Annotated in this window: 46 protein-coding genes and 2 pseudogenes (1 of these 48 running past the window's edge); 32 read left to right on the top strand and 16 right to left on the bottom strand. The window is 72.0% G+C overall.

The features are described 5' to 3' along the window. Positions 1–124 carry the beginning of a DsbA family oxidoreductase gene (locus JF597_RS22015; protein ID WP_293997336.1) on the bottom strand. 593 nt of this gene lie to the left of the window's left edge, so the window shows 124 of its 717 coding nt (coding positions 1–124); it begins with the start codon at positions 122–124; the stop codon falls past the left edge of the window. A gap of 106 nt (positions 125–230) precedes the next feature. Here JF597_RS22015 and JF597_RS22010 point away from each other — a divergent pair, with 106 nt between their 5' ends. After that, positions 231–638, top strand: a complete 408-nt coding sequence (locus tag JF597_RS22010) for a helix-turn-helix domain-containing protein (RefSeq protein ID WP_293997334.1) — start codon at positions 231–233, stop codon at positions 636–638. A gap of 113 nt (positions 639–751) precedes the next feature. Here the strand turns inward: JF597_RS22010 and JF597_RS22005 are convergent, their stop codons facing one another. From JF597_RS22005 to JF597_RS21995, 3 genes are all read right to left on the bottom strand, one after another. Continuing rightward, a complete protein-coding gene (locus JF597_RS22005) occupies positions 752–988 on the bottom strand; it encodes a DoxX family protein (RefSeq protein ID WP_293997332.1) in 237 nt (78 codons plus the stop codon). 101 nt (positions 989–1,089) lie between these two features. Continuing rightward, the gene (locus JF597_RS22000; protein ID WP_293997329.1) at positions 1,090–2,046 is read right to left on the bottom strand and encodes an NAD(P)/FAD-dependent oxidoreductase; all 957 of its coding nucleotides are present in this window, start codon (positions 2,044–2,046) and stop codon (positions 1,090–1,092) included. Positions 2,047–2,248: 202 nt separating this feature from the next. After that, positions 2,249–3,181, bottom strand: a complete 933-nt coding sequence (locus tag JF597_RS21995) for an oxidoreductase (RefSeq protein ID WP_293997327.1) — start codon at positions 3,179–3,181, stop codon at positions 2,249–2,251. 114 nt (positions 3,182–3,295) lie between these two features. Here JF597_RS21995 and JF597_RS21990 point away from each other — a divergent pair, with 114 nt between their 5' ends. The 10 genes and pseudogenes from JF597_RS21990 to JF597_RS21950 all read left to right on the top strand — a co-directional run bounded on the left by JF597_RS21990 (position 3,296) and on the right by JF597_RS21950 (position 13,543). Further along, on the top strand, positions 3,296–3,889 hold the full coding sequence (locus JF597_RS21990; protein ID WP_293997358.1) for a TetR family transcriptional regulator: 594 nt from the start codon (positions 3,296–3,298) through the stop codon (positions 3,887–3,889). 315 nt (positions 3,890–4,204) lie between these two features. Next, the gene (locus JF597_RS21985; protein WP_293997325.1) at positions 4,205–4,435 is read left to right on the top strand and encodes a hypothetical protein; all 231 of its coding nucleotides are present in this window, start codon (positions 4,205–4,207) and stop codon (positions 4,433–4,435) included. Between the two features lie 419 nt (positions 4,436–4,854). Then, positions 4,855–5,142, top strand: a complete 288-nt coding sequence (locus JF597_RS21980; protein WP_293997323.1) for a hypothetical protein — start codon at positions 4,855–4,857, stop codon at positions 5,140–5,142. Further along, positions 5,139–5,285: a hypothetical protein gene (locus tag JF597_RS21975; RefSeq protein ID WP_293997321.1), complete on the top strand. Its 147-nt coding sequence runs from the start codon at positions 5,139–5,141 to the stop codon at positions 5,283–5,285. The genes JF597_RS21980 and JF597_RS21975 overlap by 4 nt, the downstream gene beginning before the upstream one ends. Beyond that, a pseudogene (locus JF597_RS55625) lies at positions 5,282–5,560 on the top strand (hypothetical protein); the annotation flags it as partial. The gene JF597_RS21975 and the pseudogene JF597_RS55625, both read left to right, overlap by 4 nt. 324 nt (positions 5,561–5,884) lie before the next feature. Continuing rightward, complete coding sequence (locus JF597_RS21970) at positions 5,885–6,730, top strand: oxygenase MpaB family protein (RefSeq protein WP_293997319.1); 846 nt, start codon at positions 5,885–5,887, stop codon at positions 6,728–6,730. Between the two features lie 105 nt (positions 6,731–6,835). Then, a complete protein-coding gene (locus tag JF597_RS21965; RefSeq protein ID WP_293997316.1) occupies positions 6,836–9,070 on the top strand; it encodes a serine/threonine-protein kinase in 2,235 nt (744 codons plus the stop codon). A gap of 156 nt (positions 9,071–9,226) precedes the next feature. After that, complete coding sequence (locus tag JF597_RS21960; protein WP_293997314.1) at positions 9,227–10,798, top strand: NAD(P)/FAD-dependent oxidoreductase; 1,572 nt, start codon at positions 9,227–9,229, stop codon at positions 10,796–10,798. A gap of 85 nt (positions 10,799–10,883) precedes the next feature. Continuing rightward, positions 10,884–11,993: a nitronate monooxygenase family protein gene (locus tag JF597_RS21955; protein ID WP_293997312.1), complete on the top strand. Its 1,110-nt coding sequence runs from the start codon at positions 10,884–10,886 to the stop codon at positions 11,991–11,993. Next, positions 11,990–13,543: an acyl-CoA synthetase gene (locus tag JF597_RS21950; RefSeq protein ID WP_293997310.1), complete on the top strand. Its 1,554-nt coding sequence runs from the start codon at positions 11,990–11,992 to the stop codon at positions 13,541–13,543. Before JF597_RS21955 ends, JF597_RS21950 begins: the two co-directional genes overlap by 4 nt. A gap of 19 nt (positions 13,544–13,562) precedes the next feature. Here the strand turns inward: JF597_RS21950 and JF597_RS21945 are convergent, their stop codons facing one another. The 3 genes from JF597_RS21945 to JF597_RS21935 all read right to left on the bottom strand — a co-directional run bounded on the left by JF597_RS21945 (position 13,563) and on the right by JF597_RS21935 (position 19,121). Continuing rightward, on the bottom strand, positions 13,563–16,472 hold the full coding sequence (locus tag JF597_RS21945) for an AAA family ATPase (protein ID WP_293997307.1): 2,910 nt from the start codon (positions 16,470–16,472) through the stop codon (positions 13,563–13,565). Between the two features lie 176 nt (positions 16,473–16,648). Next, positions 16,649–17,656 carry a (-)-alpha-amorphene synthase gene (locus JF597_RS21940; protein ID WP_293997304.1) on the bottom strand — a complete coding sequence of 336 codons (1,008 nt, stop codon included), beginning with the start codon at positions 17,654–17,656 and terminating at the stop codon, positions 16,649–16,651. After that, positions 17,640–19,121 carry a cytochrome P450 gene (locus tag JF597_RS21935; RefSeq protein ID WP_293997302.1) on the bottom strand — a complete coding sequence of 494 codons (1,482 nt, stop codon included), beginning with the start codon at positions 19,119–19,121 and terminating at the stop codon, positions 17,640–17,642. Before JF597_RS21935 ends, JF597_RS21940 begins: the two co-directional genes overlap by 17 nt. Positions 19,122–19,467: 346 nt before the next feature. Here JF597_RS21935 and JF597_RS21930 point away from each other — a divergent pair, with 346 nt between their 5' ends. The 4 genes from JF597_RS21930 (at position 19,468) to JF597_RS21915 (ending at position 24,243) form a co-directional block, all read left to right on the top strand. Then, positions 19,468–20,970, top strand: coding sequence for an acyl-CoA synthetase (locus JF597_RS21930; RefSeq protein WP_293997300.1), 1,503 nt, complete (start codon positions 19,468–19,470; stop codon positions 20,968–20,970). 91 nt (positions 20,971–21,061) lie between these two features. Further along, positions 21,062–22,597 (top strand): metallophosphoesterase family protein, encoded by a 1,536-nt coding sequence (locus JF597_RS21925; RefSeq protein WP_366916435.1) that lies wholly within the window; start codon positions 21,062–21,064, stop codon positions 22,595–22,597. 27 nt (positions 22,598–22,624) lie between these two features. Further along, positions 22,625–23,344, top strand: a complete 720-nt coding sequence (locus tag JF597_RS21920) for a class I SAM-dependent methyltransferase (protein WP_293997297.1) — start codon at positions 22,625–22,627, stop codon at positions 23,342–23,344. A 62-nt stretch (positions 23,345–23,406) separates the two neighbouring features. Continuing rightward, positions 23,407–24,243 carry an alpha/beta hydrolase gene (locus JF597_RS21915; protein WP_293997294.1) on the top strand — a complete coding sequence of 279 codons (837 nt, stop codon included), beginning with the start codon at positions 23,407–23,409 and terminating at the stop codon, positions 24,241–24,243. Here the strand turns inward: JF597_RS21915 and JF597_RS21910 are convergent. Further along, positions 24,180–25,961 (bottom strand): sulfatase, encoded by a 1,782-nt coding sequence (locus JF597_RS21910; protein WP_293997292.1) that lies wholly within the window; start codon positions 25,959–25,961, stop codon positions 24,180–24,182. The two genes, JF597_RS21915 and JF597_RS21910, sit on opposite strands and share 64 nt — an antisense overlap. Before the next feature lie 111 nt (positions 25,962–26,072). Next, on the bottom strand, positions 26,073–27,686 hold the full coding sequence (locus tag JF597_RS21905) for an acyl-CoA synthetase (protein ID WP_293997290.1): 1,614 nt from the start codon (positions 27,684–27,686) through the stop codon (positions 26,073–26,075). 208 nt (positions 27,687–27,894) lie between these two features. On the opposite strand from JF597_RS21905, the gene JF597_RS21900 reads away from it, so the two are divergent. The 8 genes from JF597_RS21900 to JF597_RS21865 all read left to right on the top strand — a co-directional run bounded on the left by JF597_RS21900 (position 27,895) and on the right by JF597_RS21865 (position 36,986). Next, on the top strand, positions 27,895–28,695 hold the full coding sequence (locus JF597_RS21900) for a crotonase/enoyl-CoA hydratase family protein (protein WP_293997288.1): 801 nt from the start codon (positions 27,895–27,897) through the stop codon (positions 28,693–28,695). Positions 28,696–28,812: 117 nt separating this feature from the next. Next, a complete protein-coding gene (locus JF597_RS21895) occupies positions 28,813–29,754 on the top strand; it encodes a Zn-ribbon domain-containing OB-fold protein (protein ID WP_293997285.1) in 942 nt (313 codons plus the stop codon). Continuing rightward, complete coding sequence (locus JF597_RS21890) at positions 29,754–30,800, top strand: thiolase domain-containing protein (RefSeq protein ID WP_293997283.1); 1,047 nt, start codon at positions 29,754–29,756, stop codon at positions 30,798–30,800. Before JF597_RS21895 ends, JF597_RS21890 begins: the two co-directional genes overlap by 1 nt. Further along, positions 30,797–31,963 carry a thiolase domain-containing protein gene (locus tag JF597_RS21885; RefSeq protein ID WP_293997280.1) on the top strand — a complete coding sequence of 389 codons (1,167 nt, stop codon included), beginning with the start codon at positions 30,797–30,799 and terminating at the stop codon, positions 31,961–31,963. The genes JF597_RS21890 and JF597_RS21885 overlap by 4 nt, the downstream gene beginning before the upstream one ends. Positions 31,964–32,045: 82 nt before the next feature. Then, positions 32,046–32,288 carry a DUF397 domain-containing protein gene (locus JF597_RS21880; protein ID WP_293997278.1) on the top strand — a complete coding sequence of 81 codons (243 nt, stop codon included), beginning with the start codon at positions 32,046–32,048 and terminating at the stop codon, positions 32,286–32,288. Between the two features lie 158 nt (positions 32,289–32,446). Then, a complete protein-coding gene (locus JF597_RS21875) occupies positions 32,447–33,352 on the top strand; it encodes a universal stress protein (RefSeq protein ID WP_293997275.1) in 906 nt (301 codons plus the stop codon). Between the two features lie 131 nt (positions 33,353–33,483). Further along, positions 33,484–36,147, top strand: coding sequence for an AAA family ATPase (locus tag JF597_RS21870; RefSeq protein WP_293997273.1), 2,664 nt, complete (start codon positions 33,484–33,486; stop codon positions 36,145–36,147). Positions 36,148–36,488: 341 nt separating this feature from the next. Next, entirely contained in the window at positions 36,489–36,986 is a 498-nt protein-coding gene (locus tag JF597_RS21865) for a hypothetical protein (protein ID WP_293997271.1), read from the top strand. A 6-nt stretch (positions 36,987–36,992) separates the two neighbouring features. Here JF597_RS21865 and JF597_RS21860 read toward each other — a convergent pair whose 3' ends face one another. Further along, entirely contained in the window at positions 36,993–39,020 is a 2,028-nt protein-coding gene (locus tag JF597_RS21860) for an N-acetylmuramoyl-L-alanine amidase (RefSeq protein ID WP_293997269.1), read from the bottom strand. A gap of 275 nt (positions 39,021–39,295) precedes the next feature. Continuing rightward, on the bottom strand, positions 39,296–40,435 hold the full coding sequence (locus tag JF597_RS21855) for an aminoglycoside phosphotransferase family protein (RefSeq protein WP_293997266.1): 1,140 nt from the start codon (positions 40,433–40,435) through the stop codon (positions 39,296–39,298). A gap of 266 nt (positions 40,436–40,701) precedes the next feature. On the opposite strand from JF597_RS21855, the gene JF597_RS21850 reads away from it, so the two are divergent. Then, positions 40,702–42,198, top strand: a complete 1,497-nt coding sequence (locus tag JF597_RS21850) for a hypothetical protein (RefSeq protein WP_293997263.1) — start codon at positions 40,702–40,704, stop codon at positions 42,196–42,198. A 72-nt stretch (positions 42,199–42,270) separates the two neighbouring features. On the opposite strand, the gene JF597_RS21845 is transcribed toward JF597_RS21850, so the two are convergent. Further along, positions 42,271–43,689 (bottom strand): SpoIIE family protein phosphatase, encoded by a 1,419-nt coding sequence (locus JF597_RS21845; RefSeq protein ID WP_293997261.1) that lies wholly within the window; start codon positions 43,687–43,689, stop codon positions 42,271–42,273. Positions 43,690–44,072: 383 nt separating this feature from the next. Between JF597_RS21845 and JF597_RS21840 the strand changes: the two genes are divergently transcribed. Together JF597_RS21840 and JF597_RS21835 are read left to right on the top strand one after the other, a co-directional pair. After that, positions 44,073–44,486 (top strand): SsgA family sporulation/cell division regulator, encoded by a 414-nt coding sequence (locus tag JF597_RS21840; RefSeq protein ID WP_293997258.1) that lies wholly within the window; start codon positions 44,073–44,075, stop codon positions 44,484–44,486. Positions 44,487–44,625: 139 nt separating this feature from the next. Next, positions 44,626–46,653, top strand: a complete 2,028-nt coding sequence (locus JF597_RS21835; RefSeq protein ID WP_293997256.1) for a phosphocholine-specific phospholipase C — start codon at positions 44,626–44,628, stop codon at positions 46,651–46,653. On the opposite strand, the gene JF597_RS21830 is transcribed toward JF597_RS21835, so the two are convergent. Together JF597_RS21830 and JF597_RS21825 are read right to left on the bottom strand one after the other, a co-directional pair. Further along, on the bottom strand, positions 46,643–47,668 hold the full coding sequence (locus JF597_RS21830; RefSeq protein WP_293997254.1) for a Gfo/Idh/MocA family oxidoreductase: 1,026 nt from the start codon (positions 47,666–47,668) through the stop codon (positions 46,643–46,645). The genes JF597_RS21835 and JF597_RS21830 overlap by 11 nt on opposite strands. A 66-nt stretch (positions 47,669–47,734) precedes the next feature. Then, entirely contained in the window at positions 47,735–48,829 is a 1,095-nt protein-coding gene (locus JF597_RS21825; RefSeq protein WP_293997252.1) for a chemotaxis protein, read from the bottom strand. A gap of 168 nt (positions 48,830–48,997) precedes the next feature. Between JF597_RS21825 and JF597_RS21820 the strand changes: the two genes are divergently transcribed. Beyond that, complete coding sequence (locus JF597_RS21820) at positions 48,998–49,777, top strand: alpha/beta fold hydrolase (protein ID WP_293997250.1); 780 nt, start codon at positions 48,998–49,000, stop codon at positions 49,775–49,777. Between the two features lie 323 nt (positions 49,778–50,100). Then, positions 50,101–51,939: an asparagine synthase (glutamine-hydrolyzing) gene (gene asnB / locus JF597_RS21815; RefSeq protein ID WP_293997247.1), complete on the top strand. Its 1,839-nt coding sequence runs from the start codon at positions 50,101–50,103 to the stop codon at positions 51,937–51,939. An 18-nt stretch (positions 51,940–51,957) separates the two neighbouring features. Here asnB and JF597_RS21810 read toward each other — a convergent pair whose 3' ends face one another. Beyond that, complete coding sequence (locus JF597_RS21810; protein ID WP_293997244.1) at positions 51,958–53,571, bottom strand: alpha/beta hydrolase; 1,614 nt, start codon at positions 53,569–53,571, stop codon at positions 51,958–51,960. A gap of 335 nt (positions 53,572–53,906) precedes the next feature. Between JF597_RS21810 and JF597_RS21805 the strand changes: the two genes are divergently transcribed. The 3 genes from JF597_RS21805 (at position 53,907) to JF597_RS21795 (ending at position 56,506) form a co-directional block, all read left to right on the top strand. Then, entirely contained in the window at positions 53,907–54,527 is a 621-nt protein-coding gene (locus JF597_RS21805) for a chaplin (protein WP_293997242.1), read from the top strand. A gap of 253 nt (positions 54,528–54,780) precedes the next feature. Continuing rightward, positions 54,781–55,635, top strand: coding sequence for a GNAT family N-acetyltransferase (locus JF597_RS21800; RefSeq protein ID WP_293997240.1), 855 nt, complete (start codon positions 54,781–54,783; stop codon positions 55,633–55,635). Positions 55,636–55,729: 94 nt separating this feature from the next. Beyond that, positions 55,730–56,506: a GNAT family N-acetyltransferase gene (locus tag JF597_RS21795; protein ID WP_293997237.1), complete on the top strand. Its 777-nt coding sequence runs from the start codon at positions 55,730–55,732 to the stop codon at positions 56,504–56,506. 111 nt (positions 56,507–56,617) lie between these two features. Here the strand turns inward: JF597_RS21795 and JF597_RS21790 are convergent, their stop codons facing one another. Next, positions 56,618–56,881 (bottom strand): GlsB/YeaQ/YmgE family stress response membrane protein, encoded by a 264-nt coding sequence (locus JF597_RS21790; protein ID WP_293997235.1) that lies wholly within the window; start codon positions 56,879–56,881, stop codon positions 56,618–56,620. Between the two features lie 217 nt (positions 56,882–57,098). On the opposite strand from JF597_RS21790, the pseudogene JF597_RS21785 reads away from it, so the two are divergent. Next, positions 57,099–57,671, top strand: a pseudogene (locus tag JF597_RS21785) (hydrolase); the annotation flags it as partial.

The following is a 57,671-nucleotide window of genomic DNA, read 5'->3' as shown; positions in this document are numbered from 1 at the left end:
GGAACGAGTGGTGGACCAGTTCCACCTCGTCCGCGTGCTCGAACCGCTCGATGGCCTTGGCCACCCGGTGGTTCCCCAGACCGCACCAGGGGCAGGTCACCTCGGACCAAATATCCACCCTCATTCACGCACCTCCATTTCCTACGACTTGTGCGTAACGCCATGATGGGCCAGCATGGAATGCGGTACAAAACGCACACCGGTGTGCGTTCCGGAGATGGGTGTGAGTCATGCGAGCAGTGGATGCGACAGAGACGGTGGGGATCGGGCCCTGCGCGGCCATTCCGGTCGAGCACATGGCGTTCATCCGGCAGACCCTGGACCGGGTGGGCGACAAGTGGAGCCTGCTGCTGATCGCGGTCCTGGAATCCGGCCCGCTGCGCTACACCGATCTGCAGCGGCAGATCCCCGGCATCTCCCAGCGCATGCTCAGCCTCACCCTGCGCCAGCTCCAGCAGGACGGCCTCGTCGACCGCAAGGCGTACCCGGAGGTGCCTCCGCGCGTCGAGTACACCCTCACCCCGCTGGGTCGTGGCCTCCACGACATTGTCACGTCCCTGATCGCCTGGGCTGCCGACAACCATGATGAGATCCGCGCCAATCGCGAGCGCGCAGAGGCGGAGGCGGCCCGAGGGTGAAGGGAGGCGGGCGAGGCCGCAGGTGCCGCTGTGTGAGGGGTCCGGGATACCGATCCTGGAGCCCTCGCACGTTCATGCGGGTCGGGTGCGTGAGTACCCCTCGCAGTCTGCGATCAGAAGGAGTAAGGGCCGAACCGGTCCCAGGCCACTACGACGGCGAGTGCCAGCACCACGTTCAGGCCGATGGCGCTGTACTCACCGCGGCGCACGTGAAAGGCGCCGGCCAGCACCATCACCACTGCCAGGCCGACGGCAGCCAGCGGTGTCAGCGCCAAGGCGATCCCGGTGGTCGCGGGCAGGATCAGCCCCAGCGCGGCCGCCAGTTCGACGCCGCCGATGAGGCGCGCCACCCATCGCCCGCCTCCTGGGCGATCATCTGGCGAGCCTTCCCCTGTGTGGGTAGACGGCTGGCAGTCCGGACAACGACTTGCCCTGGGTGCGGTCGCCGAGGTCACCCGATCGGTCTCGACGGGGCGGGAAGGCTGCCCCATGCGGTACGGGTGGAGATGGCCTGCTGCCAGGGGCGCAGTCTCCGTGGCGGCATGTTCACGGACAGCACGCCGGTGAGGCGGTCGTCGGTGCGGTAGGCGGCGATGAAGGTTCGCTCCTGAAGGGACCCTTCGACGATGCGCAGCTCGTCGTGGCCACGCAGGTAACCGTAGGCGCGTACCTTCATGTCGTACTGGTCGGACCAGAAGTAGGGCACGGGGGCGAATGGCCGACGCGCGCCGAGCAAATTCCGGGCCGCGGCCATGCCCTGCTCGGCCGCGTTGGTGCGGTGCTCGACGCGCATGGAGGTGCCGAAGAGCGGGTTGTGCCAGCGGGCGACGTCGCCCGCTCCGTAGATTCCGGAGGCGGTCGCGGAGAACTCGTCGCACACGAGACCGTCGTCGACCGAGAGCCCGCTGCCTTCCAGCCACTCGGTGTTGGGCCGGGACCCGATGGCCACCAGAACGGTATCCGCCTCCACCACGCTGTCGTTCTCCAAGCGCACTCCTTCAGGGACCACTTCGGACACCGAGGTCCCGGTCCGCAGCTCCACGCCGTGATCACGGTGAGCCTGCGCGAGGATGCTGCCGACTTCGTCGCCGACCGCGTGGGCCAGTGGGACCCGAGCCGGTTCGAGCAGCGTCACCTGTGTGCCCAGACCGGCCGCGACGGACGCTGCCTCGGCTCCGAGGAAACCGGCACCGACCACGACGAGCCTGCGGCCCGGCCCGAGGCGTTCCTTGAGGGCCAGCGCGTCACTCGCGGTGCGCAGAACGTGGGCGGGTGTACCGGGAAGGTTCCGGGGGCGGACTCCCGTCGCGATGATCAACCCGTCGTACGCGACCTTCGTGCCGTCCGACAGGAGCACCGTGCGGGTGGCGACGTCCAGCCGGCCACGCATGTGTGGACCGCCGTGCATGGCCAGCTGGTCCTGTGGCGTACTCTTCCGAGCCCTGTGGCCGGCAGCGAAGCCGTCCTGGTCGAGCTGGAGCAGTCCCTCCTGGATCGCCTTCTTCCCGTAGTGGGCCGTTCGGAGCCGCGAGGCCGATGCGCGGCAGCACGCACTCCTCAGGGCACTCCCTCACCGCTGCAGCTGTATGCGGGCCGAAGACGGCCTTGGCTCATGCCGAAGGGGCGGGCGCGTAGGCCACACCGGTCAGCTCCTCGGACAGCACCCACATGCGGCGTGCGGTGTCAGGGTCCTGCGCCGCAGGGTCGGGGCGGACGACCGTGGGATGTCCGCGCAACTCCTTCCATCCGTCGGGGCCGAAGAACTGCCCGCCCTCGACGTCCGGTGCCGTCGCGGCGCGCAGCTGGGGAAGCGTGCCGATCTCGACGTCCTGGGCGAACAGCCGGTTGACGAGGGCGCCTCCCACCCGGAACAGGCCGGTCGGGCCGGTGCGCTGGAGGTTGGTGGCTGTGATCCCGGGGTGGGCGAGCAGGCTGCGCACCGGACTGCCGGCCGCGCGGAGCCTGCGGTCGAGTTCCAGGCCGAAGAGGACGTTGGCGAACTTCGACTGGTCGTAGTACTTCACGCGCTGGTACTTCCGGGTGCCGGAGAGGTCGTCGAAGTGGATCTGCCCGCCGTGATGCCCGATCGAGCTGACGGTCACCACGCGCGGGTCGCGCCCCTGCTGCAGCAGGTCCATGAGCAGGCCGGTGAGGGCGAAGTGGCCGAGGTGGTTACCGGCGAACTGTGACTCGTGGCCCTGGGGGCTCAGCGTTCGGGGTGGCGTCATGACACCCGCGTTGTTGATCAGGACGTCGACCTGCAGGGCGTCGTCGTGCGCGCGGGCGGCGAACGCCTTGACCGAGTCCAGATCGGCGAGGTCGAGATGGCGCGTCTCAAGGCTTGCGTCGGGATCGGCGGCGCGGATGTCGGCGACGGCCCACCGGCCCTTGGCCTCGTTGCGTACGGCCATGACGACGTGCGCACCGTGCCGCGCCAGGTGGCGGGTGGTGGCCAGGCCGAGGCCGCTGTTGGCTCCGGTGACGACGAAGGTCCGGCCCGTCAGGTCGGGGATGCGGGATGCGGTCCATTTGCTGTCTGACATGAGACCCAGACTGCCTCGAATGGCACAGTGAGTCAACTAGGTCCTGGTAGGACTCGCCTGGCTCGGACTAGCATTGGTGTCGTGGGAGATGCGAAGACGGCCCCGGTGGCCAACATGGCGGAGCGCAAGCGCCTGCTCGTGCGCAGCGAACTGGCGGAGGCCGCGGTCAAGCTGCTGGCCGACCAGGGATTCGAAGAGACGACGGTCGACCAGATCGTGGCCGCCGTGGGAATGTCACGCCGTACGTTCTCGCGCTACTTCGATTCCAAGGAAGACGTGATCGTGCACATGCTGGCGGAAGCCGGCGTGAGGCTGTGCGCGGAGCTGAACGCCCGGCCCGCCGACGAGCCGCCCGCGGTGGCGTTGCGTCGTGCCCTGTCGGTGTTCACCTCGATGAGTGTCGGCAATCCGGCCAAGATGCTGAGCGTGAGCAGGCTGATCCTCGACACCCCGGCCCTTCTGGCCCGCTTCCTGGAGCGGCAGTCCCAGTGGCAGGCCGAGATGACCGGCATCCTCGCCCTGCGTGCCGGACTGGACCCGGACGTCGACCTGCGTCCTGCCGTCGCTGCCGGCGTCGCCCTGACGGCCTTCCAAGCCGCCCTGCGCCGCTGGGTGGACAGCGACGGCAGCGAAAGCCTGGACGAGGTCGTCGATCAGGCTCTTGCCCTGGTCGGACCGGTGATCCAACTCGGAGTCGATGCGGGCTGACCGACTCCCCAACGTGGGGCGACAACTCTCCGCTGCGCTTGGCTACTCGCACTCCGCCGCTAGCGCGGTGGGCATCTTCGGGGCCTCACTCGCCGGTGTGCTCTATGCCGTTGGCCGGGCCGTGCCATTCGCCGTCAACGCGGTTTCCTTTGCCGTGTCCGCGGCGTCGCTGCGTCTGATGTGTGCTCGATTCCAAGTAGACCGGCAGGACGTGCGGACGACGTCCCGCCTCACCATCGAGATCCGAGAGGGGCTCGGCTGGCTCTGGCGCCAGCCAGTCATCCGCTTCCTCACTCTGGTCCGGCCGCTGACAAGGTGCGTTACGGCGCCGGCTACTTGTTGATCATCACCCGCGCCCGGCAGGTGGGCGCCTCACCGCTGCGGATCGGCGTCATCTTCAGCGGCGCGGCGGTCGGTGCCATGGCGGGGGCGCTGGTCTCGGACAGGGCCACGCGCCGCTTTCCGCTGGGCCGGATCGCCGTAGTGATGCTGTGGTTGGAGGCGTTGATGTTCCCGCAGTACGCTCTCGCGCCCAACCGGGGCTGACACAGGTCCGGGTGACAGGTGCGGTCACGCGGCCTGGAGGGCCGGTGTGGTCATGACGGTCTCGAATTCGATGGGGGTCAGCCGGCCGAGTGAGGCTTGAGCCGTAGCTCCGGCAGATCAGCGGGCTGGAATCCCTGAGCGCCAGGTCCCGCAGAAACGCCGTGACCGGCTCGACCTCGGCTCCCATCGGGTCGAGCACCGCGTACGGCGGATGTGCCCGGCTCACCTCGACGACTCGTCCGAGGCGGGGAATGACCCGCTGCCCCTCCATCAACTCATCCTGTACATCCGTCACTTGTTCCTTGATCGCGGACTGACTGTTACGCCGTGACCAACGAGGTGGGGCTGGTGCAGTTGACAGAGCGGTGTTGTCCGGCCCGCCGGACACATCGGGGAGAACCCGCGAGATCGAGCAATCGGTGATCGAGCTGATTCCCGGGCGCGTCCCGCTGGAGCAGAACCTGCGAGCGTTCCGCGCCGGTAACGAGCTGCTCGCGGAGGCGTATCTCGGCGATTGCCGCCGTCTCGTGCCCCCGGACGAGCAGGCCGAGCAGCTGGCGGTCGTGTTCTCGGTCCTCTTCGAGTTCGCGAACGCGTTCCATGCGTCGATCAGCGGGGAGACCCCGCGCGTGCTGCGCGAGACGTTGCGGGCGTACTTGAAGGCCATGGCCGGCCCCAGGACGCGGCCCGGTCCCAGTTCGTGGTGAAGAACACCGTCATCTACCGCGTCAAGCGCGCGGAGGAGCTCCTCGGCCATGCCATCAGGACCCGACAGCTGGGACCGGGTACCGCGTTGCGGCTCGCGGCCGTCATCGGCCCGGACGCGGATTCTCCCGCCCCCACCACGTGACCGGTGCCTCGGCGAGGCGTTGGTTCGTCGGCGCAGTCGCGCACGAGCGATGTGGTGACATCGGGCAAGAGGCCAGGTCGGCACCTCCGGTTCCAGGAACACATCGTCTCGTCGATGTTCGCTGGAGACGCCGCCGATGTCCGAAACCACGGATCGCGACCCGCAACTTCCGCGACGCCGTCGACATGCTCCCCGACATCGGCGGCACCCGCAGCTTCGCGCTGTCGAACCCGCTGCAGCGGGTGTGGCGCGACCTCGAGGTCGCCGGCCGCCACGGCTTGAACAACGCCCTCATCAACCGTGAGGAATACGCGCTCAGCCTGCTGGACACGGATCAGGCCTTCCCCGAAGTCCTCTGCACCACCGCGTCGCCGGCCTCACCGTCGGTGAGTGGTGGGAAAGCCGTGCCAGGGGGAACCCAGCGGATTCGACGAGATCGAGCTGGTGGACCTGGCCGGCGGGCAGCGCAGATGATCAGGGATGTGGCTGCTGCGTTCACATCACGGCTGTCGCCGCCGCGGCCGCCGAAGCCGTGCGGCATCAGAGCAGGTCGTGAACATGGCCTGGTGCCGGCCGGCGAGTCCGGTCACACTGCCGGTATGGACGGCGATGCCGGGCTCTTCACCCCTGACTCCGTGACCTGGCAGGTGCACGGCGACCCCATGATGTGGGTGGCCGGCATCCGGGCGCTCTATCTCCAGGCCCTGCATCCCCGCGCGGTGCGCGGTGTCATGGAGAACTCCGACTTCCGCCGCGACGCCTGGGGCCGGCTGATGCGGACCGCGAACTTCGTCGGTACGACGACCTACGGCACCACCGATGCCGCCGAGCGGGCCGGAGCGCGGATCCGGAAGATCCACGGCATGCTGGGCGCGACGGACCCGGACACCGGCGAACGCTACCGCGTGGACGACCCCGACCTGCTGCTGTGGGTGCACTGCGCCGAGATCGACTCCTATCTGCACGTCGTCCGCCGCTCCGGCTTCCCGCTCACCGACGCCCAGGCCGACCGCTACATCGCCGAACACCGGGTCAGCGGCCGCCTGGTCGGCCTCGACCCCACTGCCGTGCCGGGCGACCAGGAGGAGATGACCGCCTACTTCGAGAAGGTACGACCGCAGCTCACCGCGGGTGCCGACGCCCGCGCGGTGGACGACTTCCTGCTCCGCCCGCCGACGCACCCGCTCCTGATACCGGCGCGCGAAGTACTGTGGCGGCGCGTGGCCCGGCTGGCGTACGCCTCCCTGCCGCCGTACGCCCACGAGCTGTACGGCAGACCGGCCCCCCGACCCGCCGTCGTCACCCGCCGACTGCGCGCCACCGGCACCCTGTTGCGCTGTGTTCCCGCACGTCTGCGGTGGCAACTCCCGCCCAAACACATCCTGCGCGCCATGGCGAGGCTCGGTCCGGGCGCGCGCCCGGCACCGTACAAAGCCGGGCGATAAGGCGCCATACTGGGCGAGTCGGGGTCTACGGCACCGCGCGGCCACGTCGTGCCGGTGACCCCTGGGGAGGGCGGGGCTGGAGGCGACGGGGGGCGACGGCGCGCGATGGCTGACAGCAGGCTGGTCCAGGGGCGGTACCGGCTGCTCGACCTGATCGGGCGGGGCGGCATGGGCGAGGTGTGGCGGGCCCGCGACGAGTCACTCGGCCGGCAGGTCGCCGTCAAGTGCCTCAAACCGCTGGGCCCGCACCACGACCAGGCGTTCACCCGCGTCCTGCGTGAACGGTTCCGCCGTGAGGCGAGAGTGGCCGCCGCCCTCTCCCACCGCGGAGTCACCGTCGTCCACGACTTCGGCGAGTACGACGGCATCCTCTACCTGGTGATGGAGCTGCTGAACGGCCGCAACCTCAGCCAGCTCATGGAGGACGACAAGCACCATCCGCTGCCCGTCGGCGACGTCGTCGACATCGCCGAGCAGGTCGCCGCCGCCCTCGCCTACACCCACCAGCAGGGCATCGTGCACCGGGATCTGAAGCCGGCGAACATCATGCGGCTCACCGACGGCACGGTGAAGATCTGCGACTTCGGTATCGCCCGCCTCGGCCACGACATCGGCTTCACCTCCCGGCTGACCGGCACCGGCATCGCCATGGGCACCCCGCACTACATGTCCCCGGAGCAGATCGGCGGCACCGAGGTCGACCAGCGCAGCGACCTGTACTCACTGGGCTGCGTCCTCTACGAGATCGCCACCGGGGCACCGCCGTTCGACCTCGACGACGCCTGGGCGATCCTCGTCGGCCACCGCGACACCCCGCCCGCCCCGCCGCGCAGCCACCGCCCCGAACTGCCCGGCTGGTTCGAGAAGGTCGTCCTCGACCTGCTGGCCAAGCGGCCCGAGCAACGGCCCTGTGACGCCAGGGAGCTGGGCCGCCGGATCACCTCCGGGCGGACGACACCCACCTACGTGCCCACCGTCGTCACCGCGCAGCCCCGGCTCCGGCCTGCGGAACCGGCCGCACGGGAGCCCCGGCTGCCGTCCTGGACCCGCGGTATGACCACCGGCCACAAGGCGATCGGCGCCGCCCTGGGCAGCACCCCGCCCGACCCCGGCGCCGGACTCACCGGCGAGTGGACCGCCCGCCCGGCCACCGGCGAAGCGGCACCGCTCCCGGCGGCGCCCGCCCCCTCCCCGGAGACCCTCGCCGCCCTCGCCGGCCGGCACAACGCCGGGCTCAGCCTGGGACGCCTCGGCCGCTGGGCCGAGGCCGGCGAGGTGCACCGCTCCGTCGCCGAGGAACGCACCCGCCTCCTCGGTCCCGGCCACCCCGACACCCTCGCCAGCCGCTACGAGATCGCCTTCACCCTCAGCCGCACCGGCCGCGCCGCCGACGCGCTGCGCGAGTACACCGAGGTCGCCGCCGCCCGGGAGCGCGCACTGGGCGCCGACCATCCCGACACCCTCGCCACCCGTCAGGAGACGGCGTACGTGCTGGGCCAGTTGGGCCGCCACTTCGACGCCCACCAGGTGTACACGTCCGTCCTCGCCGCCCGGCAGCGGCTGACCGGCCCCGACCATCCGGACACCCTGCGCTGCCGCCACAACCTCGCCTTCAACCTCAGCAGGCTGGGCCGCCTGGAGGACTCGTACCGCATGGCCCACGACGTGGCCGCGGCCCGCGCCCGGGTGCTCGGCCCGCTCCACCCCGACACCCTGGTCACCCGCTACGAAGTCGCCTACGCCCAGGGCCAGTTGGGCCGCTGGGAGGAGGCCCTGCAGACCTACCGCGAGGTCGCCGAGGCCCGCGGCCGCGCCCTCGGCGCCGACCACCCCGACACCCTCGCCGCCCGCTACGAGGTCGGCATCAGCCTGGGCCGCCTGGGCCGCAGCGCCGAGGCGCTCACCGTCTACCGGGCCCTGATCGACGACCGCACCCGCGTCCAGGGCCCCGCCCACCCCGAGACCCTGCGCGCCCGGCACGGCCTCGGCGTCAACCTCGGCCGCCTCGGCCGTTGGGAGGAGGCGCTCGCGGAGTCCCGCGACGTGTGCGCGATCCGCGACCGGGTCCTGGGCCCGGACCACCTCGACACCCTGGTCAGCCGCCGCGAGGTCGCGGTGAGCCTCGGCTGGCTGGGCCGCTGGCCCGACGCCCTGACGGAGTACCGGCGGGTGGCCGGCGCACGGGAGAGAGTCCTCGGCCCGGACCACCCGGACACCCTCGCCAGCCGCAACGACGAGGCACACTGCCTGGAGCAGCTGGGGCGAGGACCCGAGGCGGTGGAGCTCTACCGACGCGTGGCGGTACTACGCCAACAGCGCGCTTCCGGCGGACGGCTCTGAAAGCGCCCGGCCAGGGCGCGGGGCTGTGACATATACGCGGCTCCGCCGTGTGGGCGCGACCAGCCACCCACGCCCCGCAGGTCGAAACCGGCCCATCCCGCGGAGCGAACCGGCATGCCTCTTACCCGCCTAGATCATCATGTGTTACGAAGAACCATGCCCCCTGCCACCGAAGCAACCCGGAGCTACGACGCCATCATCGTCGGCGGCGGCCACAACGGCCTCGTCGCGGCGGCCTACCTGGCCCGGGCCGGCCGCACCGTCCTGGTGCTGGAGCGGCTGGGCCGCACCGGCGGCGCCGCGGTCTCCACCCGCCCCTTCACCGGTGTCGACGCGCGGCTGTCACGCTACTCCTACCTGGTCAGCCTGCTGCCGAGGAAGATCGTCCGCGACCTCGGCCTGGACTTCCGGGTCCGCGGCCGCACCATCTCCTCGTACACGCCCGTGGAACGCGACGGGCGGCCGACCGGGCTGCTGGTCGGCGGCGGCGAGCGGCGGATCCGCGAGGCGTTCGAACGGCTGACCGGGGGCAAGGCGGAGTACCAGGCCTGGCAGCGGTTCTACGGCATGACCGGCCGGGTCGCCGAGCGCGTCTTCCCGACGCTCACCGAACCGCTGCCCGCGCGTGCGGAGCTGCGCCGCCGGATCGACGACGAGGCGGCCTGGCGGGCCCTGTTCGAGGAGCCGATCGGGCTCGCGATCGAGGAGAACTTCACGGACGACCTGGTGCGCGGGGTCGTCCTCACGGACGCACTGATCGGTACCTTCGCCGACGCCCACGACACCTCGCTGCGCCAGAACCGCTGCTTCCTGTACCACGTCATCGGCGGCGGTACCGGCGCCTGGGACGTACCGGTCGGCGGCATGGGCGCCCTCACCGACGCGCTGGCCGCCGCCGCGCGCTCGGCGGGCGCGGTGCTCGCCACCGGGCACGAGGTGGTACGGATCGACACCGACGGGCGGGCCGCCGAGGTCGCCTACCGCACCGCGGACGGAGAGGGCGTCGCCGCCGCCCGGCACGTCCTGGTGGGCGCCTCCCCGCAAGAACTCGCCGCCCTCACCGGCGACCCGGCCCCGGAGCCCGCCGAGGGCGCCCAGCTCAAGGTGAACATGCTGCTCAAGCGGCTGCCCAGGCTGCGCGACACCGCCGTCGACCCGCGGGAGGCGTTCTCCGGCACCTTCCACATCGCCGAGGGCTACGGGCAACTGGCCACCGCCCACGCCCAGGCGGCGGCCGGCCGGCTGCCCGACGCCCCGCCGTCGGAGATCTACTGCCACTCCCTGACCGACCCCACGATCCTCGGCCGTGACCTGGCCGAACGCGGCTACCAGACGCTCACCCTCTTCGGCCTGCACACCCCGGCCCGGCTCTTCGCCGCCGACAACGACGCCGTTCGCGACGAACTCCTCAAGTCCACCCTCGCCCAGCTCGACGCCCACCTCGCCGAGCCGATCGCCGACTGCCTGGCCCTGGACGCCGACGGCCGCCCCTGCATCGAGGCGAAGACCCCCCTGGACCTCGAACGCGACCTCCGCCTCCCCGGGGGCAACATCTTCCATCGCGACCTCTCCTGGCCCTACGCCCAGGACGGCACCGGCCGCTGGGGCGTGGAGACCCGGCACGCCAACGTCCTGCTGTGCGGGGCGGGCGCGGTGCGCGGGGGAGGGGTGAGCGGGGTGCCGGGGCACAACGCGGCGATGGCGGTACTGGAACAGGGTGACGGCTGACCCCCGACCGGGACGCCGTCAAAGAATCTGACGGAGCATCAGAAAACCTCTTCCGTCGGCCGGGTGACTGCGGCATCCTGCGCCCATGCAGACGGAGCTGAGCAAGACCCTGGGAGTCGAGCACGCCGTCTTCGGCTTCACGCCGTTTCCCGCCGTGGCCGCGGCCATCAGCCGGGCCGGCGGCTTCGGAGTGCTCGGTGCGGTCCGCTACACCGCCCCCGACGACCTCAAACGCGACCTCGACTGGATCGAGGCGCACGTCGACGGCAAGCCGTACGGACTCGATGTCGTCATGCCCGCCAAGAAGGTGGAAGGCGTCACCGAGGCCGACGTCGAAGCGATGATCCCGCAGGGGCACCGGCAGTTCGTCCGGGACACCCTCGCCAAGTACGGCGTGCCCGAGCTGGCCGACGGCGAGGCGTCCGGCTGGCGCATCACCGGGTGGATGGAGCAGGTCGCCCGCACCCAGCTCGACGTCGCCTTCGACTACCCGATCCGGCTGCTCGCCAACGCCCTCGGCTCGCCGCCCGCCGACGTCGTCGACCGCGCCCACGACCAGGACGTCCTCGTCGCCGCGCTCGCCGGCAGCGCCCGGCACGCGATCAAGCACAAGGACGCGGGCATCGACATCGTCGTGGCCCAGGGCTACGAGGCCGGCGGCCACACCGGCGAGATCGCCACCATGGTCCTCACCCCGGAGGTCGTCGACGCCGTGGCACCGCTTCCCGTCCTCGCGGCCGGCGGAATCGGCAGCGGGCGGCAGGTGGCCGCCGCGCTCAGCCTAGGCGCCCAGGGAGTGTGGCTGGGCTCCATGTGGCTGACCGTCACCGAAGCGGACCTCTCCTCGCCCGCCGTGACCCGCAAACTGCTCGCCGCCGGTTCCGGCGACACCGTCCGCTCCCGCGCCCTGACCGGCAAACCGGCCCGCCAGTTGCGCACCGAGTGGACCGACGCCTGGGACGACGCGAACGGCCCCGGCACCCTCCCCATGCCCCTCCAGGGACTCCTCGTCGCCGAGGCGCTGACCCGCATCCAGAAGTACGAGGTCGAGCCCCTGCTCGGCACCCCCGTCGGCCAGATCGTCGGCCGCATGACCACCGAACGCAGCGTCCAGGCCGTCTTCGACGACCTCACCCGGGGCTTCGAACAGGCCGTCGACCGCATCAACCGCATCGCGGGAAGGAGCGGCAAGTGACCAGCACGCCCCCCACCGGATTCTGGGCCCAGGCCACGAGCGACCCCGACCGCAAGGTGCTCGTCGCACCCGACGGCGAGGAATGGACCGCCGGCCGCCTGCACGCGGCCGTCAACCAGCTCGTCCACGGACTCCGGGCCGCGGGCCTGGAGCGCGGCGACGCCTTCGCGGTCGTCCTGCCCAACGGCCCCGAGTTCCTCACCGCCTACCTCGCCGCCACCCAGGCCGGCCTGTACCTCGTCCCGGTCAACCACCACTTCGTCGGCCCGGAGATCGCCTGGATCGTCGCCGACTCCGGCGCCAAGGTGCTCCTCGCCCACGAGCGGTTCGCCGGCCCGGCCCGCCACGCCGCCGACGAGGCCGGCCTGCCGGCCACCCACCGGTACGCGGTCGGCGAGGTCGAGGGCTTCCGGCCGTACGCCGAACTCCTCGACGGACAGCCTGAGTCGGCGCCCGCGGACCGCGAGCTCGGCTGGGTCATGAACTACACGTCGGGCACGACGGGCCGCCCCCGCGGCATCCGCCGCCCGCTGCCCGGCAAACTCCCCGAGGAGGCCTACCTCGGCGGCTTCCTCGGCATCTTCGGCATCCGCCCCTTCGACGGCAACGTCCACCTGGTCTGCTCGCCGCTCTACCACACGGCCGTACTCCAGTTCGCGGGCGCGTCCCTCCACATAGGCCACCGCCTGGTCCTGATGGACAAGTGGTTTCCCGAGGAGATGCTCCGCCTGATCGACACACACAAGTGCACCCACACCCATATGGTCCCGACCCAGTTCCACCGCCTGCTCGCCCTCCCCGAGGATGTACGCGCACGCCATGACGTCTCCTCCATGCGGCACGCCATCCACGGCGCCGCGCCCTGCCCGGACCACGTCAAGCGGGCCATGCTCGACTGGTGGGGCCCGAGCGTCGAGGAGTACTACGCGGCCAGCGAGGGCGGCGGCGCCTTCGCCACCGCCGAGGACTGGCTGAAGAAGCCCGGTACGGTCGGCAAGGCCTGGCCCATCAGCGAACTCGCGGTCTTCGACGACGACGGCAACCGGCTGCCGCCCGGCGAACTCGGCACCGTCTACATGAAGATGAACACCGGTGGCTTCGCCTACCACAAGGACCGGGCCAAGACGGAGAAGAACCGCATCGGCGACTTCTTCACCGTCGGCGACCTCGGCTACCTCGACGAGGACGGCTACCTGTTCCTCCGCGACCGCAAGATCGACATGATCATCTCGGGCGGGGTCAACATCTACCCCGCCGAGATCGAGTCCGTGCTCCTCTCCCACCCCGCCGTCGCCGACGCCGCCGCCTTCGGCATCCCGCACGACGACTGGGGCGAGGAGGTCAAGGCCGTCGTCGAACCCGCCCCCGGACACGAGCCCGGCCCGGACCTCGCCGCCGCCCTCCTCGCCCACTGTGCCGGACAACTCGCCGGCTACAAGTGCCCCAAGACCGTCGACTTCATCGCCGAGATGCCCCGCGACCCCAACGGCAAGCTGTACAAGCGGCGCCTGCGGGACCCGTACTGGGAGGGCCGCACCCGGCCGGTGTGACGGGCCGGGGCCCCGCGCCTCAGGAGTGCGGCCGGTGCCGGGCCTTGAGGAACCCGGCGAGGCCGGCGGCATCGGTGCCGAGCTTGCGGTAGACGCTGGACAGCAGCTGCCGCACGCCCTGCTCGGTGAGGTGCAGCTCCTTGGCGACCACGCCCACCGCGTGTCCCTGGACGGTCAGTTCGGCGGTCCGCAGTTCCTGCGCGGTGAGCGTGTCGACCTGCGCGTAGCGCAACGGCAACGGCCGCAGCCCGGCCGCCGACAGCTCCGCCCTGGCCCGGGCGGCGAGCGCCTCGGCCCCGCAGTGCACGGCGCCCTCCAGCCCCTGGTAGAGCCGGTCGGCGGCGTCCTGGAGCCGGCCGCCCAGGGACAGCGCGGCACCGTGACCGATCTGCGCGCGGGCGAGTTCGTAGGCGGCCGGCGACTGCTCCAGCTGCTCGACGGCCTGCGCGTACAGGTCGACCGCGGCCGGCCCGCCGGTCACCTCGGCGAGTGTCTGCAGGGCCTGCCCCACGGCCGATGCGGCACCGAACTCCCGTGCCCTGCGCACGGCTTCCTCGGCGTGACCGAGCGCCTCCTCGGGAGCCGTGGGGGCGAGCGCGGTCGCGAGCCGCAGCTGCCACGGGCACCAGGCCGGGTTCCGCCAGCCGCGCGCGTCCAGCCACTCCCCGACGGCCGTCAACAGCCGCGCCGCCTCGGCGTGCCTGCCCTCGGCGAGGAGGAGTTCGGCGTAGACGGTGCGGGGGTCGGGGTAGATGACGGCGTTGACCGGTGCCGCGCCGAAGCGGTGATCGTCGGCGAATGCGCGTGCCTCGGTGACGCGCCCGCGGGCCAGCAGGGTCTTGATGAGAATGCTCACGCCGAACCACTGGGCGGCCACCACCCCGTCCACCTTGTCGGCGATCCGCAGTCCCTCCCGTACGGCCTCCTCGGCCTCTGCCAGGCTCCCACGGCGGTAGCGGATATACCCGGCGATGGTCTGGCCGAACGCCAGGTGGGACCCGTGCCAGCCCTTGGCCACGCATTCGGCGATCCCCTCGCTGAACAGCTCCTCGGCCCGTCGCGGCTGGTCGCCGTACATGTACACCAGGGCGACGGAAAGCGGGACCTCGAACCCCCGGTTCTCGTCGGTCCAGCTCATGCCGCCGTCCAGGGCCTTGTCGGCGTACGCGAGGGAGGTCTCTCTCGGTTCGCCGCGCATGGCCGCGTCCCAGGCCCGAAGTCCGAGGATGTACCGTTCCTCCAGGCTGCGGCCGGGCAGTTTGCCGGCCAGGCGCGCCAGCGTCCGGGAGCGGGTGGGCGAGTCGTGGTCGTCCGGCCGCACCATGCTCCAGACGAACTGATCGGCCTGCATCCGCAGTTTGACGCGGGGATTCGTGGCCTGCCGGGCCTCTTCGGCCGCCACGTTCACGGCCTCGGCGAGCTGATCGGTATGGGCCATGGCCGTGGTCAGCCGGTAGACGATGGAGGCGCGCAGATCCGGGTCGACGTGCGGCTGAGCCAGCGCCTGGCGCAGATGCCGCACCGTGGCCGTGGGTTCGATCAGGAAGGTGGCGCACGCGAGCTCGTGAAGGACCGCGGCACGGTCCTCGGGCAGGGGCGGTTCCTGCAGCGCGCGGGTCAGCAGGCGCCGTGCCGCCTCGGTGGCTCCGGCGCGAAGGTATTCGCGAGCGGCTTCGCGCAGGCACGCGACGGTCTCGGGCCGGTCCTCGCAGGGGACTTCCAGGAGGTGCCGGGCGGCCTTGGTGGGTCCGTAGCCCGCGGCGAGGACGGCCTGCGCCGCGGCGTTGTGCAGACCGGTCCGGAAGCCCGTGCGGATGGACCGGTAGATCGTCGTGGCGATCAGCGGGTGCACGAACTCCAACTCGCCCTCGTGGCCGTGCCCCTGTGCCAGGATCCGCGCCGCGCGCAACTTCTCGGTCGCCTCGGCGACGGCCTCGTCACCGAGCACGGCGATGGCTGCGGCGAGCTCCGGCGGGAACGGCGAACCCAGTACGGCCGCGGTCTGCGCGAAGCGTACGGTCGTGGTGCCGAGCCGTTCCAGGCGCTCGATCAGCCCCGGGCCCTTGATCGCGGCGGCCAGCTCGCGCATCGCGGGCAGGTCGTCGTCGGTGCCGCCCAGTTTCCGCTCCGCGAGTCCGATGGCCAGTTCCACCGCCTCGAAAGGGCTCCCGCCGGTGGCCGACCAGCATTCCTTGCAGAACCGGTCCCCGGCGGCCTCCCCGATCTCGTTCCTGACGATCTGCGCGACGCCCTCCGGGGTGAGCGTGGCCAGGTTGTGGGGGCGGCCCCAGTGGACTCCGGCGAGCGTGCGGAGCTCGCCCGCCTCGGGGGGCAGTTCGTCGGGCCGGTAGGTGACGACGATCAGCAGGGGGAGATCCTCGACCCGTGGCGCGAAGGATGTGAGCCAGCTCAGTGACTCGGGATCGGTCCAGTGGAGGTCGTCCAGGAGCAGGACGATGGGGGCCTTCTTCACCGTGAGGCGCGTCATGACCCAGTCGAGACCCTCGCGGACTCCGGTCGGGTCCGGGGCAGGGGCGGGCCCGGTGGCTTCGAGTCCGAGGACGGCGGCAACGGTGTCGTACCAGCTGCCCAGGAAGACGCGGAGTTCCGCCTCGTCCATCCGTGCCAGCGAGGGTTGCATCAACTGGCGTACCACGTGGAACGCCGAGCCCTGCTCCGTCTCGCTGCCCCTGCCCGACAGCACGGTGAACTTGTGTGCGGCGGCTCGGGCGCGTGCTTCCGTGACGAGTGCCGTCTTGCCCAGTCCGGCCGGCCCGGAGAAGGCGAGCAGCCCCTTGTTTCGTGTGCGCGGGACACCGTCCGTGGTGCGCCGCAATTCCCGGAATGCCGCGTCGAGGGCCTGAAGTTCCCGTCGGCGCTCGATCAAGGTCTCCTGGTCCGTGATCGGTTGCCGCGGCTCCGTCGCCATATGCCGTACCGCTTTCTTTCGTTCGGCCCGGGGAAAGCCGAGCGTACGCCTTGTTGCGGTGTGAGCAGGCCGGACTGAGTACTATCGGGTGAATCATGAACTGCAGAAGGGATAATGTCCGCCTATTGGGTAAGGGATGCTGAACGCCCCTCCCTCGGGTGCTATCGCGGGAGCCGCTACGTCGCGGCGGGCACCGACGCCACGTCCGCATACCGGGGTACGGATCGGCACCAGTGGTAACACCCGCGGATCCAGCCGATCATGCTCTCCACGTAGTGGGCGCCCGCGGGGCTCAACTCCGGTTCGACCACGGCATGGAGCCTCTCGAACTCGCGGATCGTGCCGTTGATCTGCCGGATGGCCAGGATGACGGCGGTCTGCAGGGAGCAGTGGTGTTCGCGCTGGTGGGCCAGGGCCAGGTTGATCATTTCGCCCGCGCGCTGTTCTTTCACCGCGGAGAACAGATCGGCTGTCCAGACCGCGGCGTCGGCCGAGAGCCGGCTGAGTTGCTCCACGGCTGGATGGTGGAGTTCCGCGGGGGACATCTCGTCCGACGCCGCTGCCTCGTACAGCGGGTAGAACGGCTCGACACCCGCGGTCAGCGACCGTATGGAGGTGCAGTCTCCCGTGCGCAGGCCGACGGGGTGGTCCTGGGCCACCGCTTCGTACAGCAGACCGTGCACGTATTCCCGGCTCTTCCAGGCCCATCGCGCGGCCTGGCCGGGTGTGCACCGTTCCCGGACCTGCCGGTACAGGTCGGTCAGTGCCGCTCCGAGCGGTGTGCTGGGCGCCCGGCCGTCCCGCAGAACCGCGATGCTCTCGCACAGCATGGGCACGAGCCTCGCCGGGGAGCGCCGGCCGATGTCCTCCGCCCGGTCGTCGAAGACGAACTGATAGGCGATCTGGTGGGCCACGATGCGCAGGAGTCCGGAATCCACGGAGGGGCTGGTGAAGGACGCGAGCTGGGCGGGGCGAGTTCGGGCGATCATCGCCGCCACGCCCGGTTCGGCGGTCAGCCCCCACGTACGCAGCCACGCATCCACACTGGCCGCGGCCTCCGGTTCATGGACGTTGCACCGGAACGGGAAAGGCATGTGCAGGCGGCTGTCGATGAGGTCCCTGAGACTGGCCTCCGCCGGTCCGTCCGCCACGCCGACCGCCACTTCCTCATGCGTTGCCGACACTGTGGTCACCTCCCGACCGGGAGCCCGGTACCTGTCGGGTGCAGACCGCGCGGCGCGGCAGCGGGGCGTGGGTCGACGACGTCGCCGGCGGCGGCCTGTGCGGACGTGTCTCGCGGATCATGACCAGTGAGCGCGGCCCCAGCGTGATCGCGGGGCGCGGTGGGCGTGGGACGTACCCGGGGAGATGGCGCAGGCGCACCCGGCCGGCGATGGTCGCGAGTGCCACGGTGACCTCCACCATGGCGAACTCGTCGCCGAGGCATTTGCGGTTGCCCGCGGCGAACGGCATCATCGCGCGCCGTTGCCCGGCGGTGGGCCGCCCCGGCAGCCAGCGGTCGGGGTCGAAGCGTTCGGGGTCGGGGAACGACGACGGGTCGTGGTGGAGGAGGTAGGGGCTGTAGAGCACGGTGGCTCCGGCGGGCAGCCGGCGTCCGGCGAGTTGCGTCTCCCGGGTGGCGACGCGGGTGAAGAGCCAGCCGGGGGACGAGTGCCGCAGCGTCTCGGAGACCACGCACCGGGTCCGGACGAGGTCCGGCAGGTCGTCGGGGCCGGGCCTGCGGCCGCCGGGCAGGACGGTGTCGAGTTCGGCGTGCAGGCGCTCTTCGGCCTCGGGATGGCGGGCCAGCAGGCTGAAGGCCGCGGCCAGGGTCAGGGCCGAGGTCTCGGCGCCCGTGAGCAGCAGGGTCATCAGGTGGTCGTGGATCTCACGGTCGGTGCGGGCGGCGGCTTCGCCGTCGCCGTGGGCGGCCGACAGCAGGGTTCCCAGGACGTCGTCACGCGCGGGGCCCCGGCGGCGCTCCGTGATCACCGCGTCGATGATCGCGTGCAGGCGGGCCAGCGCCCGCCGGTAGCGGCGGTTGGCGGGGGTCGGCAGCCGGAACAGCGCGTCGACCGGGACGACCGTGCGGACGAAGAGGCCGCGGACGACGTCGGCGAGACAGTCCCGGACCTGGGCGGCGGTCGTGTCGTCCAGCGAGTCGGAGAGCAGCACCCGGCTGATCACGCGGGTCGTGAGGGTCGTCATCGCCTCGGTGACCGGAACCGCCCGGCCCGCCTGCCAGCCCTCGCACACCGACTCGGCCTCCTCGGCGACGAGTTCCGCGTACGCGGCGGCGTGGGACGGACGGAAAGCCGGCTGCAACAGCCTGCGTTTGTCCCGGTGCGCGGGCTGACGGCAGGTGACCAGTCCGTCCCCCATCAGCTTGCCCAGCCTGTCGTACAGAGGGCCCCCCTTGTCGAAGGTGTGCGGGTCCATGAGCACCTCGTGGGCCAGCTCCGGGTGGCACACCATCCAGGCGCGCTGGGGGCCCAGCCGTATCTCGACCAGATCCCCGTGCGCGGGCAAAGAATTGAGAAACGCAAGCGGGCGACGGTATAAGGCGATACCGTGACCGAGGAGTGGGAATATGCCGGGAGCAGTACCTGCCGTCCACGTTCGTTTCTGTTCGGGCACAACACCCTTCATGGAAACCTCCTGCCCAGTACGACATGTGAAATGAGCGGACCTGCTTCGAGGCTGACAGCCCGAGACAAGTCCTGCCCAGTTCAATCATGTGCAGGTTTCCAGAAACCTCTCTTCAAAGGGGGCGCACGGGGGCACGCGGAAGCAGAAAGCCCGTGGGGTGAAGGCCTCTTGGTGCATGGCGCGTCGAATGTGATTCCTTTCGGCACTCCAGTGCGGTCTCGTCCCGTCCGGTCGTCCGGCCGCGATCGGCGGGAAAGGGGAAGCGGCCGGGGGGACCCACGGGATTTCGGCGTCGGCCTTCGCGGTCGCTTGACCTGTCCGGGCGACAGGCCGAGGATCATGAGTCATGACGCAGGGACAGGGCAGCACGGTGGACGGGGTACTGCGGCGCAGCGCCCGCCGCACCCCCGCACGGGTGGCGGTGCGGTACGGCGAGCGACGCTGGACGTACCAGGAACTCGACGACGCCGTCTCACGTGCGGCGGCCGTCCTGCTCGGCCAGGGCCTCGGCCGCGGTGACCGGGTCGGCACGTACGGACACAACTCCGACGCCTACCTGATCGCCTTCCTCGCCTGCGCCCGCGCCGGCCTGGTGCACGTCCCGGTCAACCAGAACCTGACCGGCGACGACCTCGCCTACATCGTCGGCCAGTCGGGCAGCTCCCTGGTCCTCGCCGACCCCGACCTCACCGGCTGGCTCCCCGACGGCGTGCCGGCGCTGCCGCTGCGGGACGCCGACGGCTCGCTGCTGGCCCGGCTCGCGGACGCGCCGCCGTACGACGGGCCCGAACCGCGCACCGAGGACCTGGTGCAGCTGCTCTACACCTCGGGGACCACGGCGCTGCCCAAGGGCGCGATGATGACCCACCGGGCACTGGTGCACGAGTACCTGAGCGCCATTGCCGCCCTCGACCTGAGCGCCGGGGACCGGCCCGCCCATGCGTTGCCGCTCTACCACTCCGCCCAGATGCACGTGTTCCTGCTGCCCTACCTCGCGGTGGGCGCCACCAACATCATCCTCGACGGGCCCGACGGCGACACCCTCCTCGACCTCGTCGAGGCCGGGGACGTGGACAGCCTCTTCGCGCCGCCCACGGTGTGGATCGGACTCTCCAACCGGCCCGACTTCGCCACCCGCGACCTCGGCGGGCTGCGCAAGGCCTACTACGGGGCGTCGATCATGCCGGTGCCCGTCCTGGAGCGACTGCGCGAACGGCTGCCGCAACTCGCCCTGTTCAACTGCTTCGGGCAGAGCGAGATCGGACCGCTCGCCACCGTGCTCGCCCCCGAGGAGCACAAGGGGCGGCTGGACTCCTGCGGCCGCACCGTCCTGTTCGTCGAGGCCCGGGTGGTCGGCGAGGACGGCGCGGACGTCCCCGACGGCACCCCCGGCGAGATCGTCTACCGCTCACCGCAGCTGTGCGAGGGCTACTGGGACAAACCCGAGGAGACCGAAGCGGCCTTCCGGGACGGCTGGTTCCACTCCGGCGACCTCGCGGTGCGCGACGGCGACGGCTACTACACGATCGTCGACCGGGTGAAGGACGTCATCAACTCCGGTGGCGTGCTGGTCGCTTCACGGCAGGTCGAGGACGCCCTCTACACCCACGAGGCGGTCGCCGAGGCCGCCGTGATCGGCCTGCCGGACGAGCGGTGGATCGAGGCGGTCACCGCGGTCGTCGTACCGCGCGGCGAGATCGACGAGGCCGGGCTGATCGCCCACGTGAAGGAGCAGCTGCCCGCCTTCAAGGCACCCAAGCGGGTCCTGTTCGTGGACGCGCTGCCCCGCAACGCCAGCGGGAAGATCCTGAAGCGGGAGCTGCGGGAGCGGTTCGGCTCCGCCTCGTGACGACGCGGGACGCCGTACCCGTGAGGACCCAAGAAGTCTGGTTCCATACCGTGCGCGGCTTCCGGCACCACGTCCGCCGTTCACCGGTGGCGTGCACATAGCAGGCATGCGCTGCTGCCTCCCCGTCCCCCTCGGCGCACTCGCGGGCATCCCCGGCCCCTGCGAGATGCTGCGCTCCGGCTTCCTCCTCGCCCCCGCCCTGCTCCGTTCCGCCACCGCTCCGCGCCCCCGCCACCACCGTTCGCCCGCCGCCGTCCACCTGGAACTGGTCACCCTCACCGAGGACCGCGCCGTCATCACCTGGCACACCACCCTGCCCGGCACCGACGACGGCACCGGCCGGATGCTGCCCGCCGTCACCGAGGGCGAGATCGTCTACGGCACCCACCCGGCCCGTCTCAACCGCACCGCGGGCGAGGACCGGCCGACCGCGTACCACCACGTCGAACTGACCGGCCTGGAACCGGGCCAGACGTACTACTATCAGGCCCGCTCCCGCGGCGTGCCCGCCACTCCCACCGCTCTCCACCTGGTGCGCGGCAACGCGGCCGGGACCTCCCGCCACGGTCTCGACACGCCCGGCGGCCCCTACTCCTTCACCACCCCGCAGCCCCCGCCCGGCCGCCACCTGTTCTCCGTCGCCCTCTGCAACGACCTGCACATCGGCGAGACCGCCGCCGGCCTCGTGGCCGGCGTCCCGTTCCTGCGCGGCGTGGCGCAGCGGACCGGACAGACCCCCTATCCCGAACTGATGAGCCGGGCCGTGGTGGACGAGGCCCGCCACCGCGGCGCCCGATTGCTGCTGGCCGCCGGTGACATCTCCGCCGGCGGCGGACTGCGCGACCTGGCGGAGGCCAGACGGATCCTCGACGGCTTCGGTACCCACCGGCGGGACTACTTCGTCGTCCGGGGCAACCACGACCGCGCCGCGGGCGAGGGCGACGCCTTCCGCCACGTGTTCGGCACGCCGGACGGGCCCGGCTGGTTCGAGCACGACGTGGCCGGACTGCGGATCATCGGCCTCGACACCTACGACAAGAGCGGCAACGGCGGTGACGCGGGCGGCCTCGGCGCCGAGCAGCTCTCCTGGTTCCGGCGCCGGCTGCGGGCCCACCGGGAACAGCCCACCGTCGTCTTCGGCCACCATCCGCTGACCGTCCGGGAGGCCCTCTTCCCGGTGAGCCCGGCACAGCGCCTCGGCCGCCGCCAGGCCCCCGCGCTCCTCCGGGCCTACGCTACTGCCCCGGGTGTGTTCCTCCACCATGTGGGCCACACCCACCGCAACAAGCGCACTCCTGTGCCCATTGCCCCACAGGTCATCCAGCAGGAGGTGGGCGCCGCCAAGGAGTATCCCGGCGGCTTCTTCCTGCTTCGGATCCACAGCGGCGGCTACGCGCTCAACTTCTTCCGGGCGCGGGCCGCCGACGCCCTGGAGTGGAACGAGCGCAGCCGCCGGCAGGCCGGGGGACTGTGGCCCTACCACGCACTCGGCCGTACGGTCGCCGACCGCAACAGCGTGGCCGCCCGCGACCTGTCCGGCATCGGCCGCCTCGTGCCGCCGTCCGCCCCGGCCCGTTCGTCCCAAGGGATGACGGCCGTTCCGAACCCCCGCCTGGATGTGGCCTAGCCAAGGGCACCTCCGTAGCGTGAGGACATGTCGACCCTGTGGGAACTCATGCACGACTGCATCCCCGACGACCACGCCCGTCAGGTCACCTCCCGCTACTACCTCGACGAAGCCATGAGGTCGCCGCGGGCACCGGACCGGGTGGTCGACCTCGGCTGCGGGCGGGGCACGTCGGCCGAGCTCTTCCGCAAGCACGACTCCGGCGTCCGCTGGGTGGGGGTCGACATCCGCGACTCCCCGGAGGCCGCCCAGCGCACGGCCCGGGGCGAGAGCGTGGTGTACTTCGACGGCGTCCACCTGCCGTTCCGCTCCGACGCGGTACCGCTCGTCTACTCCCACCAGGTCTTCGAGCACGTGGCCCGGCCGAGAGAACTGCTCGCGGAGGTGAGCCGGGTGCTGAGTCCGGGCGGCCTGTTCATCGGCAGCACCTCCCAGTTCGAGCCGTACCACTCCTTCAGCCTGTGGAACTACACGCCCTACGGGTTCCGGGTGCTGGTGGAGGACGCAGGGCTCGCCCTGGAGGAGATCCGGCCCTCGCTCGACGGCGTGACACTGATCATGCGCACCTACCACGGCTCGCGGATGAGGGAGTACGGCCGCTTCTGGCGGACGGAGTCGCCGCTCAACACGGAGATCGACGCCTGGGCCCGCAAGAGCAAGCGGGACACGGCCCTGGTGAACCTCCGCAAGCTCACGTTCTGCGGGCAGTTCGCGTTCCGGGTGAGCAAGCCGGCTCCGCCTGCCTGACATCGGGGCCGTCCGCCGAAATCCATTGCGACACCGCGCCGCCGTCCCCGAGGATCGGCGTCATGCCCACCTTCACCGCAGCCGACGGGACCCGCCTCGCCTACCACGTCAGAGGGGAGGGCGAACCGCTCGTGGTGCTGCCGGGCGGCCCCATGCGGGCCTCCGCCTACCTGGGGGACCTCGGCGGGCTGACCGCCCACCGCCGGCTGGTCCTCCTCGACCTGCGGGGGACCGGTGACTCCGCGGTGCCCGCCGACCTGGCGTCGTACCGCTGCGACCGGCTGGTCGAGGACGTGGAGATGTTGCGCGCCCACATGGGGCTCGACCACATGGACGTGCTGGCGCACTCGGCCGGCGCGAGCCTGGCCGTCCTCTACGCGGCGGCCCATCCGCAGCGGGTGCGGCGGCTCGTGCTGATCACCGGCAACCCCTCGGCCCTGGGCCTGCGCGCCACCCCCGAGGACCGGCTGGCGGCGGCCCGGCTGCGGGCGGGGGAGCCCTGGTTCGAGGACGCCTTCCCCGCGCTGGAGGCGTGGCTGAGCGGCTCCGGGGAGTTCGACGAGGTGTTCATGCCCTTCTTCCACGGCCGCTGGGACGACGCCGCCCGGGCTCATGTCGCGGCCACGGAGAAGCAGAGCAACTTCGAGGCGGGCGACCGCTACTTCGCCGAGGGCGCCTTCACCCCCGACGCCACCCGGGCCGCGCTGCGCGCCCTCGCCGCTCCCGTCCTGGTGTACGCCGGGGAACTCGACGGCGGCCCCAGCCCCGCCCTGGCGCGCAGGGCCGCCGAAGCCTTCCCGGACGCCGAGGTCGCCGTGCAGCCCGGCGCCGGTCACTACCCCTGGCTCGACGACCCCGAGTGGTTCGTCCGCCGTACCGCCGCCTTCCTGGACGCCTGAGCCGCACCCGCCTCCCGTGGCCCGAACGCCGTGAGGAAGCGGTCGCGGAACTTGTCCATCGCCCAGATCGGCGCGTCGGCGGCGGGCCGCAGACCCGGTGTCCAGCCCCAGCCGGCGACCCGGTCGAGGACGGCGGGGTCGTGGGCGACGATCGTGACGGGGACGTCCCGGCGCGGGCTGCCCGCGACGACCTCAGGGCGGGGCTGGTGGTCCCCGAGGAAGACCAGGACCGTGTTCCGGCGGGCGTGGCGCCCCATGAACCCGAACAGGCTGCGCAGCGAGTACGCGATCGACTCCCGGTACTCGGTGCGCACGCTCTCCGTGTCCTTCCAGACCTCCGCCGGGTCCTTGCCCGCGTTCCGGATCGGCCCGAAGACCGAGCCGTCGCCGAGGTCGTGCCAGTCGACCATGCGGGGGAGGGGCGCCCAGGGCTGGTGGCTGGAGGCGAGGATGATCTCCGCCATCACCGGGCGCCGGTCGCGCTTCCCGTACTCCAGGCGGTCGAAGGCCTCGAGCGTGAACTGGTCGGGGACGGGCGTCCAGCTGAAGTACGGGCCGTGGTACCCGAGGTGCGTGGAGTCGTAGAAGCGGTCGAGGCCGAAGAACCGGGCCTCCGGCCAGGCCCTGCGGACACCCGGGACGACGCCGACCGTGCGCCACCCGCCCGTCCTGCGGAAGTACTTGCCGAGGGTCGTCCGCTCGCCCGAGACGAGATCGCGGTAGCGCTGCTGGTTGTTGATCCACAGCCCGGACAGCAGCGTGGCGTGGCACATCCAGCTGCCCGCCCCGAGCACCGGGGACCGCAGCCAGCCGCTGCGCGCCCGGAAACCGGCCGCCCCGAGCGAGGCGGTGCCCTCCTGGAGGACCGCGCCGACCTGCCGCGCCATCGCCGGGTCCTCGATCGCCGCACGGCCGTAGCTCTCGACGAACGTGAACAGCACGTCCTTGCCGCGCAGGCCCGTCAGCAGGCGATCGGGCGGGGTGTTCTGGAAGGCGTCGACGGCGGCCTCCGCCGCGAAGACCCGGGCGTCCGCAAGACCGGCGCGGACCGCCTGCACACGGTCCTCCAGCAGCTGGGCGTCGAGCGTCGAGGCGACGGGCGCGCCGCCTGCCTGGCATCCGAAGGTGGCACAGGTGACCCAGGCGACGGCCAGGACAAGGGTCGCGCGAACCGCTCGCGGGCGCCGGCGGGCCATCCGCTCGGCGACCCGCACCAGGGCCAGGACGGTCGCGGCCGGCACGGTCGCCGCGAGGAGCAGGGCCCCGGCGATCGCGAGCACCTCGCTGGTGCGGCCGTAGGACTCCCGCAGGTAGTCCGCCGCGTCGTCCAGCAGGGTCCAGTCGAGCACCAGGTCGAACGGCCGTTGCAGCACCGCGTAGAAGCCCATGTCCAGGCACTTGAGCAGCGTCAGCACCCCCACCACCGCGCCCGCCGGTACCGCCGTGACGCGCCGCGCCCGCCCGGGGAGGATCAGCAGCACGGCCGCGAGCACGATCCCCTCGGCCGGGAGACGGAGGAACGCCGGCGGCGTGAGCAGGTCCAGCCGGTTCGGCAGCAGCAGTGCGGCCACGAGCAGGAGGGCGGAGACGGCGGTCGTTCCCGCGGCGATGATGCCGCGGGCGGTGCGTGGGTGCCTCCGCCGCCGGCCCTCGTCCGTGCCGGGGTCCGCCGGTGCGGGCGCGGTTTCCGGCGGCCGGGCGGGCGTGGGATGCGACACCGGAGGTCCTTCCGTGCGGCGGCCGTGACGCTGTGCGCGTGATCGACTGCAGATCGTGCGCACAGGGTACGGCCCGCGGAGCGCCCCACGGCGGTGGCACACCCGCACGGGCTACCGGTCGGCGGCCACCGCCACCTCCCGCGCCCACCGGTAGTCCGCCTTGCCGCTCGGCGACCGCTGGATCGCCTCGGCGATCACCAGCTGACGGGGCACCTTGTACCCGGCCAGCCGGCTGCGGCAGTGGGTCTGGATGTCCGTGAGGGAGGGCGGCTCGGCGCCCGCGCGCACCTGCACCACGGCCGCCACGTGGTTGCCCCAGGTGGCGTCGGGCACCCCGGCGACGAGCGCGTCGTAGACGTCGGGGTGCGACTTCAGCGCCTGTTCGACCTCCTCCGGGTACACCTTCTCGCCCCCGGTGTTGATGCACTGCGAGCCCCGGCCGAGCACGGTGACGACACCGTCCTCGTCGACCGTCGCCATGTCGCCGAGGAGAACCCACCTGCGGCCGTCCTTCTCGAAGAACGTCTCGGCGGTTTTCACCGGGTCGTTGTAGTAGCCGAGCGGGACGTGCCCGCTCTGTGCGACCCGGCCGATCTCGCCCACCGCGACCGGCTCGTGGGTCGCCGGATCGACCACCTGCGTACGGGAGTTGACGCGCACGCGGAAGCCGCTGCCGGCGCCGGAGTCGTCGGTCGCGGTGCCGTTGAAGCCGGACTCGGAGGACCCGAAGTTGTTCAGCAGCATGGCGTTCGGGACGAGTTCGCCGAACTGCCGGCGCACGGTCTCGGAGAGGATCGCACCGGAGGAGGAGACGCTGAACAGAGCGGAGCAGTCGGTGCCCTTCATGGGCCCGTTGAGGGCGTCGACCAGCGGGCGCAGCATCGCGTCGCCGACCAGGGACATGCTGGTGACCTTCTCCTTCTCGATGGTGCGCAGCACCTCCTCGGGCACGAACTTGCGGTGGATCACCACCCGTTGCCCGAAGTTGAAGCCGATGAAGCTGGTGAGCGTGGAGGTGCCGTGCATCAGCGGGGGAGTGGGGAAGAAGGTGATCCCGCTGCCGCCCGCCGCGACCCGCTCGGCCAGTTCCTCCGGCCGCTTCACCGGCTCACCCGTCGGCGCGCCGCCGCCCAGCCCGGCGAAGAACAAATCCTCCTGGCGCCACATCACGCCCTTGGGCATCCCGGTCGTGCCGCCGGTGTAGATGATGAACTGGTCGTCCGCGGCCCGCGCGGGGAATCCCCGCCCGGGCGACCCGGCGGCCTCGGCCTCCGTGAAGGCGAGGGCCTCGGGTCCCGCCTCCGCCGACTCCCCGACCCGCACCAGGTGCCGCAGCCTCGGCGCCTGGGGAAGGGCGGCCGCCACCCGGTCGTCGAACTCCGCGTCGAACACCAGCGCGACGAGATCCGCGTCGCGGTAGAGGTACACCAACTCCTCTTCGACGTACCGGTAGTTGACGTTGACCGGTACGACCCGCGCCTTCAGGCAACCGAGCACCGTCTGCAGGTACTCGACCCCGTTGTAGAGGTGCAGGCCGAGATGCTCGCCGGGCTTGATCCCGCTGTCGATCAGATGGTGGCCGATGCGGTTGGCGGCGGCGTCCAGCTCCGCGTAGGTCAGCCGGCGTTCCGCACCCGTGCCGGGGTGGTCGACGTACACGAGAGCCTCGCGGTCGGCGGCCACGTCGACGACCGACTCGAACAGATCGGCAAGGTTGTACTCCACCGCTCCTCCTGACCCCGGCAACCGTGACGAAGAAAGGCGCACCCGTCCGTTCGCCGGTCATCAGAGCAAAGGGCGCGGCAAGTGTGAAGGGTTCGCGCGAAGAAATCTGACTGACTGTCAGAAAACCCTTGAAGTGCCTCTCCGGCTACTGCAACCTGTTCTCGTTCTGGTGGAGGGGGGACGATCCCTTCCGGAGGGGAGACGGTCCATGGGCGGGACGGAACACCTCACCGTGCGGCGCGAGGGCGCCACACTCGTGCTCACGCTCAACAGGCCCGAGGCGAAGAACGCGCTGTCGATCTCCATGCTCGTCGGCCTGTACGACGGCTGGATCGAGGCCGACGAGGACGACGGCGTCCGCTCGATCGTGCTCACCGGGGCCGGGGGCGCCTTCTGCGCCGGGATGGACCTCAAGGCGCTGGCCGGCCAGGAGATGGCGGGCGAGCACCTGCGGGACCGGCTGAAAGCCGACCCCGACCTGCACTGGAAGGCGATGCTCCGCCACCATCGCCCGCGCAAACCGGTGATCGCCGCCGTCGAGGGGTACTGCGTCGCGGGCGGCACGGAGATCCTTCAGGGGACCGACATCCGGGTGGCGGGCGAGTCCGCGACGTTCGGACTCTTCGAGGTCCGGCGGGGGCTGTTTCCCATCGGGGGTTCCACGGTGCGGCTCCAGCGGCAGATCCCCCGCACGCACGCTCTGGAGATGCTGCTGACAGGGCGGCCGTACAGCGCCCGGGAGGCGGCGGACATCGGGCTCGTCGGGCACGTCGTCCCGGACGGCGGCGCGCTCGACAAGGCGCTGGAGATCGCCGAACAGATCAACGCGTGCGGGCCGCTGGCGGTCGAGGCGGTCAAGGCGTCGGTGTACGAGACGGCCGAGATGACGGAGACGGACGGGCTGGCCGCCGAGCTGGAGCGCGGGTGGCCGATCTTCGACACGGCGGACGCGAAGGAAGGTGCCCGGGCCTTCGCGGAGAAGCGGGTGCCTGATTACAAGCGCGCGTAAGCGCTGCGCAGGCCTCGGCCGGTCCGCAGTCCGCGGGCCGGTGGGGGCTTGTCGCGCAGTTCCCCGCGCCCCTGAAGGGGCGCGATCATCGACCTTCTCAAGGAGGCAAGGCCCCCAATGCCTGAAGTCCTCAAAGCCCCCCTCGTCGTCGAGTTCCCCTTCACCCGGTCCCTCGGTCCCGTCCAGAGCGCCTTTCTCACCGGACTGCGTGAGCGGGTGGTCCTCGGGGTGCGGACCGGTGACGGCCGCGTCCTCGTGCCACCCGTCGAGTACGACCCCGTGACCGCCGAGGAGATCCGGGACCTGGTCGAGGTCGCGCCCACCGGCACCGTCACCACCTGGGCCTGGAACCACGAACCCCGCCGCGGCCAGCCCCTCGACACCCCCTTCGCCTGGGTCCTGGTCCGGCTCGACGGGGCCGACACCGCCCTGCTGCACGCACTCGACGTCCCCGGCCCCGACGCCGTCCGTACCGGGATGCGGGTCCGCGTCCGATGGGCGGGCGAGCGGTCCGGAGCCATCACCGACATCTCCTGCTTCGAGCCGTACGACGGTGAACCGGCCGACGTGACGGGGCACAGCGGTGAGTTCGAGGACGCGGTGCAGGGCATCGTGGCGCACGCCCGCCTCGACTACACCTATTCGCCCGGCCGCGCCCAGTCCGCCTACATCAACGCCCTCTCGTCCCGCCGGACGTTCGGTGAGCGCTGCCCCTCCTGCCGGAAGGTGTACGTCCCGCCCAGGGGTGCCTGTCCCACCTGTGGGGTGGCCACATCGGAACAGGTCGAAGTGGGTCCCGGCGGCACGGTCACCACCTTCTGCATCGTCAACATCAAGGCGAAGAACCTCGACATCGAGGTGCCGTACGTCTACGCCCACATCGCGCTCGACGGCGCCGGCCTCGCCCTGCACGGCCGGATCGGCGGGATCCCCTACGACCAGGTGCGGATGGGGCTCAGGGTCGAGCCGGTGTGGACCGACGGAGCCCGCTATCCCGACCACTACCGGCCCACCGGCGAACCCGACGCGGACTACGAGACGTACAAGGAGCTGCTGTGATGCGTGACATAGCACTGGTCGCCTTCGCACAGACCGACCACCGCCGCACCAGCGAGGACCTCTCCGAGGTCGAGATGCTCATGCCGGTCCTGCACGACGTACTCGGACAGACCGGCCTGAAGACCGCCGACATCGACTTCACCTGCTCCGGCTCCAGCGACTACCTGGCCGGCCGCGCCTTCTCCTTCACCCTCGCCCTCGACGGGGTGGGCGCCTGGCCGCCCATCTCGGAGTCGCACGTCGAGATGGACGGGGCCTGGGCCCTGTACGAGGCCTGGACCAAGCTGCTCACCGGGGACGCGGACACCGCGCTCGTCTACTCGTACGGCAAGTCCTCACCCGGCTCCGTGCGCGACGTGCTGACCCGCCAGCTCGACCCCTACTACGTGGCCCCCCTCTGGCCGGACTCCGTCGCCCTCGCCGCCCTCCAGGCGCAGGCCCTCCTCGACGCGGGCGAGACCGACGAGCCCGCGCTGGCCGCCGTCGGCGCCCGGAGCAGGGCGGACGCCCAGACCAACTCCCACGCACAGCTGAGGGGTTCGGTGCCGCAGGGCGACTACGTCGTACGGCCGCTGCGCACCGGCGACTGCCCGCCCATCGGCGACGGCGCCGCCGCCGTGATCCTCGCGGCGGGGGAGCGGGCCCGGGAGCTGTGCGCGCGGCCCGCCTGGATCCGGGGCATCGACCACCGCATCGAGGCCCACGGCCTGGGCGTCCGCGACCTGACCGACTCGCCCTCCGCCCGGCTCGCCGCCGAGCGGGCCGGCGCCTTCGAACGGCCCGTGGACACCGCCGAGTTGCATGCGCCGTTCAGCTCGCAGGAGGTCGTGCTGCGCAAGGCGCTGCGGCTCGGCGACGACGTGCGCGTGAACCCGTCCGGCGGCGCCCTCGCGGCCAACCCGATCATGGCCGCCGGGCTGATCCGCATCGGCGAGGCAGCCGCCCGCATCCACCGCGGCGAGTCCGACCGCGCGCTCGCCCACGCCACCTCCGGGCCCTGCCTGCAGCAGAACCTGGTCGCCGTACTCGAAGGGGATCCGCGATGAGCAAGGAACCCGTGGCCGTCGTAGGGATCGGCCAGACCAAGCACGTGGCGGCCCGGCGGGACGTGTCGATCGCCGGGCTCGTCCGCGAGGCCGCACAACGTGCCCTCGACGACGCCGAGCTGGGCTGGGCCGACATCGACGCCGTCGTCATCGGAAAGGCGCCCGACTTCTTCGAGGGCGTGATGATGCCGGAGCTGTACCTGGCGGACGCGCTGGGGGCGGTCGGCAAACCCATGTTGCGCGTCCACACCGCGGGGTCGGTGGGCGGCTCGACCGCGCTCGTCGCGGCCAACCTGGTCGCCGCCCGCGTCCACCCCACCGTGCTGACCCTCGCCTTCGAAAAGCAGTCCGAGTCCAACGCCATGTGGGGGCTCTCCCTGCCGATCCCCTTCCAGCAGCCGCTGCTGGCCGGCGCGGGCGGCTTCTTCGCCCCCCACGTGCGGGCCTACATGCGGCGCAGCGGCGCCCCGGAAACCGTCGGCTCGCTGGTCGCCTACAAGGACCGGCGCAACGCGCTGAAGAACCCCTACGCCCACCTGCACGAGCACGACATCACCCTGGAGAAGGTCCAGGCGTCCCCCATGCTGTGGGACCCCATCCGCTACTCGGAGACCTGCCCCTCCTCCGACGGCGCCTGCGCCATGGTCCTCACCGACCGCGCCGGAGCCGCCCGTTCCGCGAAGCCGCCCGCCTGGATGCTCGGCGGAGCCATGCGCAGCGAACCGACCCTGTTCGCGGGCAAGGACGCGGTGTCGCCGCAGGCCGGGAAGGACTGCGCCGCCGACGTCTACCGGCAGGCGGGGATCGCCGACCCGCGCCGGGACATCGACGCCGTCGAGATGTACGTGCCGTTCTCCTGGTACGAGCCCATGTGGCTGGAGAACCTCGGCTTCGCCGAGGAGGGCGAGGGCTGGAAACTCACCGAATCGGGGGTCACCGAGCTCGACGGTGACCTCCCCGTCAACATGTCGGGCGGGGTCCTCTCCACCAATCCGATCGGCGCCTCCGGCATGATCCGGTTCGCCGAAGCCGCCCTCCAGGTGCGCGGCCAGGCCGGAGAACACCAGGTGGACGGCGCCCGGAAGGTGCTCGGCCACGCCTACGGCGGCGGCTCCCAGTTCTTCTCCATGTGGCTCGTCGGCGCCGCCGTCCCGGACAACTGAAAGGACCCGTTCAGGTGGCCTGTCGAGTGCCGGAGCCGAAAGCTAGGCTGGCCGCGGACGACGAATCGGGAGGAGCACGGACGTGGCCGAGAGCACCATCCAGCAGCAGCGGGCAGTGGGCTGGGACAAGCCGGAGCTGGACCTCAGCAGGGCCGACTGGCAGTCCAGCAGCCGAGGCCTGGGGGATGTCCAGATCGCCTTTGTCGAGGGGTTCATCGCGATGCGCAACAGCCGCCGCCCGGAGAGCCCTTCCCTGATCTTCACCCCCGCCGAATGGGGTGCCTTCGTGTCGGGCGCCCGGGAGGGCGAGTTCGACCTCACCTGAGCGCCTGCCCCTGGCTCTGCCGCTGCGGCAGAGAGGTGAACCAGGGGGTGTTCCGTAAGGATTTCCGGACACGTGACCAGCAGCGCCCTTCCTGGGCCGCCGCCTGAGACAGGCTGGCCCGGGACGGGGGGAAGGTCGCATTCCGGAGGTGAGGAACGATGAGCACTGCGCCCGTCATCGCCGCGGTGGACGGTTCGGACGACAGCCTGCGCGCCCTGGACTGGGCCGTGCAGGCGGCCCGGCAGCGGGACGCACCGCTGCGGGTGGTGCACGTCCGCCAGTACGCCGCCTGGGGGCAGCCCGACGTCCTGGTCGCCGGGGAACCGGACGAGGGGGGCGACCCCGTGCTCGACGAGGTCCGGGAGCGGCTGCGCACCGGTGCCGCCGGGCTGACCGCCGAGTACGTCGCCCTGGAGGGCGCCCCGAGCGCGCTGCTGCCCGAACTGGGCTCCGATGCCCAGCTGTTGGTGCTCGGCTCGCGGGGCCGCGGCGGCTTCGCCGGACTGGTGCTCGGCTCCAACGGAATGGCCGCCGCCCGCGACGCCGGGTGCCCGGTGGTGGTCGTACCCCGGCCCGGGCGGCAGGTGGCCGAGGAGCAGCTGCCCGCCGAGCCCGGGCCCCGGGTCGTCGTCGGCCTGGACGTGGACAGCCCCGACGACGCCACCCTCGCCTTCGCGTTCGCGGAGGCCGACCGGCGCGGCGCCCGGCTCCAGGTGATCGCCGCCTACCCCTGGCCGGTGCACAGCTGGTTCGCGGCCGGTGAACTCGTCCCGCCGGCCGTCGACCAGGACGAGGTCGCGCAGGAGACCCGCACCCTCGCCGAGGGCTTCCTCGCCCCGCACCTCAAGGACCGCCCGAACCTGCGCGCCGACGTCCTCGCACTGCCCGGCGACGCGGCCGGCCTGCTGGTGTCCGCCTCGAAGGACGCCGCGCTGGTCGTCGTCGGCCGGCACCGCCGACGGCTGCTCGCCCCGGCCCGCATGATGGGCTCCGTCACCCACGCCGTACTGCTGCACGCGGCCGCCCCGATCGCGGTGGTCCCGCCGTCGCCGCCGCAGGAGTGATGTCAAGTGCCTTCGCTCGGTTACCGTCAGTAGGGAGCGGATCACCGCCGCGAAGCGTACGCTGAGCTGCCTGCAAGCCACGGTGCGCGCCCGCCCCCCGCGCTCGCGTACCACCGTGGCGGGGGGTGGTCATGGGACAGCGGGTCCTGCGGAACCGACGGACGCTCTACGAGCGTGACAGCGAACTCGCCGCCGTCGACGAGGCGCTGGCCGAGCTCACCGGCCTGGGTGCGGACGGCGCGGCACCGGGCGACCGGCAACTCGGCGCGCTGCTCGCCTTCGCCGGCCGGGCCGGCATCGGCAAGACCACCCTGCTCGCCGAAGTCCGCCGCCGCGCCGCCGCCCAGGGCTGCACCGTGCTCTCCGCACGCGGCGGCGACCAGGAACAGCGCGTCGCCTTCCACGTCGCCCGCCAGCTCCTGCAGCCCCGGCTCGCCGGCGCACCGGAGGCCGAACTCCGCGCCTCACTGGGCAGTTGGTACGACATCGTCGGCCCCGCCCTCGGCCTGTGCGCCCCGACCGAGGGCGCCCCGCCCGACCAGCAGGGCCTGCGCGACGGCCTCGACTGGGTGCTCACCCACCTCGCCGTGCGCCAGGCCCCGATGGTCCTCGTCCTCGACGACGCCCACTGGGCCGACCCGGAATCCCTCGGCTGGCTGGCCGCGTTCGCACCTCGTGCCGAGCAACTCCCGCTGCTCGTCGTCGTCGCCTACCGGCCCGACGAACTCCCCGAGCACGCCGACGCCTTCCGCGGCCTGCCCGGACGGGCCGGCGGCCGCCCGCACGGCCTCGAGCCGCTCAGCGCCGACGCCGTCGCCGGCCTGGTCCGCGAAAGCCTCGGCGAACACGCCGACGACGCCTTCTGCCACGAGTGCTGGGCCGTCACCGCAGGCAACCCCTTCGAGGCCGTCGAGCTGACCGCCAAGGTCCACGACCGGGGCCTCGACCCCACCGAGGCCGGCGCACCCCTGCTGCGCGACCTCGCCGCCGCCGTCAAGGGCAGCGGCCTGATCGCCCGCCTCGAACGCCTGGGCCCCTCCGCCGTCCGGTTCTCCTGGGCCTGCGCCGTCCTCGGCACCGAGATCCATCCCGCGCTCGCCGCCGCCGTCGCAGGCCTCGGCCACGAGGAGGCCGCCGACGCCGCCGACGCCCTGCGCGGCGCCCGCGTCCTCACCGGGGCCGAGACCCTGGAGTTCGTCCACCCGCTGATCGCCACCGCCGTCTACCGGGCCATCCCGCCCGCCACCCGGGTCGCCCTGCACGGCCAGGCCGCCTGGTGCGTGACCGACGACGGCCAGGGCGCCACCGCCGCTGCCCGCCACCTCCTGGAGACCCACCCCGAAGGCGACACCTGGGTGGTACGGCAGCTGCGCGCCGCCGCCGGCGAGACGCTGCGGGCCGGCGCCCCCGACACGGCCTGCGCCTACCTCGCCCGCGCCCTGCGCGAACCCCCGCCCGCCAAGGAGCGCGCGGCCGTCCTCCACGAACTGGGCAGCGCCTCCCTCCTCACCGAACCCGCCACCACCGTCAACCACCTGCGCGCGGCACTCCAGGAGCCCATCGCCGAGCCCGCGCTGCGCCACCACATCGTCTACCGCCTCTCCCAGGTCCTCGCCCACAGCGACCGCCTCGCCGAGGCCTCCGAGACCCTTGCCCGCGAGATCCACGTGACCGGCGACGCCCGGGTACGGCTGCGCATGCTCTCCGAACAGTTCATGTGGGACGCCTTCCGCGCCGACGAACCCGACCACCCCTCCCGCTCCCGCCGCCTGGCCCGGCTCGCCGACCGGCTCCGGGGCCGCGACCTCACCGAGCGGTACGTCATCGGACTGCGCACCTGGGACGCGATCCAGCGCGGCGAACCCGCCGAGGTCGCCCTCCACCACGCCGAGCGCGCCCTGGCCGGCGGACTCGGGTGGGCCGAGGCCGACCGCGGGTTCGAGGTCCCCGTCCTCGTCGCCCTCGCCTTCATGTACGCCGACCGGCCGGACCGCACGGAGGAACTCTTCGCCGCCGGGATCGCCGACTTCGAACGCCAGGGCTGGCGCGGCGCCCACCTCTCCTTCGCCTACACGCTCCTCGGCTACGTCCGCTACCGGCGCGGCCGCCTCGCCGAGGCCGAGGAGCACGCCCGCTCCGGCCTGCGCCTCGCCGAACGCGTCGGCCCCGGGACCCCGGCCCACTGGTACGCCGTCGGCATTCTGATCCAGACCCTGCTGGCCCGCGGCTGCACCGACGAGGCCACCCGGCTCGCCGAGGACCACGCCTTCCGGGAGCCCTTCCCGGCGGCCGTGGTCTTCCCCGACGCCCAGACGGTCTACGGCGAACTGCTCCTCGCCCGCGGCCTCACCAAGGACGCGGCGGCGGAGCTCTCCGCGGCCGGCCGCCGCCTCGAACCACGCGGTATCCGCAACCCCTCCTGGTGCCCCTGGCAGCTCCACCTGGCCCGCGCAGAGAGCCACGACGCCCCGGAACGCGCCCTCACCACGGCCCTGGCCGCGCTGACCCGCGCCCGCCGCTTCGGCGCCCCCTCCGCGATCGGCCAGGCCCTGCGCACGGCGGCGGAGGTCTCTTCGGGCGAAGCCCGCCTGGCATACCTGCGCGAATCGGTGACCTACCTCGACCGCTCCCCGGCCGCCTACGAGCTCGCCTGCGCCCTGGTGGCGCTGGGCACGGAACTCCACGACCCCACCCACCTGCACCGAGGCCTCGAAACCGCCCGCCAGTGCGGCGCCGACGGCTTGGCGGCCGCGGCACGGTCAGAGTTGGCGACGGCAGAAGGGGCCACTTTGTAGCGGGCGCCGACACCGACCCACCCGGGGCGCGTGGCGGGCGCCGACACCGACCCACCCAGGGGCGCGGGGAACTGCGCGACAAGCCACGACGGCGCCGCACCCGCCGAACGACCGCCACCCACCACGGCGGACACCGCCGCCCGGCACGGCACCGCCGAACACCACCGTCGTGGCTGACCACCGCTGCGGCGGATCAGGAGACCCGGCGGGTCGAGGGGGCCAGCGGGTCGAGGGGCGGCGGCTCAAGCGCGGCAGCGCTCAAGCGCGCCGCACAGACGTCGGCCGACCCGCACCCCGCACTGAGCCGCATCCCGCAACCCCGGCCCCGTACCATGGACCGCATGTCGTTCCTCCGTCGCCGCAGCGCCACTCCCGCCGGCCCCGACTTCGACGTTCTGGCCATGGACCCGGGTGACTGGCCCGGCAACCTCGGTGCCGGGCTGCTGCCCGCCCCCGACGGCACCTGCCAGGGCGTCTTCCTGCGCTACGACCTCTTCGGCGGCCGCGGCCCCGCGATGATCATCGGCAACCTCCCCGAGGGCTCCCCGGCCCGCGAGGTGGAGGAGGGCGAGATCCCCTTCGAGGTCGGCCAGCTCCTCCTCGCACTGGAGAACGACGAGGACGTCACCGTCGTCGGTACCGAGGACATGCCGGTCCTGCAGGGCGACAACCTGCTGATCGTGCGCCGCCTCAAGCTCTCCGAGAGCAGGATCTCCTGCGTCCAGTTCGACCGCAGCGACGGCGTCCTGGTGACCATCGCGGCCTGGGACCGTCCGATCACCGACGACCTGTACGCCCTGCTGAAGCCGCTCCCGGCGGAGCTTTTCCAGCAGGGCTGAGGCCGGCTACCTTCCGTGGCCGTGGTGCCGCCCGGTCTTCGCGGCCGGCACCACGTCGACGTCGGCCGCTCGGACGAACCCGACCCGGTGGCCGTACTGGATCTCGAAGTACAGGTCCTTGCCGACCACGACCTTGTGCGAGTCGGTGCTGAAGGTGACGGCGTAGTAGTACTCGCCCGGCACCTCGTCACCGGCCACGTATTTCTGGCCCGCCGGGATCGTGTACGGCAACGGGGAGACCGACTGCGCCGGCACCCCGGAGGGGTACGCGGACGCCTCCGGATACGCGCGGCCGTACACCGGGATGCTGGTCAGGCCCGCCTTCGGCGTGATCACCACCCCGGTCGAGCCGACCGCCGTCGGTGCGCTCGCCGGGTTCTCGAACCAGGCCTTCTGCCCGAGGTACCAGATCGCCGTCCAGTCCCCCCAGGTGTCCGCCACCGTGTACTGCTGACCGGTGGAGGCCCGGGAGGAGAGGTCGTTCACGTCGGTCGTCGGCGTGGTGCCCATGCCGATGTCCTTGATCAGGGCCGAGTTCTCGTCGTGGTCGGAGTACAGCCGCACCTCGCCGGACCCGTGCGCGGCGCAGGGCTGGCCCTTGGTGACGCAGCCGGTGTACGTCGGCTGGTTCGTGGCGTAGTCCGGCAGGATCGTGACCACACCGCCCGTCACCACCCGGTGCTTCCTGCCCGCCTTGTGCTTGAAGGGGTGGTCCAGCAGCTCGAAGTAGTGCCGCCAGTCCCAGTACGGGCCGGGGTCGGTGTGCATCCCGGGGATCGAGGACGTGGTCGGGCCCGGCACGGTGTCGTGGCCGAGGATGTGCTGCCGGTCCAGCGGGACGCCGTACTTCTCGGAGAGGTACTTCACCAGCCGGGCCGAGGAGCGGTACATCGCCTCCGTGTACCAGGCGTCCGGCGAGGCGAGGAAGCCCTCGTGCTCGATGCCGATGGACTTCGCGTTGATGTACCAGTTGCCTGCGTGCCAGGCCACGTCCTTCGCCTTGACGTGCTGGGCGATCAGACCGTCGGTGGAGCGGATGGTGTAGTTCCAGGACACATAGGTGGGGTCCTGGACCAGTTTGAGGGTGGTGTCCCAGGAGCCCTCGGTGTCGTGGACGACGATGTACTTGATGCTCTGCGAGGCCGGCCGGTCGGCGAGGTCGTGGTTGCCGTAGTCGTTGTCCCCGAACTGCGCGTAGGGCGCCGGGACCCACTCGCACGACACCGTTGTCGGGCACTCCGTCTCGTCGTCCGCCGCCGTCGTGCGCAGCCCGGTCAGCTCCAGCTGCGCGGTGTCGCCCCGCAGCTCCGGCTGGGCGGCGAGGGCGACGAACTGTCCGGCGTCGGTGGTGCGTTCCTCGCCCGTGTGGAGGACGTCGAACACGTCGTTGGCGTATGCCGCCGCGGTCGCCGTGTCGTCGGCGCCGGAGAAGCGGGCGATCGCGCCGTACCAGTGCGCCGGATCTGCGCTGAGCGGCTGGTGCAGGTCCCGTTGGGCGGCCGCGAGCAGGGCGGCACCGCCGGCCACGTTCGCCGCCGCGTCGGTGCGCAGTCGCTCCGCCGGGATGCCGGTCAGCGCGGCGGCCTTCGGCAGGGTCTTGAGGCGGGCCGGGAGCGCGGAGTTCCGCGGAACCTGCACGCCGGGGGCGCTGGGGCGCAGGGCGGGGCGGGCGCTGTCGCCGCGGGCGTCCTCGGTGCCGTCGGCGAAGTGCTCGGTGGCGGCCGCCAGCGCGGTGCGCGCGTCGGTGAGGTGCATCGGGCCGTAGCCGCCGGTCACGCTGGGCGCGCCGTCGTGCGTGTCCCAGCGGGACTGGAGGTAGGAGACGGCGAGCAGCACGCTCTGCGGTACGTGGTACTCGGTGGCGGCGGACGCGAACGCCCGCTGGAGCTGCCCGGCAGCGGACTCGCCGGTGTCCGGGGGCGGTGCCGCGCCCAGCAACGGCAGCAGCAGAGCCGCGGCGGCGACGGCCCCGGCCGTCCTGCGCGTGCGTCTGCCGCTGTGCGGGGGTGCGGGCTCGGTGACGGATCCTCGCAATGCAGCCTCCTGGGGCGATGGGGCGCGACGGGGCGTGCGGGGCTGAGCGTGGCTCAGTGGTACCGGCTGGCCGACGATCCGTCAATCATGCCCAGAGAGGCCGGAATTCCCATGTCATACGGTGATCGTGGGAGTTTCGCGGTGGTGGCCCGCAGGCCTGCGAGGCGTCAGTGGCATACACCAGTGGGGCGCCCCTGACCCCTGCGGACACCCCCGGACATGCGAGGATCCGCGGTGCGCAGCTGCCCTGAGCGCACCGCGGATCCTCCTCCCCGTCAGCGAGTGCCGACCGCCGCGCGTACGGCCCGGCGGGCCAGCTGGCAGTCGTCGTGCAGCCGCCGGAGCAGCAGCCGCTGTTCCTCGCCGGTCGGCGCGGCGCCCGGGTGGGCCGTACCCGGTGCCGCCGGGGTCGCGTCGTGCATCGAACGCTGCACGGCGGTCTCGTAGGTCCGGATCTCCCGGGTGAGGACCAGCATCAGGTTCACCAGGAAGGCGTCCCGGGACGCGGGCCCCGCCGACTGGGCGATCTGGCTGATCTGACGGCGCGCCACCGGGGCGTCGCCGAGCACCGACCAGAGCGTGGCCAGGTCGTACCCCGGCAGATACCAGCCCGCGTGCTCCCAGTCCACCAGCACTGGACCGGCCGGGGACAGCAGGATGTTCGAGAGCAGGGCGTCGCCGTGGCAGAACTGGCCCATCCCCTGGCGGCCCGCCGCGACCGCGATGCCGTGCAGCAGCTTCTGCAGGTCACCCATGTCCCGGTCGGTGAGCAGACCCAGTTCGTGGTAGCGGGCGATACGGGCCGGGTAGTCGACCGGGGCGTCGAAGGTACCCGCCGGGGGCCGCCACGCGTTCAGCCGGCAGATCGCGCCCAGCGCGGCCCGGATGTCCGCCCGGGGCGGAGCCTCCACCGGGTGGCGCTGGACCGCCGCCACCCGGCCGGGCATCCGCTCGATCACCAGCGTGCAGTTGTCCGGGTCCGCCGCGATCAGTCTCGGCACCCGGATCGGCGGCCGGTGCCGGACGAACGAGCGGTATGCGGCTATTTCGTGGCGGGTCCGCTCCGCCCAGGCGGGGGAGTGGTCCAGTAGACACTTCGCCACGGCCGTGCTGCGCCCCGTCGTCCCGACGAGGATCACTGACCGCCCGGTGCGGCGCAGCACCTGCACCGGAGCGAACTCCGGGCAGATCCGGTGCACCGACGCGATCGCGGTGCGCAGCTGCGCGCCCTGGGGGCCGGAGAGGTCGAGTCTCCCGCTGAGCGGCTGGGTGCCGAGACCCGCGGTGCGCCGTTGCCGGCCCACCACCGGTACGGCGGTCCCCGGACGGGCGGGGTCGAGATAGGGTCCGCTCCCCGCCGGGCGGGGGCGCAGCGACCGGGGGGGAGCGGACACGGAGGACGATGCTGCGTACATGGGAGATACAGATCCCTTCGTGTGCCTGCGGTGCCTGCCTGAGAAGTCCTGTGAGGGGTTCTCGTGCCCAGCCCGTCCCGGCCGCCCGGGCACACCCTGGGGAGTGTGCCCGTCGAGTGGCGACCGGGTCGGGGTGGCGCGTTCCTACCTGACACCCGTTCCCCAGTGGCACACCATCTGGCGCACCCTGGCGAACCGTGGCGAATAGTCGCCCGGCAACCGGCACCCGGCTACTGTCAACTCAGCCGAGAACCTGGGGGCTTGACGTGACCGGAGAACCCAACACCCGCCTCTCGGACCTGTTCGGCCTGGCCGGCTGGTCCAAGGGCGAACTCGCGAGGCTGGTCAACCGGCAGGCGGCGGCCATGGGCCACCCCCAGCTGGCGACCGACACCTCCCGGGTGCGGCGGTGGATCGACACGGGAGAGATCCCGCGCGATCCCGTGCCGCGGGTGCTGGCGGCTCTGTTCACCGAGCGTCTCGGCCGTGTCGTGACCATCGAGGACCTCGGTCTGGTACGGCACGGGCGTACGGGAAAACGGCCGGACGACGGGAACGTGGAACATCCCGACGGAATGCCGTGGGCGCCCGAACGAACCGCCGCGGTCCTCACCGAATTCACGGGAATGGACCTCATGCTCAACCGACGCGGCTTGGTGGGTGCGGGTGCCGCGCTCACCGCGGGATCCGTACTCAGCAGCGCCATGTACGAGTGGCTGCACACCGACCCCACACTCAAGGCCGACGCCCCCGTCCTCGACGACCCTCTGCACGCCGACCCCACTGGGTTCGACCGCTACGAGGCCGCCCCCATCGGGTCAGAGGAGATGGAGGAACTGGAGCGCTCCGTCGAGGTGTTCCGTGCCTGGGACGCGGCCCGCGGCGGCGGACTGCAGCGCAAGGCAGTGGTGGGACAGCTCAACGAGGTGGGCGGCATGCTCGCCTACCGCCACCCCGAGCATCTCCAGCGGCGCCTGTGGGGCGTCGCCGCCAACCTCGCCGTCCTCGCGGGCTGGATGTCGCACGACGTCGGCCTGGAGCCCACGGCCCAGAAGTACTTCGTCATCGCCGCCCACGCGGCCCGTGAGGGCGGCGACCGGCCGCGCGCGGGGGAGGCGCTCTCCAGAGCGGCTCGCCAGATGGTGCACCTCGGCCGGCCCGACGACGCACTCGACCTGATGAAGCTCGCCAAGTCCGGTTCGGGCGACGAGGTGCTGCCGCGCACCCGGGCGATGCTCTACACCATCGAGGCCTGGGCGCAGGCGTCGATGGGCAAGGGCCAGGCGATGCGCCGCACCCTCGGCCAGGCGGAGGACCTCTTCGTCTCCGACCGGGGCGACGTGCCGCCGCCGAGCTGGATGCAGATGTTCAGGGAGGAGGACCTGTACGGCATGCAGGCCCTCGCCTACCGCACGCTGGCCGAGCACGACCCGGCCGCGGCCGTGCACGCCCAGCACTACGCGGAGAAGGCCCTGGCCCTGCGGGTCGACGGCCGCCAGCGGTCGAAGATCTTCGACTTCCTGTCCATGGCCTCCGCCTGCTTCATCGCGGACGACCCCGAGCAGGCGGACCGTTACGCCCGGCTGGCCCTGGTGTCGATGGGATCGAACTCCTCCCACCGCACCTGGGACCGGCTGCGCCAGATGTACCGGCTCACCGCCGAGTACTCCAGCTACCCGAGGATCCAGGAACTGCGGGAGGAGATCAAGCTGGCCCTGCCCAAGGCCAGGAGCAAGGGGAACCACAACAGCGCACAGGCATAGGAGGCCTGCGCGCGCGGCACGAACCGGCTGGTCTCGGCAGGGCGGCAGCCGCTGCCCCTCCCTGTGTTCTCCCTATTCACCCACCTTGGCGACGAGCACGCAGGCCTCGTCCTCGCGCTCGCTCTCGCCGAACTCCTCGACCACGGTCCTGACACAGTCCTGGGCGGTGCGCGCCGACCCGAACCGGGGGGCCAGTCCGAGGAGCGCGTCCAGAGAGTCCGCTCCGCTGTGCCCGGGCACCACTCCGTCGGTGTGCAGCAGGAGCAGATCGCCCGGTTCCAGGGTCACTTCGGCCTGCCCGTAATCGGCTCCCGAGGTGACACCGAGCAGCACGCCGTCCGGCGCGCTGAGCGCACACCCCGTCCCGCCGCGGAACAGCAGCGGGGCGGGGTGTCCTGCCTGTGCCCAGGTCAGGGTGCGGGTGGCGGCCCGGTAGCGGCAGCAGACGGCGCTGCCCAGCGCGGGTTGCACGGTGGCGTCGAGTAACTGGTTCAGCAGGGACATGAGCTGTCCCGGCTGGGTGCCGGCCATCGCCATGCCGCGGACGGCGCCCAGCAGCATCGTCATGCCCGAGGCGACGGCGACGCCGTGCCCGGTGAGGTCGCCGACGCTCAGCAGGGTGTCGCCGTCGGACAGCTCCAGCGCGTCGTACCAGTCGCCGCCCAGCAGGCTTCCGGCCCCGGACGTCAGGTGGCGGGCGGCGACGTCGAGCGTGCCCGGCCCCCGCCGCGGCAGCCGCAGGGCATCACGCCCGGGCGGCAGCACGGCCTCCTGGAGTTCGACGGCGAGCCGCTGTTCGGTCTCGGCCCGCCGACGGTGCCGCTGCATCGTGTCCCGGCTCTCGCGCACCGTCCGCTGGCTGCGCCGCAGTTCGCTGACGTCCCGCAGCACGGCCCACATCGAGGCGGTGCTGCCGTCACCGTCCAGCACGGGCTCGCCCATCATGTGGACGGTCCGCACGTTCCCGTCGGAACGCAGGACACGGAACTCGCCGTCGATCGGCTTGGCGTCGACCAGGCAGTCGGTGACCATCGCGGTCAGCCGGGGCCGGTCCTCGTCCATGACCAGGGACGGCAGTTCGTCGAGGGTGAGGGCGGGCGCGTCCGGGTCACGGCCGAGGATCAGGTAGAGCTCACCGGACCAACTGGCCTCGTCCGTCAGGAGGTTCCACTCCGCGCTGCCGACCCGGCTGAGCAGCGAGCCCGGAGCGGGCGTGGAGGCGTGGGCGGGCGCCGCCGCACCGGCCGGCAGGGGCGCCGGTCCGTCCCGCAGCTGGGCCAGGTGCTCGTCCAGGTCGTTGAGCTGATGCAGCGCCAGGTCGTACAGGGCCCGCTGCCAGCGCTCCTCGGGGTCCGAATCCGAACCCCGGGTGTCCCGCCGCACCGCGTCCACGTCGCCCTTGAGCCGCCGCGTCTGCGATATCAACGCCTCGACCGAGCCGCGCCCGGGCGGCTGCGCTGCGGGGCGGTCCGCGGAGACATGGGACGGCATGACGCACTCCGATGCGGATGGGGGTCCCCCCGCTCGAGCGAAGTCGAGAGTGGGGGAGTTCGGCCAAGGCGGACGGTGGGACCGGTTACGACTGTTGCACAGCCTGCGACGCCCTGTAAGGGATTTGGCAACACACGATACGGTGGTGCTTCTGGCATGTGCCAGAGTCTTCATGGGCTGGTCGACCGCCATGAAAGATGTACGCGACCGGTGGCGCAAGTCGTACTGGTGCTACGTGATTTGACGGGCCGTGTGAGGTCTGCGCGTCGCGCTCGGGCGGTTGTTCGACGGCCCTGTGTTCACAGTGTCGTTGTCTCGGCCAACCGCGGCAACTCTGTCCGGATTTCGCGTCATGCGAGCGGCCCTCCCGGAGTCCTACAGGCATGGACATCACTTTCGAGCAACCCGCCCGTGCCCGGCTGATCACCGCCGAGGACGAGGAGGTCCCGGTGCCCGCCACGCTCCGGTACACCTCCGGTGATCCGCTGGCCGTCTTCGTCGACTTCCCGGCCGAGGTCACCCTCGGCGGCGAGGAGGTCACCTGGACCTTCGCCCGCTCGCTCCTTGACCAGGGGATCAGCGCCCCGGCCGGGCGCGGGGACGTCCACATCTGGCCCTGCGGCCCGGGCCGTACGGCTGTCGAGTTCCACTCGCCGCACGGCCTCGCCCTGCTCCAGTTCGACACCCAGGCACTCTTCCGGTTCCTGCAGCGCACCCACGAGGTGGTGGCCCCGGGGCAGGAGGACGTCGAGGCCGTCGTGGAACGCGGGCTGAGCACCCTGTTCGGGGGCGTGTGAGGCGCACGGGGCGCCACCGACCGGACTTTGACTCTTGTTCACTCCCGCCTCACCGATCCGGTCCGGAGCCTGCCGACCGCCCCGTGCACCCTGGCGCGCGGTGTGCCGCACGGGCGCACCGGTGACGAGGACGGGGCGAATGACACCGATCAGCCGAAGAGGCTTCGTGGGACTGGGCGCTTCCGTTGCGGCGGGCATGACGGTGGGCGCCGCCGGCCCACGGACCGCGGCCGTGGCCCAGAGCACGGCGACCGGCACGATCTCGGACGTCAAGCACGTGGTGATCCTCATGCAGGAGAACCGCAGCTTCGACCACTACTTCGGGCGCCTCAGGGGCGTCCGCGGCTTCGCGGACCGCAGCGGCATCACCCTCAGCGGCGGCCACACGGTCTTCGACCAGCCGAACGGCACGGGCCGTCAGTACCCGTGGAAGCTCAGCGCCACCCCGGACGCCGGCGGCAAGGACGGCGAGACCCTCGCCCAGTGCAACGGCGACCTCCCGCACTCCTGGTCCTCCCAGCACTCCGCCTGGAACAAGAGCCGCCTCGACAACTGGGTCGCGGGCGTCGGCAACGTGCGGTCCCTCGGCTACCTGGACCGCGCCGACATCCCCTTCCACTACGCGCTCGCCGACAACTACACGATCTGCGACGCCTACTTCTGCTCCACCCTCAGCGCCACCGGCCCCAACCGCACCTACCTGTGGAGCGGCAAGGTCGACGCCTCCAGCTACGACGGCGGCGACGAGTCCGGCCTGACCTGGCAGAACTACGCCGAGGCCCTGCAGAGCGCCGGAGTGACCTGGAAGGTCTACCAGAACGCCCAGGACAACTACGGTGACAACGGCTGCGCCTACTTCTGGAACTTCGCGAACGCCACAGCGGGCAACCCGCTCCACGACCGGGGCATGTCCTCCGTCCCCGCGGTGAGCGGCTCCACCCCCGACGACATCGCCGCGGCGATCAAGGCCGACGTCGTCGCCGGCACCCTCCCGCAGGTCTCCTGGGTGGTCGCCAACCAGGCCTTCTCCGAGCACCCCTACGCCCCGCCCGGCGACGGCGCCCACTTCGTCAGCCTGGTCTACCAGGCCCTCGCCGCCGACCCGGACGTCTTCGACTCCACCGTCCTGTTCCTCAACTACGACGAGAACGACGGCTACTTCGACCACGTCCCGCCCCCGGCCCCGCCCGCCGGCACGGCCGGGGAGTTCCTGAACGGCGTGCCCTACGGCTTCGGCTTCCGGGTCCCGATGATCGTCATCTCGCCCTGGACCCGCGGCGGCTGGGTCTCCTCCGAGGTCTTCGAGCACACCTCGGTGCTGCGCTTCCTGGAGACCTGGACGGCGGCCCTCGGCACACCCGCGAAATGCCCCAACATCAGCGTGTGGCGGCGCGCCGTGAGCGGCGACCTGACCGGCGTCTTCGACTTCGCCAACCCGGTCCACGGCGCCGTCCCCCTGCCCGCGACCGGCGTCATCGGCTACTCCACCTGCGGACCGCTGCCCAACCCGGTGCCCACCACCAACGCCTTGCCCGCCCAGGAGACCGGCATCCGCCCGGCCCGCGCGCTGCCCTACCAGCCGAACGGCTACCTGGACCACCTGGAGTTCGGGACCGGCGGCACCGTCCGCGCCTTCTTCACCATGGCCAACCAGGGCACCCAGGCCACCCGGGCGGCCCACTTCTCCGTCCACCCGAACGCCTACCGGGACACCACCCCCTGGCAGTACACGGTGGACGCGGGCTCCACGGCCTCCGACTACTTCAACATCGGCACCGGGTACGGCGCCGGCAGGTACGACATCACCATGGTCGGCCCCAACCGCTTCCTGCGCCGCTTCCAGGGCGACGCCGCCAAGGCCGGCAAGTCGGCCGAGGTGAGCACCCGTTACGCCGTGGAGCCCGGCACCGGCAAGCTCGCCGTCTGGTTCAGGATGGCCAACTCCGCAAGCTCGCCGGCGAAGTTCACCATCACCTCGAACAACTACCGCACCGACGGCCCCTGGACGTACACGGTCGCGGCGGCCGCCACTGCCGAGGACTACTTCAACGCCGTCGCCTACCAGGGCGGCTGGTACGACTTCACGATCACGGTGGACTCCGACGCGACCTGGTCGCGCCGGTTCACCGGCCATCTGGAGACGGGCGCCGCCTCCGTCAGCGGCTGAGGTCCGCGTACAGGTCCGGGCGCGGGGCGAGCTCGACTGTCGTACGGCCGCCGGTCTCCAGCGCCCGGACCCCGGCCTCGGCGACCACGGAGGAGGCGTAGCCGTCCCAGGCGCCCGGCCCGGTGACCCGGCCCTGCCGGGTGGCGTCCACCCAGGCCTGCACCTCGCGGTCGTAGGCGTCGGCGAACCGCACCAGGTAGTCCTGGGCCACCTCCTCGCGGGCGCCGCCGCCCGCGGTGACCAGCATGGTGTGGTCCTCGCCGATCCGGGCGCTGCCTCGCTCGCACACGGCCTCGCAGCGCACCTGGTAGCCGAAACCGCAGTTCACGAAGACCTCGACGTCGACGACGGCGCCCCCGTCGGTCTCGAACAGCACCAGCTGCGGGTCGAGCAGCCCCTCGGGGGCGTCCGCGGAGGGCCGCGGCCGCAGCACCGTCACCGCGGTCAGCTCCTGGCCGAGCAGCCAGCGGGCCGCGTCGATCTCGTGCGACACCGAGCTGTTGATCAGCATCGCGCTGGTGAAGCCGGGCGGCGAGGACACGTTGCGGTGGGTGCAGTGCAGCATCAGCGGGCGGCCCAGGCTTCCGGAGTCCAGCAGCGACTTCAGGCGCCCGTACTCGGCGTCGTAACGGCGCATGAACCCGATCTGCGCCAGCCTGCGCCCGAGCCTCGCCTCGGCCTCCACCACCCGCAGCGCCCCGGTGGAGTCCGGCACCATGGGCTTCTCGCACAGCACCGGGAGCCCGTGCTCGAAGGAGGCGAGCAGCGGCTCCTCGTGCGCCGGGCCCGGAGAGGCGATCAGCACGGCCTCGACGCCCGGCGCGGCCAGGGCTGGCAGCGGATCCGCGTGCACGGTGACCCCGTCCAGACCGGCCGCCGCCTCCTTGGCGCGGTCGAGGTCGGGGTCGGCCACCGCGGCCACCCTCGCGCCGCTGATCACCCGGTCCAGCCGTCGTATGTGGTCGGCACCCATGTGTCCGGCACCCAGCACCGCGACGCCCAGCAACTCAGCCACGCCCACACACTCCGTCTCGGCCGACGATCACGATCCTGAGCCTACGTCGGCCGGATGAGGGGTTCGTCAGTAGCGCAGCACGCCGGCGATGCCGTTCTCGTCGCCCAGAGTGCCGTCGGGGACGAAGCGGACGTCGGCGCCGGTCTCCAGGCACTGCTCCACGATCTCGTCCACGATGTCGTCGCGGGCGTCCAGGTCACCGCTCACGGCCGGGATCAGGTGGTCGCCGTCGTCGCGGACCGTGGTGCGGTAGTTCTCCTCCACGGCGAGCAGCCGGACACGGCCCTCGCGGGCGTTCTGCCAGACCTCGTCGACACCGGCCGCGAACGTCTTGTGACCGCGCGCGGACTCGAGTTCCCGGGTCACCGACGCGGCGCTCCGGCGGTTCTCCGCCTGGAGGAGCGGAGTGATCGCCTGCCACACGGCCTCCGGGCCGGCGTGCGAGAGACCGCCGTGCCGCACGGGGATGCTGTGCCTGGCGACGTTTCCGAGCTCCTCCCACAGGGAGAGCGCGGCCTGCTCACCGGTGACGTACAGCGGCCGCGGCTCGTCGCGCAGCAGTGCCGCCATCGCGGTGTTCGCGTCCCGCAGGAAGTGCTTGGTGTCCTCGTCGCGGAAGGTGCTGGGCGTGTCGCCGATCTGCTCCTGTCGCTCGGCGTCGAAGTTCCGCTGCGGGCGGTCCATCGGGAAACCGCCGGACCGGCTCTCGGTGACGCGGTCGACGCCGCCGTTCCACAGCGTGACGCGGTCGGCCGAGAGCGAGAGCACCCAGAAGGGGCGCTCGGCCGCCTGCGCCGAGACCAGGTTGCGGGTCAGGAAGGTGTCCGAGAGCACCACGCGCTCGGGCACGCTGCGGGCCAGCGACCACACCTGGTGCTCACCCGGCGCGGCGAAGATCACCAGGCCGTCCTCGGTGTACGTCAGGTCGACCTCGGCGAGCGCCTGTTCGAGCTGGCTGACCACGTCGGAGCGCCGGTCCCGGGTGACCGCGGGATCCGCCTCCAGCTGCTTCTTCGCCTCGGCCACGACATTGCGCAGCCGGACGGGGTCCTGGGCGCTGTCGGGCTCGCGGCGGTGCGTCGGAGTCAGCACCGACACGGCGGGGTAGGGGCGCGGGCGGCGCAGCTCGGCAAGGGTCGAAGGACTGAGTGCGTGCTCCATATCAGCACCATAAGACCGATTCGCCATTGCGGCATTTGGGGTAATTCGCCGGTGTCGTGAGATCCGGCGTGCGCCGTAACCGTGTTGAGGCCCGGCGGCCGGTGACGGCGGGCCGGACGGCCGGTTACCGTACCCGGCAGTAACCGGATCACGCCCCAGGAGGCCCTCATGCCGCAGTTCGAAGTCGACGGAGCGGCACTGACGTACGACGACGAGGGCCCCCGCGACGGCGGCGCGGCGCCCCTGGTGTTCATCCACGGCTGGACCGCGAACCGGCACCGCTGGGACCACCAGGTGGCGCACTTCGCCACAGGGCGCCGGGTGATCCGGCTCGACCTGCGCGGGCACGGCGAGAGCACCGGGGCCGGTGTGAAGACGGTCGCCGAACTGGCCCAGGACGTGGTCGCGCTCCTCGACCACCTGGAGGTGGACCGCTTCGTCCCCGTCGGCCATTCCATGGGCGGCATGATCTCCCAGACCCTCGCGCTCGCCCACCCCGAGCGCGTCGAGCGGATGGTGCTGGTCAACTCCATCGCGCGGATGACGTACAGCCGCGGCCGCGGGCTGCTGATGGCGGCCTCGACCCTCGTGCCGTTCAAGCTGTTCGTCGCCGCCAACATCCAGCGTGCCTTCGCCCCCGGCTACCCGCGCGAGCAGATCCGGGAGTACGTGCGCGCCTCCGCCGGCACCCCGCGTGAGGTCGTCATGACGCTGTACGGCGCCATGCGGGCCTTCGACGTCCTCGACCGGGCCGGCGAGATCACCGCGCCCACCCTGATGGTGCACGGCTACCACGACATCCAGTTGCCGTTGGGACAGATGCTGCGGATGGCCAAGGCCTACCCCGACGCCGAGGTCCGGATCATCGACGCGGGCCACGAGCTTCCGGTGGAGCGGCCGGCCGAGCTGACGGCGGTGCTGGACCGGTTCCTGACGCCGGCCGCTTAGCGCGCACCCGCGACAGCACCACGTGACCGGCGCCCGGCGAAAGCCGCGGCGCCGACCCGTTTGGGGAACTTTTTGCGCTTGGCCTGTTCGGGGCGGACGGAGCCCGGTGCGAGGCGGGTTCGCGGACCTCGCGCGGGCAAAGCGCGTCCGAAAGGGGGGGTGTGGTACTCCGTTCGTGTTACGGCCAAGTTGACCGGCCGAGGTCCCGGGCGCACGCTCGTCATATAGGTGCTGAATACAAGTGGTTCGCTTGGGCAATTGTCTGCGCCGCAGAACCGCAGGTGGCGCGCATGACCCGGCTGACCGGCAGCAGGAGGTAACGCATGTGTGGCATCACCGGCTGGGTCTCCTTCGACCGTGACCTCACCACCGAGAAGCGCGCATTGGATGCAATGACGGAGACCATGGCCTGCCGCGGCCCGGACGACCGGGGCACCTGGAGCGAGGGCCCGGCCGCCCTGGGCCACCGCCGGCTCGCGATCATCGACCTGCCCGGTGGCCGCCAGCCGATGACCGTCCGCACCCCGGACGGCACGGTCGCGATGGTCTACTCCGGCGAGGCCTACAACTTCACCGAGCTGCGCCGCGAACTCGCCGCCCGCGGTCACCGGTTCACCACCGACTCCGACACCGAGGTGGTGCTCCGCGGCTATGTGGAGTGGGGCGACGCCGTCGCCGAGCGGCTCAACGGCATGTACGCCTTCGCCGTCTGGGACGGCCGCCACGACAAGCTCGTGATGATCCGCGACCGCATGGGCATCAAGCCCTTCTACATGTACCCGACCCCGGACGGCGTCCTGTTCGGCTCCGAACCCAAGGCGATCCTGGCCAACCCGCTGGTCCGTCCCCGCGTCGGCCTGGACGGCCTGCGTGAACTGTTCACCATGGTGAAGAGCCCCGGGCGCGCCGTGTGGGAGGGCATGCACGAGGTGGAGCCCGGCACGGTCGTCACCGTCGACCGCCACGGCCTGCACACCCGGGTCTACTGGCGGCTGGAGACCCGCCCCCACCCCGACGACCGGGCCACCACCGTCGCCACCGTCCGCGAACTCCTCGACGACATCGTGCGCCGCCAGCTGGTCGCCGACGTGCCCCGCTGCACCCTGCTCTCCGGCGGCCTCGACTCCTCCGCCATGACCGCCCTCGCCGCCCGGCAGCTCGCCGTGCAGGGGGAGAAGGTCCGCAGCTTCGCCGTCGACTTCGTCGGCCGGACGGACAACTTCGTCGCGGACGAGCTGCGCACCACCCCCGACACGCCCTTCGTGCACGACGTGGCCCGCCTGGCCCGCACCGACCACCAGGACATCGTCCTCGACGTGGCCAGCCTCGCCGACCTCGCGGTCCGCGAGCGGGTGATCCGGGCCCGCGACCTGCCGGCCGGGTTCGGTGACATGGACACCTCGCTCCTGCTGCTGTTCCGGGCCGTCCGTGACCAGTCCACCGTCGCGCTGTCCGGCGAGTCCGCCGACGAGGTGTTCGGCGGCTACCTGCAGTTCTTCGACGAGGGGGCCCGCACCGCCGACACCTTCCCCTGGCTCCACCAGTTCGCCCGGCACTTCGGCGACGACGCCGGCGTCCTGCGCACGGACCTCGCCAAGTCCCTCGACCTGGAGAACTACGTCGCCGACGCCTACCACTCCGCCGTCGCCGGCATCCAGCGCCTGGACGGCGAGAGCGACTTCGAGTACCGGATGCGGCGCATGAGTCACCTGCACCTCACCCGCTTCGTCCGTATCCTGCTCGACCGCAAGGACCGGATGAGCATGGCCGTCGGCCTGGAGGTCCGGGTCCCGTTCTGCGACCACCGGCTCGTCGAGTACGTCTACAACGCGCCCTGGGCCCTCAAGTCCTTCGACGGCCGCGAGAAGACCCTGCTCCGGGAGGCCACCCGGGACGTCCTCCCGCAGTCCGTGTACGACCGGGTCAAGAGCCCCTACCCGTCCACCCAGGACCCGGAGTACGGCCGCGCCCTCCAGGACCAGGTCAAGGACCTGGTGGCCCGGCCCGACCACCGGGTGTTCGAGCTCGTCGACCGGGAGAAGGCCGACCGGGCCGCGCACCGGGCCGAGCTGAGCACCCAGGCCGACCGGCGCGGCCTGGAACGCACCCTCGACATGGCCCAGTGGATCGACCTCTACGACCCGGAGCTCACCCTCGCCTGAGCCCTATGCCCCCGGGCCTCAGTCCGACGAGTCGGTGACGGCGCCGCCGTCACCGTCCGCCGGGCAGGAACTGCCGTCGGGCGGCAGCGTGCCGTAGAGCAGGAAGTCGTCGACCTTGGCATGCACGCACGTGGACGACGTGTACCCGGTGTGGCCGTCGCCCCTGTTGTCCAGCACCACGGCCGCCGGGCCGAGCCGCTTCGCCGTCTCCACCGTCCAGCTGTACGGCGTCGCCGGGTCACCACGGGTGCCCACGAGCAGCATCGGGGCGGAGGGCACGTTCTTCACCTCGTCGCGGATGAAGTCGGTGCCGCGCGGCCGGCCATAGCACAGCAGCACCTGGGTCAGCCGGAACCGGCCGAACACCGGGGACGCCTGCTGGTACTCCTTGTCGAGCCGGGCGAGATCCCGGGTGAGTCGCCCGGCGCTCGGCCGGTCCGGGTCGTCGGCGCAGTTGATCGCCATCAGCGCGGCCGACAGGTTGTCCACGGGGATGTCCGCGCTGCCCACGAGCCCGCCGCCCGGCCTGTGCTGCCCGTGCGGAAGCGCGTAGCCGCCGGATGAGAGGTTCTGCAGCCCCCGGGTGTCGCCGTCGTCGGTCAGTGCGGCCAGCGCCCGTTCCAGCAGCGGCCACAGGTCCTTGCCGTAGAGCCCCTGCCCGACGGCGTCCACCAGGTCCTGCCCGGTGAACGGGCCGCCGAAGTCGGAGGGCACCGGGTCCTCGTCGAGGGAGCGCACCAGCTTCACGACCGCGTCGCCGGCCTTGCGCCGGTCCTGCCCGAACGGGCACCCGCGGTCGGTGACGCACCAGTCCAGGAAGTCGTCCAGCGCCGTCTGCTGCCCCCGGGCCCCGGCGACCCCCTGCTCGGCCAGCGACTCGGTCAGCGTGTCCACCCCGTCCAGTGCGATCCGGCCCACGTTGTACGGGAACTGCGCCGCGTACACCGCGCCGAGCCGGGTGCCGTAGGAGAAGCCCAGGTAGTTCAGCTTCCTGTCGCCGAGCGCCTGGCGGATGACGTCCAGGTCCCGGGAGGCGTTCACGGTGCCTATGTGGGACAGCACGGGACCCGAGTTCCTGGTGCAGCGGAGCGTGAGCTGCTTCAGCGCCTTCATCAGGGCCTGCGGACGCGCGACGTCGGGAGGCTCGTCGTCGCCCGCGTCCGCCGAGGGGTCGCCGGTGCCGTCACCGCAGCTGACGGGGGAGGAGCGGCCGACCCCGCGCGGGTCGAAGCCGACCAGGTCGTAGCCGTTGGTCAGGCCCATGAACTCCTTGGCGTCCTGCCCGAGCTGGCTGACCCCCGAGCCGCCCGGGCCGCCGAAGTTCAGCAGCACCGAGCCCCGCGACTTCCCGGTCGCCCGATAGCGGGACAGCGCAAGGTCGAGGGTGCCCGCGGCCGGCCGTGCGTAGTCGAGGGGGACGGTGACCTTGGCGCACTGCATGTCCTTGGGCAGCTCCACGTCCTTGCACGCCGTCCACCTGACCTGCTGCCGGTAGAACGGGGTCAGGTCCGGCTGTTCCGCACCCGCGGCCGCCGGGGTCGCGGGCAGCCCGGCGCCGAGCAGGGCCAGCGCGACAGCGCCGGCGCCGGCGCAGCGCCGCAGGGCGGCCCGGTGACGGGGCACGGCAGGCATCGAGGGCCTCCAGGGACGCTCCGTGGCGGACCGGGTACAGGACTTTCGCTCACCATAAGCGGGCTCCGCGGGGCCCGCCTCCCGGCGGGCGGTGCGGGCCGGGGTGCCCTACCCTGCGCGCGGTCACGACCTTTCGGATGCCTTGCATACTTTTGCCGCCGGTTCGATATCGCTGTCCCTCGATGGGGTGAAATGTGGATAAGCCATAACTCACATGGTTCGTCTGCGTTTTAACCGTTGCGGGCGAGCGCCTGCAATCATGTCTGGAAGGCAGGGAACCTATGAAACGGGTTACCCGAAACGGTGTTGTCGCCGTCGCTGCCGCCTCCGGTGCGATGGCCGTGGCGGTTCCGGCCTGGGCCGACGCGGGCGCGTCCGGTACCGCGGCCGGTTCGCCCGGGGTGGTCTCCGGCAACGGCATCCAGTTGCCGGTCGACCTCCCGGTCAACGTGTGCGGGAACACCGTGAACGTGGTGGGGCTGCTGAACCCGGCAGCCGGCAACGTCTGCGCGAACGAGGGCCGCGGCGCCACCGGCGGCGCGCCCGGTGGCTCGGCCACGTCCGGTGGCGCGACCGCGCAGGGCGCCGAGGAGGACTCGCCCGGGGTGGTCTCCGGCAACGGCATCCAGTTGCCGGTCGACCTCCCGGTCAACGTCAGCGGCAACAGCGTGGACGTGGTCGGCGTCCTGAATCCGGTCACCGGCAACACCTCGGTGAACACCTCCGGCGACCACCCCAGCCCGCCGAAGACCCCGGAGCCGCCCACCGTCAAGCCGCCGGCCCCGCCCAAGGCCCACCACGAGCCGAAGGCGCACCACCCCGCCGTGCCACTGGCCCAGGCGACCCTCGCCCACACCGGTACGGACCTCACCGGCGCCACCGTGGCGGGCAGCGCTGCGCTGCTGCTCGCCGGGACCGCCCTGCACCGGCGCTTCCGTCCGGGCCGGACGCGCTGACCGGCCGGCGTGATACCGGAGCGGGCTGACGCACCGCACATCGGCAGGCCCCACCGGACCCCGACCGGTGGGGCCTGCGCCGTGAGCGCGGGCCGCCCGGAACCGAGCGGCCGGCCGGTGGACCGGAGCGGCATGCAGCACGTCAACGGCTTGATCCCGTCGTGGCACGGTGCCCTGTGATCGGGAAGGATGCTGCGGGCGCGCGGCGCCGGTCGCCGCGCGATCGGACCCCGTCACGAAATGGAGCGCTTCGATGACCTCTCCGGCCCCCCAGGACCTCGTCGTCACCCGGGCCACGCCCGACGACTGGCCGGTGGTCGTCGGCTGGGCGGCGGACGAGGGCTGGAACCCCGGACTGTCGGACACCGCCGCCTTCTTCGCCCAGGACCCCGACGGGTTCTTCGTCGGCCGGGTCGACGGCGAACCGGTGTCGGCCGTCTCCGTGGTCAACCACGGTGCCGACTACGCCTTCCTCGGCTGGTACCTGGTCCGCCCCGACCTGCGCGGCCGGGGCCACGGCCTGACCACCTGGAAGACCGCACTCGCCCACGCCGGCAACCGCACCGTCGGCCTGGACGGCGTGGTGGCACAGCAGGACAACTACCGCCAGTCCGGCTTCGAACTCGCCCACCGCACCGCCCGGTTCGTCGGCGAGGCCGCCGCGGCCGAGCCCCCGGCCGGCGTCCGGCCCGCCCGCGCCGCCGACCTGGCCGCCGTCACGGCGTACGACAGCGCCTGCTGCCCGGCCGACCGGCCGCGCTTCGTGGCCGCCTGGCTGACCACCACCGGGCACAAGGCCCTCGTCCGCCACGACGGCGACCGCCTCACCGGGTACGGCGTGCTCCGCCCCGGCCGCGACACCCTGCGCATCGGCCCCCTCTTCGCCGACACCGCCGAGGACGCCCGCGCCCTGTTCACCGCCCTCACCGCCGAGGCCGCGGGCAGCCAGGTCGCCATCGACGTACCCGAGACCAGCACGGCGGGCGTCGCCCTCGCCGAGGAGGCCGGCTTCGTGCCCTCGTTCGAGACCGCCCGCATGTACACCGGCCCGGTCCGCGACCACGCCCGCGAGCGGGTCTTCGGCGTCACGACGCTCGAACTGGGCTGACCGTCGGCCACCGGGCCGACGGTCGGCCCCACGGCATCCGGTGGCCGCGGGAAAAGGCGTTGCCCCCGTCGTGCCCGGATGGTGGAGTGCTCGGATGGACCACCGAACCGTGCTCGCTCTGTACGACCGTGACATGCGCCAGGGCGCCCGGCCCGACGGGCCCGGCGCCCGGGTGGAGCGCGTGGGTGCGGTGGTGCGCCAGGTGGCGGACGCCGAGGGATGGAACGGCGTCCTCTGGACGGACCTGGACGAGGCGACCGCGGATCGTGCGATCGCCGCGCAGGTCGGCTTCTTCGCCTCCCAGGGGCGGGAGTTCGAGTGGAAGGTCTACGGCCACGACCTGCCGTCGGACCTCGGCGACCGGCTGACCGCGGCCGGGTTCAGGCCCGAGCCGCAGGAGACGCTGATGGTCGGCGAGGTCGCCCGGCTGAGCCTGGACGCCGGGCTGCCGGACGGCGTACGCGTGGTGCCCGCCACGGACCGGGCGGGCATCGAACTCGTGGTGGACGTGCACGAGAAGGCCTTCGGCACCGACGGTTCGCGACTGCGGCACCTGCTGCTGGAGCGGCTCGCCGAGCAGCCGGACAGCATGGTCGCGTTGGTCGCCCTCGCCGGGGACGAGCCGGTCAGCGCCGCCCGGGTCGAGCTGGTGCCCGGGGCGAGGTTCGCCGGTCTGTGGGGCGGCGGCACGGTCGAGGAGTGGCGCGGACGCGGTGTGTACCGCGCCCTCGTCGCCCACCGGGCCCGGGTGGCCGCCGCCCACGGTTGCCGGTACCTCCAGGTGGACGCGTTGCCCACGAGCCGGCCGATCCTCGAACGGCTGGGCTTCCACGCCCTGACCACGACCACGCCGTACCTCTCTCCGCAGTGAGCGCGGCGAGCGGCGGGAGTCGGCCGGGCCGCTGACCGTCGCCGGGCGCACCCGCGCGGCGGGACCGCACCGCTCCTCGGTACGGTCCCGCCGCGCCCGACGCGCGTCAGGTCACCGGCGCGCCCTGGTGCGGTCCAGCGCCGCGATCCCCAGCGCCGCCAGGGCGATCTGGATGAACCACTCGATCCAGTCGGGACCCTTGGTGTCGGCCACGCCGAAGCCCGCCGCGAGCGCCGAGCCCAGCAGGGCCGCCACGATGCCGACGACGATGGTCCACAGGATGCCGATGTGCTGGCGGCCGGGGACGACCAGGCGCCCCAGCACACCGATGACGAGTCCGATGATGATGGCGCTGATGATGCCCGAGATCTCCATTTCCGCCCCTCTTCGTCTGTACCCCGCTGCTGTCCAATCTGCCCGCTGAATCGGCCGCCAGTCCCGTCCGGTTGTTACAGCGGTTTTCTGTTCACCGACCGGACATGCCATGTACCTTTCAATGAGTCGACGCGTGTAGAAATCTCAAACGCGTTCTACGCGCGCAGAGTTGGCGCCCGCACCGCCTCTACCCCACCCCCTCACGGAGGTTCGCCGGATGCTTGGATCCAGCAGATCCCGCCACAGACTCACCACCGCCCTCGCCGGGTTCGGGCTGCTCGTCACGGGAGCCGCCCTCCAGGTCGGCACCGGGGCCGCCCCCGCCCACGCGGCCACCACCTACCGCGTCCTGTTCGACGACGGCCACGCCGAGGAGGCCGGCAACGCGGACTGGATCATCTCCACCAGCAAGCCCGACCCGCTCGCCCAGGACTCCTCCCCGTCCTCGGAGACCGACTGGACCGGCGCACTCTCCTCGTGGGGCGTGGCCCTCCAGAAGACCGGCAGTTACAGCATGAAGACGGCGACGAGCGCGCTCACCTACGGCGGCTCGTCGACGACCGACCTGTCGAAGTTCGACGCGCTGGTGCTGCCCGAGCCGAACACGCTGTTCACGACCGCGGAGAAGACGGCGATCATGAACTTCGTGAGGGCCGGCGGCGGGCTGTTCATGATCTCCGACCACACCGGGGCCGACCGCAACAACGACGGCTACGACGCGGTCGAGATCCTCAACGACCTGATGACCAACAACAGCGTCGACTCGACCGACCCGTTCGGCTTCTCGATC

The sequence above is a fragment of the Streptomyces sp. genome (assembly GCF_019510245.1).
Classification (GTDB): domain Bacteria; phylum Actinomycetota; class Actinomycetes; order Streptomycetales; family Streptomycetaceae; genus Streptomyces.
The sequence above is the reverse complement of the archived record's forward strand: the minus strand, read 5'-3'. Positions and strand labels throughout refer to the sequence as shown.

What these genes read in the sequence shown, in the direction of transcription:
- JF597_RS21805 (WP_293997242.1), top strand. Translation starts at nt 53,907, where the DNA reads ATGGCCGTGGCGGTTCCGGCCTGGGCCGACGCGGGCGCGTCCGGTACC.
- JF597_RS21865 (WP_293997271.1), top strand. Translation starts at nt 36,489, where the DNA reads ATGTCGTTCCTCCGTCGCCGCAGCGCCACTCCCGCCGGCCCCGACTTC.
- JF597_RS21810 (WP_293997244.1), bottom strand. Translation starts at nt 53,571, where the DNA reads ATGCCTGCCGTGCCCCGTCACCGGGCCGCCCTGCGGCGCTGCGCCGGC.
- asnB (WP_293997247.1), top strand. Translation starts at nt 50,101, where the DNA reads ATGTGTGGCATCACCGGCTGGGTCTCCTTCGACCGTGACCTCACCACC.
- JF597_RS21885 (WP_293997280.1), top strand. Translation starts at nt 30,797, where the DNA reads ATGAGCAAGGAACCCGTGGCCGTCGTAGGGATCGGCCAGACCAAGCAC.
- JF597_RS21995 (WP_293997327.1), bottom strand. Translation starts at nt 3,181, where the DNA reads ATGTCAGACAGCAAATGGACCGCATCCCGCATCCCCGACCTGACGGGC.
- JF597_RS21875 (WP_293997275.1), top strand. Translation starts at nt 32,447, where the DNA reads ATGAGCACTGCGCCCGTCATCGCCGCGGTGGACGGTTCGGACGACAGC.
- JF597_RS21820 (WP_293997250.1), top strand. Translation starts at nt 48,998, where the DNA reads ATGCCGCAGTTCGAAGTCGACGGAGCGGCACTGACGTACGACGACGAG.
- JF597_RS21915 (WP_293997294.1), top strand. Translation starts at nt 23,407, where the DNA reads ATGCCCACCTTCACCGCAGCCGACGGGACCCGCCTCGCCTACCACGTC.
- JF597_RS21855 (WP_293997266.1), bottom strand. Translation starts at nt 40,435, where the DNA reads ATGTACGCAGCATCGTCCTCCGTGTCCGCTCCCCCCCGGTCGCTGCGC.
- JF597_RS21965 (WP_293997316.1), top strand. Translation starts at nt 6,836, where the DNA reads ATGGCTGACAGCAGGCTGGTCCAGGGGCGGTACCGGCTGCTCGACCTG.
- JF597_RS21795 (WP_293997237.1), top strand. Translation starts at nt 55,730, where the DNA reads ATGGACCACCGAACCGTGCTCGCTCTGTACGACCGTGACATGCGCCAG.
- JF597_RS22000 (WP_293997329.1), bottom strand. Translation starts at nt 2,046, where the DNA reads ATGCACGGCGGTCCACACATGCGTGGCCGGCTGGACGTCGCCACCCGC.
- JF597_RS21990 (WP_293997358.1), top strand. Translation starts at nt 3,296, where the DNA reads ATGGCGGAGCGCAAGCGCCTGCTCGTGCGCAGCGAACTGGCGGAGGCC.
- JF597_RS21835 (WP_293997256.1), top strand. Translation starts at nt 44,626, where the DNA reads ATGACACCGATCAGCCGAAGAGGCTTCGTGGGACTGGGCGCTTCCGTT.
- JF597_RS21845 (WP_293997261.1), bottom strand. Translation starts at nt 43,689, where the DNA reads ATGCCGTCCCATGTCTCCGCGGACCGCCCCGCAGCGCAGCCGCCCGGG.
- JF597_RS21895 (WP_293997285.1), top strand. Translation starts at nt 28,813, where the DNA reads ATGCCTGAAGTCCTCAAAGCCCCCCTCGTCGTCGAGTTCCCCTTCACC.
- JF597_RS21900 (WP_293997288.1), top strand. Translation starts at nt 27,895, where the DNA reads ATGGGCGGGACGGAACACCTCACCGTGCGGCGCGAGGGCGCCACACTC.
- JF597_RS21955 (WP_293997312.1), top strand. Translation starts at nt 10,884, where the DNA reads ATGCAGACGGAGCTGAGCAAGACCCTGGGAGTCGAGCACGCCGTCTTC.
- JF597_RS21890 (WP_293997283.1), top strand. Translation starts at nt 29,754, where the DNA reads ATGCGTGACATAGCACTGGTCGCCTTCGCACAGACCGACCACCGCCGC.
- JF597_RS21930 (WP_293997300.1), top strand. Translation starts at nt 19,468, where the DNA reads ATGACGCAGGGACAGGGCAGCACGGTGGACGGGGTACTGCGGCGCAGC.
- JF597_RS21840 (WP_293997258.1), top strand. Translation starts at nt 44,073, where the DNA reads ATGGACATCACTTTCGAGCAACCCGCCCGTGCCCGGCTGATCACCGCC.
- JF597_RS21800 (WP_293997240.1), top strand. Translation starts at nt 54,781, where the DNA reads ATGACCTCTCCGGCCCCCCAGGACCTCGTCGTCACCCGGGCCACGCCC.
- JF597_RS21870 (WP_293997273.1), top strand. Translation starts at nt 33,484, where the DNA reads ATGGGACAGCGGGTCCTGCGGAACCGACGGACGCTCTACGAGCGTGAC.
- JF597_RS21935 (WP_293997302.1), bottom strand. Translation starts at nt 19,121, where the DNA reads ATGAAGGGTGTTGTGCCCGAACAGAAACGAACGTGGACGGCAGGTACT.
- JF597_RS21920 (WP_293997297.1), top strand. Translation starts at nt 22,625, where the DNA reads ATGTCGACCCTGTGGGAACTCATGCACGACTGCATCCCCGACGACCAC.
- JF597_RS21945 (WP_293997307.1), bottom strand. Translation starts at nt 16,472, where the DNA reads ATGGCGACGGAGCCGCGGCAACCGATCACGGACCAGGAGACCTTGATC.
- JF597_RS22010 (WP_293997334.1), top strand. Translation starts at nt 231, where the DNA reads ATGCGAGCAGTGGATGCGACAGAGACGGTGGGGATCGGGCCCTGCGCG.
- JF597_RS21790 (WP_293997235.1), bottom strand. Translation starts at nt 56,881, where the DNA reads ATGGAGATCTCGGGCATCATCAGCGCCATCATCATCGGACTCGTCATC.
- JF597_RS21970 (WP_293997319.1), top strand. Translation starts at nt 5,885, where the DNA reads ATGGACGGCGATGCCGGGCTCTTCACCCCTGACTCCGTGACCTGGCAG.
- JF597_RS21825 (WP_293997252.1), bottom strand. Translation starts at nt 48,829, where the DNA reads ATGGAGCACGCACTCAGTCCTTCGACCCTTGCCGAGCTGCGCCGCCCG.
- JF597_RS21960 (WP_293997314.1), top strand. Translation starts at nt 9,227, where the DNA reads ATGCCCCCTGCCACCGAAGCAACCCGGAGCTACGACGCCATCATCGTC.